Source organism: Streptomyces sp. NPDC001315 (assembly GCF_042896175.1).
In the GTDB taxonomy this organism is placed as follows: Bacteria; Actinomycetota; Actinomycetes; order Streptomycetales; family Streptomycetaceae; genus Streptomyces.
In genome coordinates this window covers 1-55356 of sequence record NZ_JBIAWZ010000018.1, presented here as the reverse complement: position 1 = coordinate 55356, position 55356 = coordinate 1, and the positions used below count along the sequence as shown (strand labels likewise).

The 55356-nt window shown below is 69.9% G+C and carries 53 protein-coding genes and 2 pseudogenes; 25 read left to right on the top strand and 30 right to left on the bottom strand.

Translation table 11 applies throughout. The annotated features are described in order from the left end of the window. Positions 1 to 544: 544 nt before the first annotated feature. The 7 genes from ACFY16_RS33550 to ACFY16_RS33520 form a co-directional block, all read right to left on the bottom strand. Entirely contained in the window at positions 545 to 1822 is a 1278-nt protein-coding gene (locus tag ACFY16_RS33550; protein ID WP_390650990.1) for an NtaA/DmoA family FMN-dependent monooxygenase, read from the bottom strand. A gap of 497 nt (positions 1823 to 2319) precedes the next feature. Then, the gene (locus tag ACFY16_RS33545) at positions 2320 to 2928 is read right to left on the bottom strand and encodes a helix-turn-helix domain-containing protein (protein ID WP_390650989.1); all 609 of its coding nucleotides are present in this window, start codon (positions 2926 to 2928) and stop codon (positions 2320 to 2322) included. A 134-nt stretch (positions 2929 to 3062) separates the two neighbouring features. Continuing rightward, positions 3063 to 4946 carry a dipeptide ABC transporter ATP-binding protein gene (locus ACFY16_RS33540; protein ID WP_390650988.1) on the bottom strand — a complete coding sequence of 628 codons (1884 nt, stop codon included), beginning with the start codon at positions 4944 to 4946 and terminating at the stop codon, positions 3063 to 3065. Then, complete coding sequence (locus ACFY16_RS33535; protein WP_390650987.1) at positions 4946 to 5788, bottom strand: ABC transporter permease; 843 nt, start codon at positions 5786 to 5788, stop codon at positions 4946 to 4948. Before ACFY16_RS33535 ends, ACFY16_RS33540 begins: the two co-directional genes overlap by 1 nt. Next, complete coding sequence (locus tag ACFY16_RS33530; RefSeq protein ID WP_390650986.1) at positions 5785 to 6759, bottom strand: ABC transporter permease; 975 nt, start codon at positions 6757 to 6759, stop codon at positions 5785 to 5787. Before ACFY16_RS33530 ends, ACFY16_RS33535 begins: the two co-directional genes overlap by 4 nt. Beyond that, positions 6759 to 8897, bottom strand: a complete 2139-nt coding sequence (locus ACFY16_RS33525) for an alpha/beta fold hydrolase (protein ID WP_390650985.1) — start codon at positions 8895 to 8897, stop codon at positions 6759 to 6761. The genes ACFY16_RS33530 and ACFY16_RS33525 overlap by 1 nt, the downstream gene beginning before the upstream one ends. Then, on the bottom strand, positions 8894 to 10540 hold the full coding sequence (locus ACFY16_RS33520; protein ID WP_390650984.1) for an ABC transporter substrate-binding protein: 1647 nt from the start codon (positions 10538 to 10540) through the stop codon (positions 8894 to 8896). The genes ACFY16_RS33525 and ACFY16_RS33520 overlap by 4 nt, the downstream gene beginning before the upstream one ends. Before the next feature lie 362 nt (positions 10541 to 10902). Here ACFY16_RS33520 and ACFY16_RS33515 point away from each other — a divergent pair, with 362 nt between their 5' ends. Then, positions 10903 to 11298, top strand: a complete 396-nt coding sequence (locus tag ACFY16_RS33515; protein ID WP_390650983.1) for a GNAT family N-acetyltransferase — start codon at positions 10903 to 10905, stop codon at positions 11296 to 11298. A gap of 84 nt (positions 11299 to 11382) precedes the next feature. On the opposite strand, the gene ACFY16_RS33510 is transcribed toward ACFY16_RS33515, so the two are convergent. Continuing rightward, positions 11383 to 13074 (bottom strand): acetolactate synthase large subunit, encoded by a 1692-nt coding sequence (locus tag ACFY16_RS33510; protein WP_390650982.1) that lies wholly within the window; start codon positions 13072 to 13074, stop codon positions 11383 to 11385. Between the two features lie 204 nt (positions 13075 to 13278). On the opposite strand from ACFY16_RS33510, the gene ACFY16_RS33505 reads away from it, so the two are divergent. From ACFY16_RS33505 to ACFY16_RS33475, 7 genes are all read left to right on the top strand, one after another. Further along, positions 13279 to 14016: a flavodoxin family protein gene (locus ACFY16_RS33505; RefSeq protein ID WP_390650981.1), complete on the top strand. Its 738-nt coding sequence runs from the start codon at positions 13279 to 13281 to the stop codon at positions 14014 to 14016. Between the two features lie 768 nt (positions 14017 to 14784). Beyond that, the gene (locus ACFY16_RS33500) at positions 14785 to 16146 is read left to right on the top strand and encodes a molybdopterin-dependent oxidoreductase (protein WP_390650980.1); all 1362 of its coding nucleotides are present in this window, start codon (positions 14785 to 14787) and stop codon (positions 16144 to 16146) included. A gap of 2 nt (positions 16147 to 16148) precedes the next feature. Beyond that, positions 16149 to 16652: a hypothetical protein gene (locus ACFY16_RS33495; protein WP_390651074.1), complete on the top strand. Its 504-nt coding sequence runs from the start codon at positions 16149 to 16151 to the stop codon at positions 16650 to 16652. After that, complete coding sequence (locus ACFY16_RS33490; RefSeq protein WP_390650979.1) at positions 16649 to 17350, top strand: class I SAM-dependent methyltransferase; 702 nt, start codon at positions 16649 to 16651, stop codon at positions 17348 to 17350. Before ACFY16_RS33495 ends, ACFY16_RS33490 begins: the two co-directional genes overlap by 4 nt. 618 nt (positions 17351 to 17968) lie before the next feature. Further along, on the top strand, positions 17969 to 18391 hold the full coding sequence (locus tag ACFY16_RS33485; RefSeq protein ID WP_390650978.1) for a hypothetical protein: 423 nt from the start codon (positions 17969 to 17971) through the stop codon (positions 18389 to 18391). Between the two features lie 33 nt (positions 18392 to 18424). Further along, positions 18425 to 18772 carry a DUF6247 family protein gene (locus ACFY16_RS33480; protein WP_390650977.1) on the top strand — a complete coding sequence of 116 codons (348 nt, stop codon included), beginning with the start codon at positions 18425 to 18427 and terminating at the stop codon, positions 18770 to 18772. A gap of 386 nt (positions 18773 to 19158) precedes the next feature. After that, positions 19159 to 21054 carry an SMI1/KNR4 family protein gene (locus ACFY16_RS33475; RefSeq protein ID WP_390650976.1) on the top strand — a complete coding sequence of 632 codons (1896 nt, stop codon included), beginning with the start codon at positions 19159 to 19161 and terminating at the stop codon, positions 21052 to 21054. 287 nt (positions 21055 to 21341) lie between these two features. Here ACFY16_RS33475 and ACFY16_RS33470 read toward each other — a convergent pair whose 3' ends face one another. The 8 genes and pseudogenes from ACFY16_RS33470 to ACFY16_RS33435 form a co-directional block, all read right to left on the bottom strand. Beyond that, positions 21342 to 23552, bottom strand: coding sequence for a xanthine dehydrogenase family protein molybdopterin-binding subunit (locus tag ACFY16_RS33470; RefSeq protein WP_390650975.1), 2211 nt, complete (start codon positions 23550 to 23552; stop codon positions 21342 to 21344). Further along, positions 23549 to 24538 (bottom strand): FAD binding domain-containing protein, encoded by a 990-nt coding sequence (locus ACFY16_RS33465; RefSeq protein ID WP_390651073.1) that lies wholly within the window; start codon positions 24536 to 24538, stop codon positions 23549 to 23551. Before ACFY16_RS33465 ends, ACFY16_RS33470 begins: the two co-directional genes overlap by 4 nt. 2 nt (positions 24539 to 24540) lie before the next feature. Further along, positions 24541 to 25059 carry a (2Fe-2S)-binding protein gene (locus ACFY16_RS33460; RefSeq protein WP_390650974.1) on the bottom strand — a complete coding sequence of 173 codons (519 nt, stop codon included), beginning with the start codon at positions 25057 to 25059 and terminating at the stop codon, positions 24541 to 24543. A 342-nt stretch (positions 25060 to 25401) separates the two neighbouring features. Then, complete coding sequence (locus ACFY16_RS33455; RefSeq protein ID WP_390650973.1) at positions 25402 to 25692, bottom strand: hypothetical protein; 291 nt, start codon at positions 25690 to 25692, stop codon at positions 25402 to 25404. Positions 25693 to 25775: 83 nt separating this feature from the next. Beyond that, positions 25776 to 26000, bottom strand: coding sequence for a translation initiation factor IF-1 (gene infA, locus ACFY16_RS33450; RefSeq protein WP_010981942.1), 225 nt, complete (start codon positions 25998 to 26000; stop codon positions 25776 to 25778). Beyond that, positions 25997 to 26788, bottom strand: a complete 792-nt coding sequence (locus tag ACFY16_RS33445; RefSeq protein ID WP_390650972.1) for a GNAT family N-acetyltransferase — start codon at positions 26786 to 26788, stop codon at positions 25997 to 25999. Before ACFY16_RS33445 ends, infA begins: the two co-directional genes overlap by 4 nt. 280 nt (positions 26789 to 27068) lie before the next feature. After that, positions 27069 to 27485, bottom strand: a pseudogene (locus ACFY16_RS33440) (NAD(P)/FAD-dependent oxidoreductase); the annotation flags it as partial. A gap of 7 nt (positions 27486 to 27492) precedes the next feature. Continuing rightward, a complete protein-coding gene (locus tag ACFY16_RS33435) occupies positions 27493 to 27918 on the bottom strand; it encodes an arsenate reductase ArsC (RefSeq protein ID WP_390650971.1) in 426 nt (141 codons plus the stop codon). 90 nt (positions 27919 to 28008) lie between these two features. On the opposite strand from ACFY16_RS33435, the gene ACFY16_RS33430 reads away from it, so the two are divergent. From ACFY16_RS33430 to ACFY16_RS33420, 3 genes are read left to right on the top strand one after another with little or no spacing between them, the layout of a single operon-like run. After that, on the top strand, positions 28009 to 28323 hold the full coding sequence (locus ACFY16_RS33430) for an ArsR/SmtB family transcription factor (RefSeq protein WP_390650970.1): 315 nt from the start codon (positions 28009 to 28011) through the stop codon (positions 28321 to 28323). Positions 28324 to 28361: 38 nt separating this feature from the next. After that, positions 28362 to 29150 (top strand): aquaporin, encoded by a 789-nt coding sequence (locus ACFY16_RS33425; RefSeq protein ID WP_390650969.1) that lies wholly within the window; start codon positions 28362 to 28364, stop codon positions 29148 to 29150. Continuing rightward, positions 29147 to 30202 (top strand): ArsO family NAD(P)H-dependent flavin-containing monooxygenase, encoded by a 1056-nt coding sequence (locus ACFY16_RS33420; protein WP_390650968.1) that lies wholly within the window; start codon positions 29147 to 29149, stop codon positions 30200 to 30202. The genes ACFY16_RS33425 and ACFY16_RS33420 overlap by 4 nt, the downstream gene beginning before the upstream one ends. 151 nt (positions 30203 to 30353) lie before the next feature. Here ACFY16_RS33420 and ACFY16_RS33415 read toward each other — a convergent pair whose 3' ends face one another. Both ACFY16_RS33415 and ACFY16_RS33410 read right to left on the bottom strand, forming a co-directional pair. Further along, a complete protein-coding gene (locus tag ACFY16_RS33415) occupies positions 30354 to 31154 on the bottom strand; it encodes a sulfite exporter TauE/SafE family protein (RefSeq protein ID WP_390651072.1) in 801 nt (266 codons plus the stop codon). Between the two features lie 201 nt (positions 31155 to 31355). Beyond that, complete coding sequence (locus tag ACFY16_RS33410) at positions 31356 to 31727, bottom strand: ArsR/SmtB family transcription factor (RefSeq protein WP_390650967.1); 372 nt, start codon at positions 31725 to 31727, stop codon at positions 31356 to 31358. A 241-nt stretch (positions 31728 to 31968) separates the two neighbouring features. On the opposite strand from ACFY16_RS33410, the gene ACFY16_RS33405 reads away from it, so the two are divergent. Both ACFY16_RS33405 and ACFY16_RS33400 read left to right on the top strand, forming a co-directional pair. Next, positions 31969 to 33336, top strand: coding sequence for an FAD-dependent oxidoreductase (locus ACFY16_RS33405; protein WP_390650966.1), 1368 nt, complete (start codon positions 31969 to 31971; stop codon positions 33334 to 33336). A 29-nt stretch (positions 33337 to 33365) separates the two neighbouring features. Next, positions 33366 to 33833, top strand: coding sequence for an ArsI/CadI family heavy metal resistance metalloenzyme (locus tag ACFY16_RS33400; RefSeq protein ID WP_390650965.1), 468 nt, complete (start codon positions 33366 to 33368; stop codon positions 33831 to 33833). A 190-nt stretch (positions 33834 to 34023) separates the two neighbouring features. On the opposite strand, the gene ACFY16_RS33395 is transcribed toward ACFY16_RS33400, so the two are convergent. Further along, a complete protein-coding gene (locus ACFY16_RS33395; RefSeq protein ID WP_390650964.1) occupies positions 34024 to 35322 on the bottom strand; it encodes a DUF4241 domain-containing protein in 1299 nt (432 codons plus the stop codon). A gap of 630 nt (positions 35323 to 35952) precedes the next feature. After that, positions 35953 to 37584 (bottom strand): MFS transporter, encoded by a 1632-nt coding sequence (locus tag ACFY16_RS33390; protein WP_390650963.1) that lies wholly within the window; start codon positions 37582 to 37584, stop codon positions 35953 to 35955. Positions 37585 to 38738: 1154 nt separating this feature from the next. Here ACFY16_RS33390 and ACFY16_RS33385 point away from each other — a divergent pair. Continuing rightward, positions 38739 to 39359: a TetR/AcrR family transcriptional regulator gene (locus ACFY16_RS33385; RefSeq protein WP_390650962.1), complete on the top strand. Its 621-nt coding sequence runs from the start codon at positions 38739 to 38741 to the stop codon at positions 39357 to 39359. On the opposite strand, the gene ACFY16_RS33380 is transcribed toward ACFY16_RS33385, so the two are convergent. Beyond that, the gene (locus ACFY16_RS33380) at positions 39340 to 40698 is read right to left on the bottom strand and encodes an MATE family efflux transporter (RefSeq protein WP_390650961.1); all 1359 of its coding nucleotides are present in this window, start codon (positions 40696 to 40698) and stop codon (positions 39340 to 39342) included. The genes ACFY16_RS33385 and ACFY16_RS33380 overlap by 20 nt on opposite strands. Next, positions 40695 to 41681, bottom strand: coding sequence for a phosphotransferase family protein (locus ACFY16_RS33375; RefSeq protein ID WP_390650960.1), 987 nt, complete (start codon positions 41679 to 41681; stop codon positions 40695 to 40697). Before ACFY16_RS33375 ends, ACFY16_RS33380 begins: the two co-directional genes overlap by 4 nt. A gap of 264 nt (positions 41682 to 41945) precedes the next feature. Between ACFY16_RS33375 and ACFY16_RS33370 the strand changes: the two are divergent. Next, a pseudogene (locus ACFY16_RS33370) lies at positions 41946 to 42386 on the top strand (zinc ribbon domain-containing protein); the annotation flags it as partial. Between the two features lie 31 nt (positions 42387 to 42417). On the opposite strand, the gene ACFY16_RS33365 reads toward ACFY16_RS33370, so the two are convergent. After that, positions 42418 to 42840: an ester cyclase gene (locus tag ACFY16_RS33365; RefSeq protein ID WP_390650959.1), complete on the bottom strand. Its 423-nt coding sequence runs from the start codon at positions 42838 to 42840 to the stop codon at positions 42418 to 42420. 106 nt (positions 42841 to 42946) lie between these two features. Here ACFY16_RS33365 and ACFY16_RS33360 point away from each other — a divergent pair, with 106 nt between their 5' ends. Then, positions 42947 to 43561: a TetR/AcrR family transcriptional regulator gene (locus ACFY16_RS33360; RefSeq protein WP_390650958.1), complete on the top strand. Its 615-nt coding sequence runs from the start codon at positions 42947 to 42949 to the stop codon at positions 43559 to 43561. Continuing rightward, positions 43534 to 43746: a zinc ribbon domain-containing protein gene (locus ACFY16_RS33355; RefSeq protein ID WP_390651071.1), complete on the top strand. Its 213-nt coding sequence runs from the start codon at positions 43534 to 43536 to the stop codon at positions 43744 to 43746. The genes ACFY16_RS33360 and ACFY16_RS33355 overlap by 28 nt, the downstream gene beginning before the upstream one ends. Positions 43747 to 43851: 105 nt before the next feature. Here the strand turns inward: ACFY16_RS33355 and ACFY16_RS33350 are convergent, their stop codons facing one another. The 4 genes from ACFY16_RS33350 to ACFY16_RS33335 all read right to left on the bottom strand — a co-directional run bounded on the left by ACFY16_RS33350 (position 43852) and on the right by ACFY16_RS33335 (position 46217). After that, the gene (locus ACFY16_RS33350; RefSeq protein ID WP_390650957.1) at positions 43852 to 44124 is read right to left on the bottom strand and encodes a hypothetical protein; all 273 of its coding nucleotides are present in this window, start codon (positions 44122 to 44124) and stop codon (positions 43852 to 43854) included. A gap of 343 nt (positions 44125 to 44467) precedes the next feature. Further along, entirely contained in the window at positions 44468 to 44914 is a 447-nt protein-coding gene (locus tag ACFY16_RS33345; RefSeq protein ID WP_390650956.1) for a hypothetical protein, read from the bottom strand. Continuing rightward, the gene (locus ACFY16_RS33340; protein ID WP_390650955.1) at positions 44911 to 45912 is read right to left on the bottom strand and encodes a metallophosphoesterase family protein; all 1002 of its coding nucleotides are present in this window, start codon (positions 45910 to 45912) and stop codon (positions 44911 to 44913) included. Before ACFY16_RS33340 ends, ACFY16_RS33345 begins: the two co-directional genes overlap by 4 nt. Next, entirely contained in the window at positions 45912 to 46217 is a 306-nt protein-coding gene (locus tag ACFY16_RS33335) for a cupredoxin family copper-binding protein (RefSeq protein ID WP_390650954.1), read from the bottom strand. Before ACFY16_RS33335 ends, ACFY16_RS33340 begins: the two co-directional genes overlap by 1 nt. A gap of 1006 nt (positions 46218 to 47223) precedes the next feature. On the opposite strand from ACFY16_RS33335, the gene ACFY16_RS33330 reads away from it, so the two are divergent. The 7 genes from ACFY16_RS33330 to tatC all read left to right on the top strand — a co-directional run bounded on the left by ACFY16_RS33330 (position 47224) and on the right by tatC (position 52770). Further along, the gene (locus tag ACFY16_RS33330; RefSeq protein WP_390650953.1) at positions 47224 to 47826 is read left to right on the top strand and encodes a sigma-70 family RNA polymerase sigma factor; all 603 of its coding nucleotides are present in this window, start codon (positions 47224 to 47226) and stop codon (positions 47824 to 47826) included. A gap of 25 nt (positions 47827 to 47851) precedes the next feature. Beyond that, positions 47852 to 48640 carry an anti-sigma factor family protein gene (locus ACFY16_RS33325; protein ID WP_390650952.1) on the top strand — a complete coding sequence of 263 codons (789 nt, stop codon included), beginning with the start codon at positions 47852 to 47854 and terminating at the stop codon, positions 48638 to 48640. Between the two features lie 410 nt (positions 48641 to 49050). Then, a complete protein-coding gene (locus ACFY16_RS33320) occupies positions 49051 to 49239 on the top strand; it encodes a hypothetical protein (RefSeq protein WP_390650951.1) in 189 nt (62 codons plus the stop codon). Between the two features lie 216 nt (positions 49240 to 49455). Then, positions 49456 to 49878 carry an ATP-binding protein gene (locus tag ACFY16_RS33315; protein WP_390650950.1) on the top strand — a complete coding sequence of 141 codons (423 nt, stop codon included), beginning with the start codon at positions 49456 to 49458 and terminating at the stop codon, positions 49876 to 49878. A gap of 283 nt (positions 49879 to 50161) precedes the next feature. Continuing rightward, entirely contained in the window at positions 50162 to 50569 is a 408-nt protein-coding gene (locus tag ACFY16_RS33310; protein ID WP_390650949.1) for a hypothetical protein, read from the top strand. A 659-nt stretch (positions 50570 to 51228) separates the two neighbouring features. Beyond that, the gene (gene tatA, locus ACFY16_RS33305; RefSeq protein ID WP_390651070.1) at positions 51229 to 51510 is read left to right on the top strand and encodes a Sec-independent protein translocase subunit TatA; all 282 of its coding nucleotides are present in this window, start codon (positions 51229 to 51231) and stop codon (positions 51508 to 51510) included. 267 nt (positions 51511 to 51777) lie between these two features. Next, positions 51778 to 52770, top strand: a complete 993-nt coding sequence (gene tatC, locus ACFY16_RS33300) for a twin-arginine translocase subunit TatC (RefSeq protein WP_390650948.1) — start codon at positions 51778 to 51780, stop codon at positions 52768 to 52770. A gap of 84 nt (positions 52771 to 52854) precedes the next feature. Here the strand turns inward: tatC and ACFY16_RS33295 are convergent, their stop codons facing one another. After that, positions 52855 to 53421 carry a dihydrofolate reductase family protein gene (locus ACFY16_RS33295; protein ID WP_390650947.1) on the bottom strand — a complete coding sequence of 189 codons (567 nt, stop codon included), beginning with the start codon at positions 53419 to 53421 and terminating at the stop codon, positions 52855 to 52857. 399 nt (positions 53422 to 53820) lie between these two features. Next, entirely contained in the window at positions 53821 to 54150 is a 330-nt protein-coding gene (locus ACFY16_RS33290; protein ID WP_390650946.1) for a putative quinol monooxygenase, read from the bottom strand. 59 nt (positions 54151 to 54209) lie between these two features. On the opposite strand from ACFY16_RS33290, the gene ACFY16_RS33285 reads away from it, so the two are divergent. Further along, entirely contained in the window at positions 54210 to 54569 is a 360-nt protein-coding gene (locus ACFY16_RS33285) for a MerR family transcriptional regulator (protein ID WP_390650945.1), read from the top strand. Between the two features lie 245 nt (positions 54570 to 54814). Here ACFY16_RS33285 and ACFY16_RS33280 read toward each other — a convergent pair whose 3' ends face one another. Continuing rightward, entirely contained in the window at positions 54815 to 54964 is a 150-nt protein-coding gene (locus tag ACFY16_RS33280; protein WP_390650944.1) for a hypothetical protein, read from the bottom strand. Positions 54965 to 55356 lie beyond the last annotated feature (392 nt).

The following is a 55356-nucleotide window of genomic DNA, read 5'->3' as shown; positions in this document are numbered from 1 at the left end:
GACAACGGAGAGAGAGTCCATGACCACCACAGACGCCGCCCGCTGGGTCGAGGTCTGCGGCTTCGACGACCTGGAGGAAGACGAGGCACTGGAGATCGCGTCCACACCGGCGATCGCCTTGTTCCGCTCCGGCGAAGCCGCAGTCCTGGAGCAGGTCGATGAATCAGCCCAGCCGAAGACGGCCTTGAACGCCACCGGTGTGTCCACCGGCGCCGAGGCCACGAGCCCGCTTCGTGCTCTACGTATGGCTGCTTTCAGCTTGTCCCATCGTTCGCGGAGGGCCCGTCACGATTCCCCAGCATGCGCCGACGAGCTCACGACCAGGCGACGTCGCCATCACGTACGGCTCGCAGTGCCACAACTGGCCGGTCGTGTACGTCACGGTGGCGACGATGGCCGTCATCGTCCAGGCCGGCCAGTTCCTCGGCAACCGGCTCGCCCGTCGCGCGCTGCGCCGCTGACCGGCGGTTCACCGGCCACCGCGCCGGGTGCCGCCGGCCGACCCGCCCCGCACGCGGTGTCCGGCACGGTCCCGGGCGGCGGGTCAGCTCCGAGCCGGCGCGGTGGCGCGGGCGGGCAGGGTGAGCCCCAGGTTCTCCCGCAGCGTGACCCCGCTGTAGTCGGTGCCGACGATCTTCCGCTTGCGCAGCTCGTGCAGCAGGCCGTTGACGACGAAGTCGTGCTGCGCAGGGTTGGCGAGGCCGTTCAGCAGGATCGCGTCCAGGACGCCCGCCCGGAAGCGCTCCTCCACGGCGTCGGCGATCTGCTCGGGTGTCCCGGCCACCGCCCAGTGCCCGGTGTCCTGGGCTGCTATGACGAGTTCACGCAGGGTGTAGCCGGATCGCACGTAACCGCTGAAGATGTCGACCCGGCCCCGGCGGCGGTTGACCGAGGCGATGTCGGGCAGCAGGCTCTCCGGCAGCGGCCGGTCGAGGGGCAGGTCCGCCAGGTCGACACCGCCGCCGAGCATGTCGGCCACCTGGGCACGACCGCGTTCGAAATCGATCGACTCGCGCCTCTCGCGGACCAGACGCCGGGCCTCCTCCTCACTGGCACCGTAGGTGGCGTGCAGGGAGGAGAGGATGAGCGGCAGCCCCTCGTCCCGTCCGAACCGCCCGGCCTCGGCACGGATCTTCCGCGTGAAGTCGGCCGCGATGTCCAGGGTGGGCAGCGAGGTGAAGACGATCTCGGCGTAACGGGCGCCGAGCGCCCGTCCCGCCTCGGACTGCCCTGCCTGGATCTGCACCGGCCGCCCTTGCGGCAGCGGCGGGATGTTGAGCGGTCCGGCCACCTCGAAGAACCGGCCGGAATGGCCGATCGGGTGCACGCGGTCGCGGTGCAGCACCGCCTTGCCGTCCGCGCCGACGGTCAGCGCACCGGGCTCCCAGCTGTCCCACAACGCGTTGACCACCTCCAGTGTCTCCGCGGCACGCGCGTAACGCTCCCCGGGGCTCGGCAGTTCACCGCCGAAGTTCTCCTCGCCGACCGCCGAGGTCACCAGGTTCCAGGCGGCCCGCCCGTTGCTGACATGGTCGAGGGTCCCGAACAGCCGGGCCAGATTGAAGGGATGGTGGAACGTGGTCGAGACGGTGGCGATCAGACCGATCCGCGACGTCACCTGGCTGAGCGCCGAGACGAACACCAGCGGTTCCTGCGATCCGATGCTGCCCTGCGCGTCGAAGCTCAGCAGGTCGGCGGTGAACAGCGCGTCGATCCGCGCGGCCTCCGCGAGCTTCGCCACCCGCAGGGCCTGGTCCAGGGTGGATCGGGTGGGGTCGACCGCCAGATCGTAGATCGCCGAGGTGTCACCGGCTCCGGTCACGGTCTTCAGAGTCCTGGGCTGCTGGGTGCTCACAGTCGTCCAATCTCGCCGGTCGTCAGCCGTCAGGCAGCCGATCCGGCTTCGGAGGGGATCGAGCGGTCACGACGGTGTCCGGCGGCCGCCGTGCCGCTGAGGCGTGCGGGCAGGCAGCACCTCGAGGCGCGGGCCGTGCGCCGGGCCGGACGCGGCACCTGGGAGGTGCCACGGAGCGACGATGCGACGAGGCCGGGCAGCCGGGCAAGGAACTGGGAAAGACGTCACGGACACGACATGAAGTGCGTGCGCTCGTAGCACTGCGGCAACATGCGATTTCTTCAGGCCGGAGGATCTCGACGCCGCTGAACCGCACCGCGTTCGTTTCCGGCGGCAACTCGGGCGCGGAGCTCTCGTATTGCCGCGGTTCCCACGGTGATCTCCGAGGCGGGAGGATGCCGGGCCTTCAGTGCTCCGACGTGTGCGTCGGGCGGTTGCTGCGGTGGCGTCGATGTGACCGGTTGTCAGTCCCGCGGGTAAGCCACGACGCTGTGCGTGACAGCGGGGCTCTCCTGGGTGAGGTAGTAGTGGGAGGTCTGGCCGGAGAAGCGTGCCGCGTCGCCGGCCTCGAGCAGATGCGGTACGCCTTCGGCGAAGAGGGTCACGCGGCCCTCGACCACCATGACGTACTCCATGGATCCGGGGCCGTGGGTGCTGACCTGGCTCTGTGCGTGAGGGTGGAGGCGGGAGCGGTAGACCTCCAGCCGGCCGAGATCGTAGCCCGTGAAGAGCAGATGGACGGCGCTGGTGTCCTGCGGCTCGTCGATGTCCGCGCCGCGGATGATCTCCGGCGCGAGCAGTGGCTGGCGCAGCAGGTCGGTGCACGTGGTGTCCAGCAGATCGGCGAGCCGGACCAGGACCTCCACGGTCGGGTTGGCTTCGGCTCGCTCGATCTGGGAGAGCAGCGCCTTGCTCATGCCGGAGAGCGCGGCCAGCTCTCGCAGGCTCCAGCCGCGGGCGAGGCGGCCGCGGCGGAGGTTGGCGGCGAGGGCGGCACGTACCGGCGCGGCAGGGCCCTCGCCCGGGCGCGCGGGTGGCGGGGCAGCCGCGGTGCTGCCGGGGTGTTGCGCCATCGGGTACTCCTTTCCGTGCACCGGTGCCGTTTCGCGGTCTCGCGGTCATGCCAGGTCCGGGTCGCCGCACAGGATAGCCGGGCACACCTCCGCGTCCCGGGTCAGCAGGTGATCAGCCAGTGATCACCGAGCAATCAGCCGGTGGGAGGCAGCGCTGCGAGCAGGCGGCGGGTGTAGGCGTCGCGCGGATCGCCCAGGACCCGGTCGGCCGGACCGGACTCCACCACCTGTCCCCGGTGCAGGACATGGACATGGTCGGCGATCTGCCGTGCGACGGCGAGGTCATGAGTGATGAACAGGACGGAGAATCCGTGACGGTGCCTCAGTTCCGCGAGCAGATTGAGGATCTGTGCCTGCACCGAGACATCGAGTGCGGAGACGGACTCGTCGCAGATCAGCAGACGCGGACGGACCGCGAGCGCGCGGGCGATCGCCACGCGCTGGCGCTCGCCGCCGGACAGGGCCGCGGGCCGGCGGTCCGCGTAGGCGGCCGGCAGCCCGACCTGGGCCAGGAGGCCGGGGATGTCGGCAGGCGTGCCGCGGTCCGCAGGTGCCGCGGTGAGGGCCTCGCGCAGGGCGGCGCCCACCGTACGCAGCGGATTGAGCGAGGAGTAGGGATCCTGGAACACGATCTGGGCCCGCTGTGCCAGTCGGCGCCGTTGGGCCGTGCCGGGCAGCCGGTGGGGGGCCAGGGCGAGTCCCTCGACCTCCACTTCGCCCTCCTCGTACGTCTCCAGGCCGATGGCGATGCGGGCAAGGGTGGTCTTGCCCGAGCCGGACTCGCCGACCAGTGCGGTCACCGAGCCCTGCGGCACCTCCAGGCTGACCCGGTCCAGGACACGCTGCTCACCGGTGGGCGTACGGAAGGACTTGGTGACTGCCGTGATCCGCAGGCTGCTGGTGGGCGCGGCCGCCCGGGGGGCCGCCGACGCGGGCGGGCCGGCGGGCGTGCGCAGGACCGTCAGGTCGTCCCCGATCTCGGCCAGCCGCAGGCACGTTGACAGATGCGGGTCTGCGCCGGGGGACGGCTGGGCGGCGGGCATGAGGCGCAGCGGCGTGGTGCGGCATGGTGGTGCGGCGTGGGCGCAGCGTGCGGCGAAGGGGCAGCCGTCCGTGCGGGTGCCCGGCGGGGGGACGGAGCCCGGCATCGTCGGTAGCTCGGAGAAGCGCCGCTCCAGGGAGGGCTCGGAGGCGAGCAGGCCGGCGGTGTAGGGGTGCCGGGGCGCCGCCTGCACCTGTGGCGCGGGGCCGTGTTCGAGGATGCTTCCCGCGTACATGACGTAGACGCGGTCGCAGGAGGAGAACGCGACCCGCAGATCATGGGTGATCAGCACCAGGCCCATCCGGCGGCTGCGGCGCAGTCCTTGCAGCAGGTCGAGTACGGCCCGCTGGTTGACGGCGTCCAGGGCGGTGGTGGGCTCGTCGGCGATCAGTAGTTCGGGGTCGGCGGCGAGCGCGGCGGCGATGGCGACGCGCTGGCGCATGCCACCGGAGAGCTGGAAGGGGTACCGGTGGGCGACCTGGGGGTCCAGTCCCACCTCGGCGAGGCGCCGCGCCACTTCGGCCTCACGGTCGGCGCGACGCGCGCGCCGTCTGCCGCGCCATGACCCCGCGGTCGTGGGGCTGTCGGTGGCGGCCAAGAGTCCGTCGGCGATCTGCCGGCCACAGGTGCGCAGTGGGTGCAGCATCGTGAAGGGGTCCTGCAGAAGCAGGCTGATCCGACGCCCGCGGATCCGGTGCTGATCCGCGGGGCTGAGGGCGAGCAGGTCTTCCCCGTCCAGTCGTACGGAGCCGGAGGCGGCGGTGCCGGCCGGCAGCAGGCCGACCGCGGCGCGCATGGCGAGGGACTTGCCGCTTCCGGACTCGCCGACGATGCCGACGCATTCCCCGCGGTCGACCTGCAGGCCGAGGCCGTCGACGATGGTGGTGGGGGCGGGGCCCGTGGTGGTGACTCGAAGGTCTTCTGCCTCCAGCAGGGGCGGCGCGAGAGACAGGGTTGCTGCGGCAGGCGCGGTCATCAGGATCTCCCTCGGTCGGTGAAGGCTTCCAGAAGCCGGTCGCCGAGCAGGTTGAGGACCACGGCGGCCACGACGACGAGGACGGCGGGGGCGAGGGCGGCTGACGGGTTGTCGTACATCAGGGTGCGGTTGTCGGCGAGCATCCGGCCCCAGTCGGGTGCGCCCGGGGGCACCCCCAGGCCGAGGAAGGACAGCGAGCTGAGGGCGACGATCGCGCCGGCGAAGTTCAGCAGGGTGTTGGCGACCACGACGGGCAGGATGTTGGGCCAGATGTGGCGCAGCATCACGGTACGGCGCGGCAGTCCGAGCGTCTGGGCCGCCTCCACGTAGGGCAGGTGGCGCTGCTCGAGTACGGCGGCCCGGACCAGGCGGATGTCGCCGGGCGAGGTGAGCACGACCAGGACGAGCACGGCGAGCGCGTAACCACCGCCGCCGATACCGGCGACCACGAGGGTGACCAGCAGGGCGGGCAGGGCCAGCAGGAAGTCGGCCCAGCGGCGCACCAGGACGTCCGCCCAGCCGCCGTGGTAGCCCGCGAGCAGACCGAGGACATTGCCGATCAGCATGGAGCCGAGGGCGACCAGGCCCGCACCGGTCAGGGCGCTGCGGGTACCGGCAACGGCCAGCTGCAGCACGTCGCGGCCCAGACCGTCGGTGCCCAGCGGGTGCCCCGCTGAGGGCATGGACACGCCGAGGGCGATGTCCTGGGCGTCCCAGTCGGGGAAGAGGAGCTGGCCGAACGCGGCGGCGAACAGCAGCAGTACGGCGAGTGCGGTGCACAGCGCGGTGAGCGGGGAGACCCGCACCCGGCGGCGGCGGACACCGGCAGCGGCAGCGGTCATGAGGAGCTCCGTCCCTGGCCGAGCCGCGGGTCCAGCCATGGATGGGCGAGATCGGTGGCGAGGTTGACCAGGCAGATCAGGGCGGCGAGCAGCAGGGCCTCTGCCTGCACGACGGGAAGGTCCTTGTAGGTGACCGAATCCACCAGCAGGGCCCCGAGGCCGGGCAGGGCGTAGACCTGCTCGACCAGGACGGTGCCGGCCAGCAGGTAGGCCAGGACGAGCCCGGAGCCGGTGGCGATCGGCAGCAGGGTACCCCGCAGCACGTAGCGCAGCAGGATGGTGCGCCTGCTCACGCCACGGGCGCGGGCGAAGGTGACGTGGTCCTGGCCGAGTTCGCGGATGACGGCGGCGCGGGTGAGCTTGATCAGTACGGCGGAGACCGCCAGGCCCAGGGTCACGGCCGGCAGGGTCAGATGGAGCAGCCGGTCGGTGCCACCGCTCCCGGGGCCGTACGCGGGGAGCCAGCCGAGCAGCAGCGCGAAGACGTAGGTGAGCAGCAGGCCGCCGGCGAAGGCGGGGGTGCTCAGGGCGACGACGCCCAGCCCCTGGAGCGCCCGGTCGAGGCCGCTGCGGTGCCGCAGTCCGGCCAGGATTCCGAGCGACACGCCGGACAGCGCCGCGACTGCGAAGCCGTACCCGACGAGTTGGCCGGTGAGAGCCAGTCGGGAACCCAGTGCGTGGGTGACGGGTTCGCCGGTGCGGATGGACGTGCCGGGATGCAGACGGACGGTGTCGGTGAGCCAGTGCCAGTACTGGGCGGCGAGCGGTTCGTCGAGGTGGTAGCGGGCACGGACCGCGGCGACTGCTTCGGGCGTGGCGCTGCGCGGGCCGAGGAGGGTGTCGACCGGATCGCCGGGCGCCAGCCTGAGCAGGGCGAAGATGGCGATGGACAGCACCAGCAGCAGAACGGCGGTGCCGGCGAGGCGCCGGGCCGCGTAGGCGACCGGGATCCGGGTCGGGCGGGCGGCCATCAGGACCCCGTTCCCAGTGCGGCGTCAGTGCGGCCCGACCCCAGCGGCGTCGGTGGGGGAGCCGTGCCGGGAGCCTCGGGGGATGGGGCTCCCGGCACGGCGGTCAGGTGGTGGCTGAGCCACGCCTCGATGCGGCTGCCCACGTCGAGGAGACGGGCGGGGTCGGTGAACTCGTGGCCCTCACCCGGGTAGACGTACAGCTCGACGGGTGCCTGTCCGGCGGCGGCCAGCGTCCGGTACAGCTCGTGCGCTTGGCCGACGGGGGTCACCCGGTCCTCGCTGCCGTGCAGGATCAGGGTGGGCGTGCCGGTTCCGCCCCCGGCGTGCACCGCCGAGCGGGCGAGCTGTTCGGCGGCTCCTTCGGGGGTCGAGGGGTCGCCGAGCCGGTACGTCCGGTCGTAGCCGCCGCCGATGTTGCCGCTGCGGCTGAAGCTGTGCCAGTCGGTGGGGGCCGAGACGATGACGCAGGCCTGGAAGATGTCGGTGCGGGCGGCGGCGAGTGCGGCCAGGTAGCCGCCGTAGCTGTGGCCCAGGACGGCCGTCCGTGCGGGGTCCGCCAGGCCGCGGTCGACCAGGTGCCGCACCCCCGCGAGCACGTCCTGAAGGTCGGCGCCGCCCAGGTCGCCGACGACCGCGCGGGCGTACTCCAGGCCGCGACCGGAGCTGCCGCGCGGGTTGGGCAGCAGCACGCAGTACCCCGCACCGGCCAGCGCCATCGCCATGCCGCAGACATCGCCGGGAGCGTACTCGGCCGACCACAGCCAGGCCGGGCCTCCGTGCAGCAGGACCGCGAGGGGGCGCGGACCGCTGTGGTCGGCGCGTGTGAGCACCAGGCCGTGCACCTCGCGGCCGTCCGGCGACTGCCAGGCGGTCTCCCGCGTGGTGACCGCCTCGATCCCGTCCACGGGAGAGCGATCGGGGTTGAGGGAGGTGGCCTGCGTCCACTGCCAGGCAACGGCGCCGTCGGTGGTGGCGACCACAGCCTCCGGGGGCGTCCCCGGCGCTGTCAGCACGGCCGCGGCGAGTGTGCAGTCGGCACTCAGCGTCAGGGCGGGCTGGAAGCCCGCGCCGGTGAGCGTCGCCGTCTGACGCCACGTCACCACAGGTTCGCCGCCGGGGAGTACGCGGCCACAGCGCGAGCCGGTGTCATCCCAGCCGGCGAACCACAAGGCGCCCGCGTGCTGTTCGTCGGGGCCCTCGTACCACTGCACCCATGTGGCGTCCTCCACGCCGGGCACGGCCTGCACCTCTCCGGTGCGCAGATTCACCACGGCCGGGCGGCCTGCGACGATCGAGATGCCCTCGATGAACGCGGCGCGGGTCCCGTCGGGCGACAGCGCGGGGCAGGCCAACTGGCCCTCGGGGCGGTACAGGGTGCGGGCACTGCGTCGGTGGAGGTCCAGCTCGGCGAGCCGGGCGTGGTAGTAGCCGGCGGGCAGGGCCTCCTCGGAGACCGTGGCCACGGCGGTGCCGCCGCCGCGCCAGGCCACGTTCCACACCGTCAGGCCGGCCGGTCCCACCTCGCGGGTCGCGCCGTCGGCCAGATCGACCAGGAACAGGCGACGCAGCGCCGCCCCGGGGGCGTAGCGCTCCGGGTCGGGGGCGGGGCCGAGGCGTACCGGCAGTCCGAGGTTCATCCCGTCCCGCTCGCTGCCCTCGTCGGCGCACAGCACCAGCGCACTACGGCCGTCGGGTGCGGGAACGATGTCTTCGACGGCACCGGGCAGCAGGGGCAGCGCTGTGGCGAGGCCGGTCGCGGTGTCCACCAGCGCCAGCCGGTGCCGTCCTTGACGGTCCTCGATGACATGCAGAAGACGGCGGGAGTCCGGGAGCCAACGGGGGGTGTGGCGGCCGACGGTCTCCACACCGGCCGCCGGCGGCAGCGCTTCGGCCGTACCGGTACGCCCGCCGCGGGTGGCGTCGGCACTCCCGCCCCGGGTCGCCCCGGCGGATACGGGTGCCAGCAGGATGTCGGCCCCCTCGGGACCGGCCGTCGCGACGGCCAGCATCGTGCCGTGCGGGTCGAGTCGCGCCTCCAGGGGATGCACGAGCGTCAGCAGAGCCTCCCGGATCTGCCGCCCCGTCCCCGGCGACCGGCCGACGGGGACGCCTCCCGCCGCCTGGTAAGCGGCGGTCATGCGGCGGACCGGATACGGGTGGCCCAGGGCCCGATGAAGGCGTACGGGCCGGTCTCCGTCAGGACCAGCTCGCGGGAGAACGCGGAGGCGGTCTGCGCCCACCACAGGGGCAGGTACGGCAGGTCGGCCCCGCTGGTCTGCAGCGCGCTCATCAGATCCTGGCCGCGGGTGGCCGCGTCGGTCGAGTTCTTCGCCGCGGCCAGCTTCCGGTTGACGGCGTCCTTGTCGTAGTGGGCGATGTTGGTGCCGCTCTTGATCGACGTGCCGTCCAGGTAGGGCCCGGTCAGCTCGGAGGGGTCGCCGGTGGTCGGGTAGTACCAAAGGAACTGCAGGGGGTGCTTGCCGGAGCCCAGCTCGGAGATCCAGGTCTCCAGGGTGACCTCCTTGACGTTCAGCGTGATGCCGATCTTCTTGAGCGAGGCGGCCAGCGCCAGCGCTGCCTTGCCCAGCTGCGGCCCGCTGGAGGGGTAGTGCAGATCGGCGGTGAAGCCCTTCGGCGTCGAGGACTTGGCGAGCTCGGCGGCGGCTGCGTCCAGGTCGTAGTCGTAGCCGGGGATGGCCTTGTACCCCTCGGACACCTGCTGGTCCGTCAGCAGGTTGGCCCACATGTCCGGGGACGGCAGCGCCGTGGCGGCCTCGCCCTTGCCGCGCAGGATGCCCGAGACCATGCCGGCCCGGTCCGCCGCGTGGGCGACGGCCTTGCGTACGTGGGGGTCGCTCCACGGGGCCCGGGAGGTGTCGAAGGCCAGCGAGACCACCGAACGGTCCGAGGTGTAGGTGACGTTGGCCGTGGACTCCCAGCTCCGCGCCTCGTCCGAGGCCAGGTTCAGCGCGCCGTCGATGTCGCCCGACTTCATGGCCACCAGCCGGGTGCCGGAGTCGGGCACGAAGCTGAGCTTCAGCCGCTTCACCCGGGCCTTGCCTCCCCACCAGGCGTCGTTGCGCTCCAGCGTGACATGGTCGTCGGCGGCGAACTCGGTGATCTTGTACGGCCCGGTGCCCAGCAGCAGGGTCTGGGCCGTGCCCAGGTCGCCCTTCTTGCTGTGCTTGGCGAGGAACGCCTTGCTGCTGATCAGCAGCGTTCCGGGGGTGGGGGTCCAGGCGAACGCCGCGTCAGCGGCCTTGAGGCGGACGGTCACCTCGGCTTCGCCGGTGGCCTTGACCGACTCGACTCCCGCGTACGCGTAGGCCAGCTGGGACCCATGGGACGCATCCATGATCCACTCGATGGAGGCAACCACATCGGCAGGGGTCAGCGGAGTGCCGTCGGTGAAGGTGACGCCCTGGCGCAGCCGGTAGACGTACGTACGGGCGTCGCTCTGATGCCAGGAGGCGGCCAGCCCCGGCTTCAGCTCCCCTGACGGGCTGACCGACAGCAGGGACTCCTGCGCCAGCACCGCCACCATGTAGTTGAGGATGCCCGCCTCACGGCCCACGTCCAGGGAGGAAATCGAGGACGGCAGGGCGATGTTCAGCGAGGCGATCTCCGCGTCGCTGCCGCCGGCCGCGGGGGACGGTGAGTCGTCCGAGGAGTCGCGCTGAGGCGCACAGGCAGTGAGCAGGGACGGTGCGACCAGCGCGCTCAGGCCCAGCGCGCCAAGGAGGGTGCGGCGACTCGGGCCGTTGCGGCTGTCCCTGCTCATCGATTCCACCTCACGGCTCGTCCGCTTCTTCGTCTACTAAAAATGCCCAACTGGGCACGGAGGCTAGCCGAGGGGGAGTGTGCACGTCAACGCGGTGGGCCCCGCTGGGGAGGCGCCCCCCCACTGTCGCTCCAAGAAGTTCCACTGCTACGACGCCGGTGCCGGCGGCAGCACCGGCGTCGTAGCCCGCCGCTAGATGGGTCGCGAACTCCTCGCCAAGGCCCGCCTCCACCCGATCGAGTCAGAAACCGACGCGACCGCCCTGCCCAGCGAATCACCGCATAGCCTCAAAACGAGATCATCGAGTGGCCGTCCATCCCACTCCAGCGGACGTGCCTTGGCACCGGCCTTACGATCGAGACGTGACGATCACCTACCAGTGGCGGGGCACCTTCGACAATGCCGCCCTCAACGCACTACACGCTGAGGGCTTTGGACACTCGGTCGCTGAGACCGACTGGCGAACACGGCTCGAGCGCCACAGCCTGGGCTGGGTCTGCGCCTGGGAAGAGAGCTCTCTGATCGGCTTCGTCAACGTCGTCTGGGACGGCGGTGTCCACGCCTTCATCCTGGACACGGTGGTCGCTCGGCACCGCCGAGCACAAGGAGTTGGTGCCGCGCTGGTCGCAGCGGCAGCATGTGAAGCCCGTGCCGCGAAGTGCGAATGGCTTCATGTCGACTTCGAGGAGCACCTGCGTCCGTTCTATTTCGGTGCCTGCGGCTTCAAGGAGACAGCGGCCGGTCTGATTGCTCTGTAGCGCCGCGGGCCAAACCCCGGGCGCCACACACGCGACCAGGAGCGGCAACAGGACGCTCCGCCAGGGTCCCTGACCCGGTCTCGGTCAGAACGGGCCGTGGAGACTGCCGAGTCGGTCGGTCAGGCGCAGGTTCTCGGAATAGTCGACAGGACAGGCGATCACGGAGACCGTGTCGTCGTCGAGGGCGCGGCGCAGCACGGGCAGGAGTTGGTCAGCGGCTTCGATCGTGTAGCCGCGGGCGCCGAAGCTTTCGGCGTAGGCGACCAGGTCGGGGTTGGTGAAGCGGGTATGGCTGTGGCGGCCGATCTCGAGTTCCATCTTCCAGGTGATCAGGCCGTATTCCTCGTCGACCAGGACGAGGACGACCAGCGGGATGTGTTCGCGGACGGCGGTCTCCAGTTCCTGGGAGTTCATCAGGAACGAGCCGTCGCCCATCATCGCCAGGACCCGTCGTTCCGGCCGTGCCAGCTTGGCGGCGATGGCGCCCGGCAGCGCAAACCCCATGGTCGACAAGCCGTTGGAGACCAGGCACGTGTCCGGTTCGTAGGTGGGGTAGAGGCGGGACATCCACATTTTTCCGGCGCCCGTGTCGGCGAGCACGATGTCCTGGCGGTCCAGCGCGGTGCGCACATCGGCCACGACGCGCTGCGGCACCAGCGGGAATGCCTCGTTGTCGCGCCCGTACCGGAGCTCTTCGTCGAGCAGCGTCCGGATCTTCTCACTGCTGCCGAAGTCGTAGGTGAGCCCGCCGGGCAGTGCTGCCGCGAGGGCGTCCAGCGTCTGCGAGGGGTCGCCTTCGACGCCCACGGCGACCGGATAGTGGGCGTCCACCTCGGCGGGGAAGCGGTGCACGTGAAGGATCCGCTTGTCGCCGTTCGGGTTGATCTTGACCGGGTCGAACTCCTGGATTTCGTAGCCCACGCAGATCAGCACGTCGGCGGCGTCGAAGCCGAAGTTGCTGTAGTCGTGGCGCATGAAGCCGACCGCGCCGAGAGCGTTCGGGTGGTCGTCGGGGAAGACACCCTTGCCATGGAACGTCGTCGCGACCGGGACGTTCAGCCGCTCGGCGAACCGCACCAGGGCGGCCGAAGCCCCGGCCCTGGCAGCTCCGTGGCCTGCCAGCACGACAGGGTGCCGGGCAGCGGTGAGCACCTCCACCGCACGTGCGATCTGGGAGGGCGAGGGTGCGTCAGTGTGCACCGCGTCGATCTGCAAGGGTGCCAGCGGCTCGGCGGGACGCTCCGCTTCGATGTCTTCCGGCACCGCCAGAAACACAGCTCCGGGCCGCTCGCTCTGCGCGGTCTTGAACGCCTTGCGGGTCATCTCCGGCACCGCGTCCGGACACTCGATGCGGGCCGACCACCGGGTGACCGGAGCGAACATCGACACCAGGTCGATGACCTGGTGCGACTCCTTGTGGATGCGCCGCAGCGACCCCTGCGCGGCCAGGGCCACCATCGGGGAGCTGTTGGTCATCGCGTCCGCAGTACCGAGCAGCAGATTGATCGCACCGGGCCCCAGGGTGGCCGAGCACACCCCTGCCCGCCCGGTCAGTCGCCCGTAGATCTCCGCCATGAACGAGGCGGCCTGCTCGTGGCGCACCAGGATGTACCGGATCCCGGAGTCGTTCAGCGCGTCGACGAAGCGGATGTTCTCCTCGCCCGGAATCCCGAAGACGTACTCCACACCCTCGGCCCGCAGACAGCGCACCAACAGGTGCGCGACGTCCTCGATTGCTTCGGTGTTCCGCGACCCGGTCGCGCCTTCGGTGCCCATGAGACGAACGTAGGCACGCTCACCTGCCCCAGCCACTCATCCGCCGCCGACCGAGGCGGCCGTGCGGTTGCCGACGCCTCAAGCATGTCGGGGCCGTTCGGCGGCACTGTGGTGGCGGCTGCCACGGCCGTCCCGCACGCTGGAGCCGGATGTGGACGCGCGCCGCCGAGCATCGTGCTGCGCAGAGGGTTTCAGGAGGACCGTGTGACTGCTTCGTCGCCCGCCACCGACACACCGCCGGCCCGGTACGACGACCTGCGGGCCCTGGTGATCAACTGCACCCTCAAGCGCTCGCCGGAGGCCAGCAACACCCAGGGACTGATCGACCGCAGCACCGCCGTCATGGACGCACAGGGCGTGCACGTCGACGTCGTACGGGCCGTGGACCACGACATCGCCACCGGCGTGTGGCCCGACATGACCGAGCACGGATGGGCGACCGACGCCTGGCCGGACCTCTACCAGCAGGTCCTGGCCGCAGACATCCTCGTGCTGGCCGGCCCCATCTGGCTGGGCGACAACAGCTCCGTGATGAAGCAGGTGATCGAACGCCTCTACGCCTGCTCCAGCCTGCTCAACGAAGCCGGACAGTACGCCTACTACGGCCGCGTCGGCGGCTGCCTGATCACCGGCAACGAGGACGGCGTCAAACACTGCGCCATGAACGTCCTCTACAGCCTGCAGCACCTGGGCTACACCATCCCTCCCCAGGCCGACGCCGGCTGGATCGGCGAGGCAGGCCCCGGCCCCTCCTATCTCGACCCCGGCTCCGGCGGCCCCGAGAACGACTTCACCAACCGCAACACCACCTTCATGACCTGGAACCTGCTGCATCTGGCCCGGGCGTTGAAGGATCTCGGCGGCATCCCCGCCTACGGCAACCAGCGCACCGCCTGGGACGCCGGCTGCCGCCGTGACTACGAAAACCCCGAGCACCGGTAGGAGGACCAACGGCTGGGGCAGCCGCGCCCGCTCGACCTGGGGCCGGGCGTGGAGCGGTGCCGGGTCGTCAGCCCAGCGCGTCGAGAGCCGCGATGATGTCGGCGGGCGCCGCACCGCCATGTCGACTGCCACGGGCGCAGGATCCCCGCCGACGCCGACGGGCGCGCGCTGCGACGCACGAACGGTGCCGCGAGCGAATAATCGGAGCATGGGGCGTCGACACACTGACGTGAGCACCCCCGCCCGCGTGGCCGCGGCAGGCGAGGAGCTGGGACAGTGCGCGACCTGGCACGCGGCCGAGCTCGAACCGGATCACGGCCACCGCTGGGCCTGGCGCCGGTGGTCCGTCATGTGGTCCGCGTCCCTGGCGATCACGTCCTCAGCGCCCGCGCAACGGACGAGGCCGCGAACACCCAGCCACTGGAACAGCCCTGGAACCAAGGCGGCTTCGCCAACAACGTCGTCCAGCGCTCCGGTGTTTCTGCCCAGACACCGCCCCTACCGAATGACGACTCACATACCGGCGAGCCGCAATGGTTCGACCGTTCGGCTTGCGGCAGACACCCGCTTGCACCTGAGCCCCGGACAGAGCGCCTGACTTGTGTCAGCTTGTAAGTGTCCTGCATCCCGGCACAGGCCGAGGCATGGGCCGTTCTTTTGCGAGCACGGCTCCGAGACCGGAGGAGACGGCCGATGGCACGTGGCGGAGGGCCGTCGGGTTCGGCCTCATCCGGTGGGTCGCGACGCCGGAGACCGGACGAGAAGCCAGTGCTGGAGCGACTGAAGCGCGTGCGCATCGCCGCGGCGACTGCCGTCTCGGCGGCCGCAGCTCGTACGCGGGCGACGACGCGGCGCATCGGGCAGCTGCCGCCGCCCCCTGGTCCGTTCCGGCCGGGGTTCTGGCGCAGTCCGATCCGAGGGCCCTGGCTGACGTCGGTGTTCGGCCTGGTCCTCCTGATCGGCATTCCGCTGCTGTTCTTCACCGGGCTGCTCTCCTACGCCTCCTACAACCCCGACCTGAGCCCCCTCAACGACGAGACCCCCGACAAGGGCGTGCTGGGCTTCTACCTCTTCAGCTGGCCCTCGCATCCGTACTGGCTGTACCGGCTGATCCAGGGCGTGCACGTGACGCTGGGCGTGGTCCTGGTCCCGGTGCTGCTGGCCAAGTTGTGGTCGGTGATCCCGAAGCTGTTCGAATGGCTGCCGGTGCGCTCCGTCGCTCACGCACTGGAGCGGCTGTCCTTGCTGATGCTGGTCGGCGGGGTCATCTTCGAATTCGTCACCGGAATCTTGAACATCCAGCTCTACTACGTCTTCCCGGGCTCGTTCTACCGTCTGCACTTCTACGGCGCCTGGGTGTTCATCGCCGCATTCGCCGTCCATGTCTGCCTCAGACTCGGCCGGATGACACGGGCCCTGCGCTCGCGCAGTCTTGGCGCCGAGCTGCGCACCGACCTCGCCCACACCGCCCCCGAACCCCCCGACCCCGACGGCCTGGTGGCGGCCGCGCCCGCCCCGCCGACGATGACCCGCCGTGGCGCGGTGGGCATGGTGGGAGCGGGATCCCTGCTCCTCCTCGTCGTGACAGCCGGACAGAGCATCGGCGGCTGGATGCGCGCCACCGCGCTGCTCGCGCCCCACAACCGTGATCCGGGCAGCGGCCCGAACAGCTTCCAGATCAACAAGACGGCGGCGAAAGTGGGCGTCACCCCCGCGCTCGTCGGCCCCACCTGGCGGCTGGAGGTCCACGGACGCGGAGCGCCACGGGCCTTCACCCGAGAGCAGCTCCTGGCGATGCCCCAGCACGCCGCCGCACTGCCGATCGCCTGCGTGGAGGGATGGTCCACCGAAGACCAGCACTGGAGTGGCCTCCGGCTGGCCGACCTCGCCGCTCTGGCCGGAATGCCCGACGCGGGAAGCGTCCTGGTCAAGTCCATCCAACCCCCCGGCCCCTTCACCAGGGTGGTGCTGCGAGACAACCAGATCCGCGACCCCCGAGCGCTGCTCGCCCTCCGCGTCAACGGCGCGGACCTCTCGCTCGACCACGGTTATCCGGCCCGCATCATCGTCCCGGCCAACCCCGGTGTGAACAACACCAAGTGGGTTCACCGGCTCACCTTCAGGGCGTGACCATGACACGATTCGTCCGCTGGTACGGCTACGGCCCCTTGCACCTGCTCGTCCTGATCGCCTCGTTCGCCCTCACCGGCTACGCCATGGTGCGCCTGTTTGCCGTCCAGCCCTGGGAGGTGGCGATCTGGTTCGTCGGCGCGGCGATCCTCCACGACCTGATCCTGCTGCCCCTGTACTCGCTGGCCGACCTGTCGGCCCTCTCCGTACTGCGGCACCGCGCTGCCGGTGAACCCACGGTGCAATGGATCAACTACCTGCGCGTCCCCGCCTTCCTGTCAGGTCTGCTCCTGCTGGTCTGGTTCCCCCTCGTCTTTCGCCTTGCGGTCCCGTACCCCGGTGACACCGGGCTGTCCGATGACGTCTACCTCGGCCGGTGGCTGGCGATCACCGGCGTGCTCTTCGCGGCCGCCGCGGTGGCCTTCGCGATGAGACTGCGCCGCGTGCGGCGGGCCGGCCGCGCCGACGACAGCCGGCCCGCCTCAGGTCATGGCGCCACACCGTGACAACGGACGAGGGCGAGCTGTACGACGCCGACGAGGATCCCTACGCGCTGGCCCTGCGATTCGGCAGTGGACCGGTGTATTTACGGCTGGTCGACGGGCGCCGCATCCGGATGCCGGTGGACCGGTGGCACGATCAGCCCACAGTGGCCGACAAGACCGTGCTGGAACGCTGCGCCGGCCCTGTCCTCGATGTCGGCTGCGGCCCGGGCCGCATGTGCAGGGCACTCCTGAGCCGGGGAGTCTTCGCCCTCGGGGTCGACATCGCACCTCGCGCGGTCGAGCTGACCACCGCCCTGGGCGGGCTCGCACTCCGCCGATCGGTCTTCGACCGGCTGCCCGCAGAGAGAGACTGGCAGACCCTGCTGCTCATCGACGGAAACATCGGCATCGGAGGCGACCCTCGCAGCCTGCTGCGCCGCTGCGGCGGGCTCATCGCCCCCACCGGGCGCCTCGTCGTCGAAGTCGACCCCCACGACGTCGAAGAACTGTGCATCGCCCGGTTCGAGGACCTCCACGGCCGGAGCGGTCCGCTCTTTCCCTGGGCACGGCTCGGACGACGAGCGCTCCACGAGGTCGCCGAGGACCTTGCACTCAGCGTCACCGACCAGTGGACGAGCGGGCACCGATGCTTTGCCACCCTCGCGCACCAGGAATCATCCTTGCGACCCTGTTCGCGCAGCAGGCGTACGGCGTCGTAGGCCAGTACGCAGTAGGCGCCCCGGCAGTACGCGACCACCTCGGTCTGCTCGGGCAACTCGGCGATGCGGTCGGCGAGTTCCTTCGGCCGGCCACAGCAGTGGCCCACCGATGGAACTGTCCCCCGGGCCCGGCTGCCCGGCCCGGGGGTAGAGGAGGGTGACCTCGCGCGCCGTACCGACCAGCTCCGGAAAGACTGCCTCGACGTCAAAGGGAAGCGGAGCCAGCGGCCGGGGTCCGGTCGGCCGGGCCTGGGCGGCGTCATGCTGCGTGTGCCCTGACGGCATGGAGTCTCCCGCTGCTGATGGTCGTAACGCCGCCGACCCTAGCCCCCGCCCCGACACCTGGCGCATCCCACCCCGGACCTCCCACTGCACCGCGTTCAGCCTGCCGGCAACAGGCCCGCCACACGCCCGCGCTATCCGGGCGCTCGTACCGCCAGAGCCGGCCTATGACGGCGCCCGCAGTGTGTAGCCCTGGCCGCGCCGTACGGTCACGCCCTGATCGAGCGCGGCCCGCTCGGCGGGCTCCAGTTCGGCCGCACGCAGGAAGTCGGCTATACCGATCAGATCCGTAATACGGTGTTCGTGGCGGCGGAAGCAGCGCGACGACAGGAGCTCATGATGCCGGCGGAAGGCGAGAGGGAGCGTGCCCCGAATGTCGCCCAAAGCGTGTGGGACGCCGCAGCGGCCCGCGCCAAATCCGAGGGCCTGCCTCTGATCTGGATCATGAGCCGGGCGCTGGCCGAGTATGCCGCCGGAGTCCTTCCCCTGCCCCGGACCGCCATCACAGCGCAGCCGGGCAGCCGGCGCGGGCGCAGCGTCTTCGCCGGCGACGCCGTGTGGACAGGCGCCGACGAGCGTCGCACGAAGGAGGAGGTCCGGTCGATGTCCGCGCTCTGCGAGCTTCTGCTGGACGCCTACGCCCGCGGAGACATCCACCCGTACGCCCGGATGGTCACCACCGCCCAGCGCGATGCCCTCACCTCCGCCGAGAGCGCCGGCCGGCCCACGGACATCACGCCCCGGCCCAAGGCCGCCTGAGCGGTCTCGACCGTCACGAAGGAGCGTCTTCTGATGACCACCGCCGCCGCAGGCATGCGGAGATCGATCCCCCTCATGCCCGAACGCACCCCCAAGGCGCTGCGTGCCGCCATCGCGCGGCACACGCCGAAGCTTCTGCCCGACTTCGACCGCAACTGGCGCGAGAAGATCGCCGACACCTACGACCTCGCCCCCTTGCCCGCCTTCATGGCCCGCTGGTGGGCAGAATTCGCGCTTGCCCGGGATCCTCAGCTCGAGGCCAGGGTGCACCGCCTGGAGGGTGAGGCCGCCCAGGCCACGGACAATGCTCACGCCAAGAGCCTCGTCGAAGAGGCCGGACGGCTGCGCCGTGAGGCGAGCAAGGCGGAACCCGGCCAGTGACGAGCGCATTCATGGGCCCGCCCTGGCAAGCCGACTGGACGAAGGAGGCCGAGGACAGCAGAAACGCCCTTCCGGCAGAGGCCCGGGCCTGGGGCGACGCCGCTCGCGCCGAGCTGGTCACTGCACAGACCCCTATTTCCTGGGTATCGACCGGGCCGCAGACCTCCCCGCCGGAATGAGCGTCGAACCAGTGCAGTCCACGCGCCCTGGCGGAGCCCACGTCATCTATTTCGATCACGGCCGGGGGTGGCTGCGGTACGTCTTCATGCCACGCACAGTCGACCCGCAGATTGTGATCGACGAATGCATCCGGCTGTAGGCCGGCCTTCGCAGCATGCTGCATCGCAGGCAGGCCCGTTGTCAGTGCCGGATGACACCATCGGGCCATGAGTGGCGAGTCTTTCAAATGGCATGACTTCCTGGGACGTTGGCAGGAGGAGTGGGTTCCGCGCGCGGACGAGGACGCGGACGGGGACGGCGGGCAGATTGTCGTCCCTCTGGGCAGGCCCGGGGCGGACGAGGCGGCGATCGCCGCGGCCGAGGAGCGGCTGGGGCAGCGGCTGCCGCCCTCGTACCGGGAGTTTTTGGCCGTGAGCGACGGATGGCATGTGGACCAGACGGCCGGGGTCTATCAGCTCGGCGGCGCCGCGGACATCGGCTGGTTCCAGGATCCGTACGACATGACCCCGCTGTACGAGGAGAATCTGGGCGACAACCCGCGCAAGGAGGACGTCCTGCTGGCCGGGATGTGGCAACGGGCGCTACGGCTGGAGACGGACTCCGACATGTCGTACGCCCTGCTCGACCCGGGCGACAGCGACCAGGACGGCGAGTGGGCGCTGTACGTCTACAAGGGCTGGAGCGGCGAACTGCCCGACCGGTACCCGTCGTTCCGCGCGTACATGGAGGCCATGTACCGCGGCTTCCACGCCGACCGGGTTCAGAGAGCCGACTTCGTGAACGCGACCACGCGCGCCCAGGACGCCCATGTGGAGGAGGCCCGCCTGCTGGCCCTGCGCGGACGGTACGAGGAGGCCCTGCCCCTGCTCGAGGAGGCGCTGTCCTTCGGACGGCCACGAAGTGCCGTCCTGCTGAACCAGCTGAGGCATCTGCTGGCTCCGCACAGCTCCCGGGATTACGGCAATCTGGTAACCGACCCGCGCTACCTGCCCGAGATTCTGCCCATGCAGGCCATGACGCCGGCACGCGGCGAATGGCGGCTGGGCGGCGACGACCACTGGCTCGGGATGATGACCGCCCGCGGGGTCGCCCGCAAGACCGCCGAGGCCGTACTGAGCACACTGCGGGACGGCACCCATCGCTACGCGCCTCCCGGACCATGGGGCAGGGCCGTCACCGAGGCCCGGGAGTCGGCCCGCTGGGGGCCGACCGACGCCGCGTGGCGGGTGCTGCGGGACGCGCTCCCGCTGTGGGAGGCGCCGGGGCCCTTGCTGATCGCCCCGATCGGCCTGCTCGCCGATCCGGTCCTGGGTGCGCTGATCACCCCGGAACGTGGGCGGGAAATCCTCGCGACACCGCGGGCCGGGGAGAGGGGACCCGTTCCTGAGCCGCTGCCCGATCTCGACCCGCCGGGCCTGGCCTGGCTGACGGAGCCTGCGGCGAACCGGCAGCCGCTCGACGGATACCGCTGTGTCTGGGTCGAGGGGATCGACCCCGGCCGCCTGCCCGCCCTGATCGGCGAGGAAGGCGCCGAACTGAGCGCGCCCGCGGATCCGCTGGCGCGCTGGCGGGCACCCAAGTCCCACGAAAGGGAGGGCGTGCAACCCTGGGAGGACCGGGCCGTGGTCGCTGTCGGCCGCACCGCCGAAGCCTGGGCCTTCGCCTTCGACGGCCACTCCCACCACCACCTGAACAAGCTGTTTCTGTCCCCCGCTGCGGCCGCCTCCTCGGCCGGCCGCGCGGTCGTGGTGTGGCGCGATGCGAGGCGCTCGTCCCCGGGTGACCACCCGGCCGCGTTCCACTTGTCGGTGGCCGAACAGGGCCAGGAGCTCTACGCCTTCACCGTGCGGGGTACGGAGATCCAGCGCTCCGGTGCGATACCCCAGGCCCTGGACCCCGCACGGCTCTTCAGCCCGGACAACAGTGAACTGGAGGGCGAACTACGTGTATTGGACGCCCTGCACACCGAACTCGGGCTTTCGCTCCCCCGCTTCGCGCTGACCCAAGGCGCGCTCCACACCTTCACCACCCGGTCCTGGACCCGGGCGCCACGCGCGGGCGAGGGGTTCGCCTACATCAGCTTCGTGCGGCACCGGCCCTGAACTCGGGCGGGCCCGCATCCCCCGGTGGAAGGCGGGCCCGCGGGCGACGACCGGCCGTGGCTCAGCCCAGGTTGAACGCGCGGGCGCTGGTCGCGCCGGTCTCCTGGGCGACCTCCGTGAGGACCGGCTGTGGCACCGTGTCGTCCATGGTCAGGGCCGCCAGGGCCTCGCCGCCGACGAGGCCCTGGCCGGGTTTCTCCCCGGACTACGGCGGTTCGATACGGCGCCGGACGGTGGGGCCGGCGACGGGGACGGCTCCGCGGCTCATCGGCCGAGGAGCCGGTCTCTCAGAGCATGAGCTGGTCGATGGTGAGGGGGAGGGAGCGGATGCGGCGTCCGGTGGCGTGGAAGACGGCGTTGCCGATGGCCGCGGCCAGGCCGACCAGTCCGACTTCGCCGATTCCCTTGGTGCCGACGGCGGTTGCCCGGTCGGGCCCGCCGACGAACAGCACGTCCATGTCGGGAATGTCCGCGTTGACAGGCATGAGGTAGTCGCCGAACGTCGCGTTGGCGATGCGGCCGGTGCCCTGGTCGGTGGCTGTTTCCTCGAACATCGCCTGGCTGATGCCGCCGACCGTGCCGCCGACGATCTGGCTGGTGGCGGTTTTCTCGTTGAGGATGCGACCGCCGTCGATGGCGGACACCACCCGTGCCACGCGCAGCAGGCCCAGCTCGGGGTCGATGCGTACCTCGACGAATTTCGCGCCGAAGGCGCCGGCGATGGCCATGCCCAGTTCCTCCTTCAGAGGAGGCGTGCTTCTGCCGTCGGCGCTGAGTTCCTCCAGACCATGCCGGGCCAGGATGTCGACGTAGGGCTCGCCTTGTTCGGGGTCCGCGATGCGGTGGAGGCGCCCGGCGGTGACCGTCACTTCATCGAGCGCGGCTGCGCGCAGTGGGGATTCGGTGTCGTCGCGCACCAGGTCGAGGAATTCCTGCGCCAGGCGTCGGCAGGCGGCGTGGATGGCGTTGGCGAGGGCGCCGGTGAGGCCGGAGCCGCCGGCCTGTGGTGAGTACGGCATGTCGGAGTCGCCGAGGTCGAAACGCACTCGGGTGATGTCGAGTCCCAGAAGCTCCGCCGCCAGCTGGGTCATGACGGTGTAGGTGCCGGTTCCGATGTCGGTGGCGGCGCTGCGTACGTATGCGGAGCCGTCACGACGCACGGAGGCGCGTGCCTGGCACGGCACCTGGTAGAAGGGGTAGGAGACACCGGCCAGGCCGTAGCCGATGAGCCAGCGGCCGTCCCGCATGGAGCCCGGTTGCGGCGTGCGGCGCGACCAGCCGAACCGTTCGGCGCCTTCCAGATAGCACTCCCGCAGTGCCTTGCTCGACCAGGGAAGGCCGAGTACCGGGTTCTCCTCTGCGTAGTTGCGCAGGCGGATCTCGAGGGGGTCCATACGGAGGGCGTAGGCGACTTCGTCGATGGCGGACTCGAGGGCGAAGTTGCCCTGGCCCTCGGCCGGCGCGCGCATGGAGCCCGGGCAGGGGATGTTCAGGCGTGCCTGCCGGTCGCGGGTCAGCACGTTGGGGCAAGCGTAGGAGAGGGCGGATCCGAGGGAGACCGGTTCGTAGTCGTCGTCCTCCATCGCGACCGACGAGATGCCGTGGTGTTCGATGGCGACGAGGTCTCCCTCGCGGGTGGCACCGATCTTGATCTGCTGGACGCTGTTGGGCCGGTGCCCGACGGAGGTGAACATCTCCGGCCGGGTCAGGACCAGCTTGACCGGACGCTTGACCTCGCGGGCCGCGAGCACGGTGAGGATGACGTGGGGCCACACGCGCAGGCCGGCCCCGAAGCCGCCTCCGACGAAGGGGGCGAGCACGCGGATGCCGCTCTCGGGGACCTTGAAGATCGCGGCCAGTGAGGTACGCACGTTGTGCGGCCACTGGGTGGAGTCGTGCACGGTGAGCGCGTCCCCGTGCCAGGATGCGAGCGTGGCCATCAGGCCGAGCGGGTTGTTGGTGTTGTCGGGTGTGGTGTAGGTGCCCTCGACGACGATGTCCGCCTGGGCGAATCCGGCGCCCACGTCGCCGCGTTGGGTGTCCAGCCCCCAGGGGTTCTCGACGATCTCGGCACGCGGGTCGTCGACGTCGAGCACGGCCTCGGCCGCCTCGTACTCGACGCGTACCAGCCGTGCGGCGTGCCGGGCCTGCTCCGCGCTCTCGGCCACCACGACCGCGATGTGCTGACCGTGGTGCAGGACGCGGTCGTCCTGCAGCGGAGCCGGAGGCGATCCGCCCAGCAGCGTCACCGGGCCGCGTTCCAGCTTCGGCGCGGTCAGATGCGTGATGACGGTCAGCACACCCGGCGCCGCCAGGGCCTTGGTCACATCGATGCCGCGGATGCGCCCCGCGGCGATGGTGCTGCCCACCAAGGCGGCGTGCGCCATACCGGGGACGGAGAAGTCGTTGGGGTACTGCGCCGCTCCGGTCACCTTCAGGGGGGCGTCCACGCGGTCAAGGCCTGCCCCGACGGTCTTGCCGGTTTCCAGAGTCGTCATGACAGCGCTCCCGCAACGGTCTCGAGCGTGCGCACGAGAGTGCGCTTGGCCAGCTCCACCTTGAATGCGGTTCCGGGTAGCGGCCTGGCCCCCTCGAGGGCCGCCTCCGCCGCCGTACGGAATACGTCGGCCTCCGCGCGGGCCCCCTCCAGGAGATCCTCCGCGTCCCGGGCGCGCCAGGGGATGGTGCCGACCCCGCCCAGCGCCACGCGCGCCTCCTGAATGAGGCCGTCCTCGATGACCAGAGAGACGCCGGCAGAGGTCAGCGCGAACTCGTAGGAGACGCGGTCACGGACCTTGATGTAGTGAGACCGTGCGCCTTGGGGAAGTAGGGGGATCTCGACTGCAGTGATCAGCTCACCGTGCCGCAGCACGTTCTCGATGTGGGGTGTGTCGCCCGGCGGCAGGTAGAACTGCGTCAGGGGAATCGACCGTGCACCGTCCGGGCCCTGGACGTGGACGATCGCGTCGAGCGCGGTCAGTGGTACCGCGACGTCCGAGGCGTGCAGGGCGATGCAGTGGTCGCTGGTGCCCAGGATGGCGTGCATACGCTGGATTCCCGTGATGGCGGCACACCCCGAGCCCGGGGTGCGCTTGTTGCAGGCGGTGACGGTGGGGTCTCTGAAGTACCGGCACCGGGCTCGCTGCAGCAGGTTTCCGCCGATGGTGGCCATGTTGCGCAACTGGGTCGAGGCGCCGAACAGCAGGGCTTCCCGGACGAACGGCAGTCTCTCTCCTACGACGGGGTCGGCGGCCAGCTCCTCCATCGTCGTGAGCGCGCCGACCCGGATCGCCGAGCCGGTGTGCGTGATGCCGCCGAGGGGGAGGCGGGTGATGTCGATGAGCCGTTCGGGGTGGAGAACCCCGTCCTTCATCAGGTCCAGCTGCGTGGTGCCGCCGGCCAGGAACGACGCGTGCGGATCAGCGCTGACAACGGCCACGGCCTGGTCGGCGTCGGTGGCCCGCGCATACTCGAAGGGGTGCATCGTCAACCTTCCATTGTCACTTCGCGAATCGCCGCGCGAATGTTCGGGTAGGCGCCGCAACGGCAGATGTTGCCGCTCATGAACTCGCGAATGTCCTCCTCCGAGTTCGCACGTCCCTCGGCGATGAGGCATACGGCGGACATGATCTGCCCCGGCGTGCAGTAACCGCACTGGAACGCGTCATGCCTGGCGAAGGCCGCCTGCATGGGGTGCAACTCGCCGTCGACCGACAGCGATTCCACGGTGGTGATCTCCCGCCCCTCGTACTGCGCGGCCAGCGCGAGACACGACACCACGCGCTTCCCGTCGACCATGACCGTGCAGGCCCCGCACGCACCCTGATCGCACCCCTTTTTCGCTCCGGTGAGGCCCAGGTGGTCACGCAGCGCGTCAAGCAGCGTGACCCGCGCATCGAGCCGGAGCCGGTGGAGTGTGCCGTTCACGTTCAGGGTGACGTCGACCTCGTGCACGGTCGGCGGCGCCTGTCCGGCCGACCGTGCCCCGGTTTCCGCATGCTTCATGGCGCCTCAATTCTGATTTTCCGGAGGATCACTTGCCCGGCAAGGGAAAATCTTCAGATTCTGGCCCAACACTCAGATGTCGCGACTCAGTAAAAGTCGCACTCCGCCAATTTGTGCAATTATGCCATCGAATAGAAATGGTTGCCGTGCACCTATGCGGTGTGGCTTGTTTCGCGATTCTCGTGCTCGACGCGCCAGCAAATCGAACGTGTGTCGGCGTCGTTCCAGGTCGTGGAGTGGTAAGAAGTCGGCGACCCACGAGTCCGTTCAAGAGACGCATACTCCGGCTGCGTCAGCCAAAGCGAACAGCCGTGTGCGGCCCGGCTGATGGGGGCGCACACGTCACGCAGTGCGGGTGTGAGCAGCCCGGAGGGTGGGCTCATGGACGCCGGACGCCGGACGCCGGACGTCTGATGCAGCGCGCTCTGCAGAAGAGGGCGCCGGGGTTGAGGCCAAGGAAGCGAGGAGGGCGCGGCGTTCGGCGGTGGGAGTGCCGGGGTCGGCGTGGTAGATGACAAGCGTCTGCCGGTCCGTGTGGGTGATCAGCAGTTTCTCGTGACGCAGTTCCAGGGATCCGACCTGAGGGTGGTCGAAGGTGATGGTGGTCGAAGGCGATGGTGCCGCTGCGGCCATGCGAGCCATCATCGGGGCCCCGGTCACGGAAACACCGTGACCGGGGCCCCGGGATCAGCTGCCGCGGAAGGTGCCGACCGCCGCTAGTTCCGGTACCGGAACACGATCCGGCCGCGCGTCAGGTCGTACGGCGGGAGCTCCACCAGCACCCGGTCTTCCAGCATGATCTTGATGTAGTTCTTGCGGATCTTCCCGCTGATGTGCGCGAGCACCTGGTGACCGTTCTCGAGCTCCACGGTGAACATGGCGCTGCGCAGGCACTCGACGACCTTGCCCTCGACTTCGATGACGTTCTTGTTCTTCGTCATCGCACCAGCTCCAGGTTGCTGCTCATCGGCCGGGCGCCGATGCCCTCGAACAGCGCCGAGCCTGCTTGGTTGGACTCGTGGACTTCGGTCCAGGCCGCGGCGACCCCGGAGCGGTGCAGCGTCCCCAGCGCGTGGGCCAGCAGCGCCCGCGCGATGCCGCGGCGCTGCTCGCCGGCCCGGACCGCGACCAGCCCGATGCGCGGCCGCTTCACCGTCACCACCCGGATCAGACCCAGGTAGCGGTCCGGCGCCGCGGCCACCGCGTACTTCGACGGGTCGACGATGGTGTCGCCTTCGGGGCGGTGAATTACCTCCGCGGGCATCGACCGCCACCCGACGGTCGCCTCGACTTCGTCACGGATCGCGCGGTCCACCGCCCGCAGCAGACTCTCGTCCGCCTGACCGGCGGGCACGATCGTCACGCCCGAAGGCGGCATGACTGCTTCGAGCCCTGTGACCCGCGGGTCGGTCGGCACGACGTACTCCCACTCGCGGCGCCGGATCGTGAAACCGGCCCGCCGCCAGCCGGCCGTCAGCTCGACGTCGGCTTCGTCGACCACCGTGTACAGCGGCGCCGGCAGTTCCGCCAGCATCGCCTCGGCGAGCCGGTCGAAGGTGGCGTCGTGCCAGGCGTCGATGCTGACGAACAAGCGTCCGTCGGGCCGATGCTCCGCATGCCCGCGTCCGACCACCAAGTCGTCATCCAGTGCCTGCCATTGCCTGTCCGCGACGCGCGTGATCATCACCGCGTTCTCGCTCAGGCCAGATGTGAAAGGCTTCGTGTTCATCGGAGTCTCCTTCCAGGAGTGCCTCGATCTCAGGCGCTCCTGGCGACACCGAACGTCAGCCGCCGGACCGTGACGGGTTGGGGGAGCACCCATGGGTAACTGTGTTCACGGGGCTCACCTCCATATGACGACTTCACGGTCCACCGCGAAAGTAGCAGCGGCCCGCCGCCTCGCTCAAATCATTTCCCATGAGCTCGTGACGCGATCACGATCCGGTCCTCTTGAGGCACCTTCAGCAGATGAGGCAAGCCAACGAGAGGAAGGAGTTCCTCCTTGGGCAGCCCGAGCTTGCGGTAGCCCGAGCTTGCGGTAGCCCGAGCTTGCGGTAGCCGGAGCCGGTGGCGATGATCACGGCCTTCGCGCGGTGTACGGTCCCGGCGGAGTCGGTCAGCAGCTTGATGTCACCGGTCAGGTCCACGGAGACGATGTCGTCGTCGATCATCTCGGCGCCGAACTTCTCCGCCTGGGCCCGTATGGTGACCATCAGGTCCGGGCCGTCGGCCCCGTCGGGGAAGCCGGGGAAGTTCTCGACCTCGGTGGTCGTGGTGAGTGAGTTGTCGACGAATATGGAGCTGCGGAACAGCAGCGGCTTGAGCTGGGTGTGTGCGGTGTAGAGAGCCGCGGTGTATCTGGCCGGGCAGGACCCGATGACGATGACCTCGCGTACGTCCTCGGCGCCTGTCGTGGCGGTCGTCATGGTGAGGTCAGCTCTCGTGCTCCTTCTTCGTGTCGATCTCGGCGACGAGCCCCTCGATGAGGCCCCTGATCTCGTCCCGGATGGGGCGTACGGCCTCCACGCCCTGGCCGGCCGGGTCGTCCAACTGCCAGTCGAGGTAGGTCCTGCCGGGGAAGTACGGGCAGGCGTCGCCGCAGCCCATGGTGATGACGTAGTCCGACGCCTGGACGGCCTCGGGTGTGAGGACCTTCGGCTTCTGGTCGGAGATGTCGATGCCCGCCTCGGCCATGGCGGCCACGGCGGCGGGGTTGACCTGGTCGCCGGGGAGCGAGCCCGCGGAGCGGACCTCGACCCGGTCGCCCGCCAGGTGGCGAAGGAACCCGGCGGCCATCTGGGAGCGGCCTGCGTTGTGGACGCAGACGAAGAGCACGGACGCGAGCGGGGTGTCGGACATCGGTTCTTCCTTCGTGGCAGGCGGGCTCCGTGGCAGCCGGGGCTCAGCCCGGACTGGTATCAGCTCTAACTGATGTGAAAGTATCAGTCCATGCTGACGTCAGTCGACACTGATCTGATGCGGGTTCTGGCCGACCCGCTCCGCCTTCAGATCGTCACCCTCCTTGCCCGGGAGACGCTCTGCAGCACGCACCTGATCGAGGAGACGGGGGCGAAGCAGACCAACCTCTCCAACCATCTGAAGGTGCTGAGAGAGGCGGGCGTGGTGGAGACGGAACCGTGCGGCCGGTTCACCTACTACCGGCTCAAGCCGGAGGTCATCGCCACCCTGGCCGGCCAGTTCGCCGAGCTGGCGCAGACCGCGCGCGCCACCGCCGAGAACACCGTCAAGCGGTCCTGCCCCTGATCCCCGCCCTTTGCGGCGACCTGCACCGAGGAGTTCTGTTGACCGCCACCGAGGCCACCGAGCACGATCAAGCCGAGGAGTCCGCCACAGCGCCCGGCACCGAGCCCCATCCCGCCCCGGGTGCCCCCCTGCCCCGGACTCCTCCGCTGATCGCAAAGGCCGCCGCCGAACTGATCGGCACCGCTGCCCTGGTGGCGGTCGTGGTCGGCTCCGGCATCCAGGCCACCGAACTGACCAAGGACGTCGGCCTGCAGTTGCTCGCGAACTCCACGGCCACCGTCTTTGGCCTGGGTGTCCTGATCCTCCTGCTCGGCCCGGTCTCCGGCGCGCACCTCAACCCCGTCGTCACTCTTGCCGAGTGGTGGAGTGCCCGCCGCGGCGGCGCGGGCGTCTGCCTGCGCGAGGCGGCTGTCTATGTTCCCGCCCAGATCGTCGGCGCGATCGCGGGTGCGATCCTTGCGGATGCGATGTTCGGTGAGCCGCTGGTGAAGTGGTCCACGCACGACCGCTCGGCCGGGCATCTGCTGCTCGGTGAGGTCGTCGCGACGGCCGGTCTGATCCTGCTGATCTTCGGCCTCGCCCGTGCCGATCGCCTGCGCTTCGCCCCGGTCGCGGTCGCCTCCTACATCGGCGCCGCGTACTGGTTCACCTCGTCCACGTCGTTCGCCAACCCGGCGGTGACCATCGGCCGCGCCTTCACCGACACCTTCGCGGGCATCGCCCCCAGCTCGGTCACGGGCTTCATCGCCATGCAACTCGTCGGCGCCGCGGTCGGCTTGGCGCTGGTGGCGCTCATCTTCACGCCCGGCCGGAAAGCCGCCGCGTGACACGTACGTCCCAGGTGGTGGTGATCGGCGGCGGCCAGGCCGGGCTCGCCGCCGGCTACCACCTGCGCCGCCTCGGCCTCGACTTCGCCATCCTCGACGCCCAGACCACGCCCGGTGGCGCCTGGCAGCACGCCTGGGACTCACTGCACCTGTTCTCTCCAGCCGCGTACTCCTCGCTGCCCGGCCGTCTCATGCCCGCGCAGACCGGCCAGACCTACCCCGATGCGGAGCACGTGGTGGAGTACCTGACCGACTACGAGAAGCGGTACGAACTCCCCGTCGAACGGTCCGTGCGCGTGATCGGCGTCCACCGGGACGGCGCGTGCCTGCGGGTGGAGACCGACTCGGGCACGTGGCAGGCCCGCGCCGTGATCAGCGCGACGGGGACCTGGTGGCGGCCCTTCCTGCCGGCCGTCCCCGGCCGCGCGGTCTTCGAGGGCCGCCAGCTGCACACCGTGGCCTACACGCGTCCGCAGGATTTCGCCGGCCGCCGCGTGGTCGTCGTAGGGGGCGGCAACTCCGGCGCCCAGATCGCCGCCGACCTCGCGCACGACACCCAGCTGACCTGGGTCACCCAGCGCCCGCCCCGCCTTCTGGCCGACCACATCGACGGCCGCGCCCTGTTCGACGCGGCCACCGCCCGCCGACGCGCCCTCGACGCAGGCCACACGGACACGGGCGGGGTCACCTCACTCGGAGACATCGTCGCCGTCCCGCCCGTACGCGAAGCCCGCGACCGCGGCCTGCTCACCGCGCGCCCGATGTTCTCCCGGCTCCACCCCGCCGGTGTCGAGTGGGCCGACGGCACCCGCGCCGAGGCCGACGCGATCATCTGGTGCACCGGATTCCGGCCCACCCTCTCCCACCTCGCCCCACTCCAACTCCGCGGCCCGCGCGGCCACATCGCCACGACGGGCACCCGCGCGGTCGGCGAACCGCGCCTGCACCTGCTCGGCTACGGCGACTGGACCGGCCCCGCCTCCGCCACCCTCATCGGCGTCGGACGCCCCGCCCGAGAGGCCACCCTCGAGATCGCCGACCTGGTCGCGTAAGGAGCCCGGCCGCAGATCCGCGAGGATGGGCATCCCCAGACCCCACTTGACGTGCGCGAGCCTGCACTTGTGCCTGGAGCAAGCAGCGCAGGAACCCGTGCGGAGTGCTCTCGTGAGTGAGGTCTCCCGCGTGGGTTCTTGGGGCCGGGGCTCAGCTCAGGGTCTGGGCGGCGTACAGGGCGCCGAGGGCTGTGGCGAGGGTGCCGAGCAGGAGCCGTAGGGCTCGTTCGGGCATGCGGGGCTGGAGGCGTGCGCCGAGGTAGCCGCCGATCAGTCCGCCGGTGCCGCAGGCGAGCCCGAGCCACCAGTCGGGGGCGACGTCTCCGGAGCTCACGAGCGACAGCAGTGCGTAGACGGCGGCGCCGACGAGGGAGGTGGCGAAGGTGGCGGCGAGCGCGGCCGGGGCGACACGTGCCACGGGCAGACCGCGTCCGGCGAGGATCGGGCCGAGGAGGGAGCCGCCGCCGATGCCGTAGATGCCGCCGACCACGCCGACCGCCAGGGCGAGGCCGGTGAGGGTGCGTGGGGACAACTCGCCTGCGGGCGGCTGCCGGTGGTGTGACGGGGTGAGGGCGCGCAGGCACAGCCACAGGCCGAGCGGCAGCAGCAGGGTGGCGATCAGGAGCCGGAAGACGCCCGGGCCGGGGAGGGCGAAGACACGGATGGCGGCTCCGAGGACGACGCCGGGCAGCGTGCCCAGCACCAGGCGCCGGACGAGGGCACCGCGCAGGGCGCCGTCGTGGCGGTAGCGCCACAGGGCGCCGGGACCGGCAACGACGTTGAACAGCAGGTTGGTCGGGGTGACCGCCGGGTTGGGCACGCCGAAAACGCTGAGCTGGACGGGGAGGAGGAACACCGCGCCAGACACGCCGACGGGTGCGGTCACGGTCGCGATCAGCAGGCCGGCGGCCAGCCCTCCCGGCACCGTCCAGTCCACCCTCGCCCCCCGCATCCCCGAACCCTTCGAACGCCCGGCCAGTATCAGCGTCGTGGAGAGCGGCGGGGTGGCCCGCAACAAGATGTTCATGATCGGCTGCCGTAGCCGGGGCGGTAGCCGAAGCCGTCCGCCGCCGAGCCCCCGGGGACTGCGGCGGGGGCGCGAGCACTGGCCCGCCCCCGCATGGCAGGCGGGCGCCCTGCGCCGTCGTGGTGGTCAGGCTGCGGTCGGGACGATGGTCAGCAGTTTGCCCATCGCGGCCAGTACGGACGGTTCGACCCGGTAGTAGACCCAGGTGCCGCGCCGTTCGGAGGTGAGCAGGCCGGCCTCCTTGAGCTTTTTCAGATGGTGGGAGACGGTCGGCTGGGAGACACCCACGTCGGAGATGTCGCACACGCACGCCTCGCCGCCCTCGTGCGAGGCGACCAGCGAGAACAGCCGCAGCCGCACTGGGTCGCCGAGTGCCTTGAACATCCGCGCGGCGGTCTCGGCCTCCTCCGCGGTGAAGGGGCGTTCCGTCAGCGGCGGGCAGCACGACGCCACAGCCTCACCGGCATCCAGCAGCGGCAGCACCTTCGTATTCGACATGCATCTATGTTGACATACATCGAACCAGCGGTGCGAGGGCCGGTCGGCCTCGGGTGCGGGCAGGCGGGCGGTGATGTGCCGCGCGGCCCGGACGGTATTCCACCCGACACGCGCGGAGATTTCGGCGACAGGCTGCGCCGCCCCTGCGGATTTGATGAATGTCTATGTTGACGTTCATCGATACAGGTGCCATCCTGGGCCGCGCAAGCCATCGACGAATGTCGAAACAAAGGGGATGTTCGTGAACGCGCCCACCACTGACCAGCTGCCCGTCGTGGTCGTCGGAGCCGGCCCCGTCGGCCTCGCTGCCGCCGCCCATCTCATGGAACGCGGCCTCGAACCGCTCGTCCTGGAGTCCGGGCCCTCCGCCGGCACCGCCGTGCGGGCCTGGTCGCACGTGCGGCTGTTCTCCCCCTGGGCCGAGGTCACCGACCCGACCGCCGAGAAGCTCCTCGCCCCGACCGGCTGGAACCGCCCCGACGGCGCCGCCTACCCCACCGGCGCCGACTGGGCCGAACAGTACCTGCAGCCGCTCGCCGACGTCCTCGGCGACACGGTCCGCTACGGCACCACGGTCACCGGCGTCGCCCGCGCCGGCCGTGACCGCATCGTCGACTCCGGCCGCGACGAGCAGCCCTTCACCGTCCACATCCAGCTCGCCGACGGTCGCGAGGAGCGGATCACGGCCCGCGCCGTCATCGACGCTTCCGGCACCTGGTCCACCCCCGGTCCGATGGGCGCCGACGGCCTGCCCGCCCTCGGCGAGAAGACGGCCGCCGAGTGCATCTCCTACCGCGTCCCCGACCTGGGCGATGCGGCCGTACGCGCCCGGTACGCGGGCAAGCGCACCGCTGTGATCGGCTCGGGAGCCTCCGCCTTCACCGCCCTCGCCTACCTCGCCGATCTGGCCAAGGAGGAAGACGGGACCCACGCCGTGTGGATCCTGCGCCGCGGCATCAGCGCGAACACGTACGGCGGAGGCGAGACCGACCAGCTCCCCGCGCGCGGCGCGCTGGGCCTGCGCGCCAAGGCCGCCGTCGAAGCCGGCCACGCGAGCGCGGCCACCGGATTCCGCACCCAGGCCGTGGAACGCGACGCCGACGGTCAGTTGGTCCTCGTGGCGGAGGACGGCCGCCGCCTGGACCCGGTCGACGAAGTCATCGTCCTGACCGGCTTCCGCCCCGACCTGTCCTTCCTCTCCGAAATCCGCCTCGGCCTCGACGAACGCCTCCAGGCCCCCACCGCGCTGGCCCCACTGATCGACCCGAACGTCCACTCCTGCGGCACGGTCTACCCGCACGGCGTCAACGAACTCGCCCACCCGGAGCAGGACGTCTACCTGGTCGGCATGAAGTCCTACGGCCGCGCGCCCACGTTCCTCGCGATGACCGGCTACGAGCAGGTCCGCTCCATCACGGCGGCGATCGCCGGGGACCGCGAGGCCGCCGAGCGCGTCGAGCTGACCCTGCCGGAGACCGGAGTCTGCGGCGGCGCGGGCCTGTTCGACGACCCCGACGCCGCCCCGAGCAGTCAGGGCGGCGGCTGCTGCGCCGCCCCGGCCACCCTGCAGATCGGCATCGGCGCCCCTGCCGCTTCCGGCGGCTGCTGAACTCGCCACCCAACCGAAGGAGGTTTGCCATGACGTCCCGTGTACAGCTCGCCCTGCGCGTCCCCGACCTCGATGCGTCCGTCGCCTTCTACAGCAAGCTGTTCGGCACCGAGCCCGCCAAACTCCGCGACGGCTACGCCAACTTCGCCATCGCCGAGCCCCCGCTCAAGCTCGTCCTGATCGAAGGCACCGCGAGCGAGGCAACGCGCATGGACCACCTCGGTGTCGAGGTCGACAGCTCCGACGCCGTCCACGCCGCCACCACCCGCCTGAGCGAGGCCGGCCTCGTCACCGACGTGGAGAACGACACCACCTGCTGCTACGCCCTCCAGGACAAGGTCTGGGTCCACGGCCCCGGCCAGGAACCCTGGGAGGTCTACGTCGTCAAGGCCGACGCCGACACCCTGGCCAAGCAACCGGGCAGCACCTGCTGCGCAGATCCGACCACGGTCGGCGCCGACTCCAAGGAACCGGCCGCACCGGGCAACTGCTGCTGACTCTCCGCTGACCAACCCCCCACCAGCGAGGCCGCGACCGGGACAGGGGACCGGTCACGGCCCCGCGCCACCCTGCCCGCTCTGTGCGCCACCCAGATCACCAGCTGGGGAATCGTCTACCTGTTCTGTTCGTGGAGGTCCCGTCGTCGTCGGCAGTACGTGGCGGGTCTCGGACTACGTGTAGGCCACGTCAGGCACCGGCGGTGGCGCCGTCTTCTGGGAGCAGCTCGGGCATCCCCTCCACCAGTACTACGACCCCGACCACCTCGCCGGCCTCGGAACGGCCGACCCAGACGGGATAGGTGCCGTCCCCCGTGGTCGCGAAGGCCGCCAGCTCGCCGCCGGAGGCCTGGTCCCGGGTACGCAGCAGGTACATGGAGTCGCTGAGGTCCTCGTAGACATCCGGGTCCAGGTCCGGGTCTCCCTGGATCAGCCCTTTCTCGAACAGCGCGAGGAGGGGTTCCCAGGCTCCGGCATCGGCGAAGCAGCCGGTGGCGCCGTCGGTGTCGAAACCGGAGATCTGGTTCTCGATGAACAGCCGGAGGTCGTCGTCGGGCCTGAGCGCCATCTCCCAGGACGCGGCGGGAGCCTCGCTGACGAGCAGGCGGACGGCCATGGTGTCGGTACGGGTGACCTCGCTCCCCTCCCACTCGCAGTGGTAGGTGTGTCTGGCCTGCGCCTCCTCCAGTACGTACTCCCCGGGCGGGACGGGGACCGTGATGTGCGGGCCGTCGCCGTGGTCGATGTCCGGGCCGGAGACGGCCAGCAGCCCGCTGGGTACGCGCAGCGTGCCGATGCGGCGTGGTTCCACGATCGTCATCTCGGGGTGGTATCCGTCGGTCACGCGCACCCCGGGCCGGAACAGCTCACCGATCGATCCGGGCTGCGCGGGGCGGGGCGGACGCCAGCAGGTGGCGGGAGCGAGGCCGCTACCGTCGTCGGCTGCCGCGGCCGCCTCGCTGATCTCGAGGACCGGCGGCTCTGCCAGCCCATGGAACCGGGCCGAGAGAAGCGGCCACTCCCCGAAGACAGGCCGGTCCGCCCAGTGCTCGTCGCGGCGGACCCTGGGCACGGTGACGTGCGCGCCCCCGCCCTTGCCTCGGGGCTCCTCCGTCCTCTGGCCCCTCCCGTCCGGCAAGAGCTCCATGGTGATGCGCGGACACGCCTCGTCGAATTCCGTCATCTCCGGCCCGGTGTAGTTCCAGCCGACGGAATACCGGCGCAGCAGCCGAGCCGGGTCGTCCAGCAGCCGCATGTCCAGTTCGCAGGTACGGCGGCCCTGCGCGTCGTAGACCCACAGTCCGACATAGTGATCCCGCCAAGAGACGAGCCGGACCTCCAGCGGAGCCTCCCGGCCCGCCGCCCGGTACACCACCACGTACGGAAGCCCGGCGGCATCCCGCGCACGGGCCTCCTCCACGGATATCGGCTGCCAGGGGACGCGCGTCTCCAGGTCCCACGCCTGCGCGTACCCCACCTCGACCACCATTGGCACTCCCCCCGCTCGCGTACGTATCGAGCTGCAACATAGCTGCCGCCTGTGACAACGGCCTTACCCGGCCGGGCGCGGGCACCCCCGCCCAGATGGTCTTCCCAGCCGCACCCCATTTCGTCGGCGAGCACCGCACCGCCGTGTGCGGCGATGGTCTCGCGCAGCCAGCTCATGCCGCGCACCTGGCACGGCCGCAGTCCGGCGGTGAGCGCCGTGCGCAGTTCGGCCCCCATCGCGGTGGTGTGCCGGAAGACGGCGGCGGCATGCTCCGCCGTCGTCACGGCGATACCCGTGGCATCGGGAACAGCGTGCGCCGCGACCGGCAGGGCCGATTCTCCGCCCGCGATCCACGACCGCCAGGCCTCCACAGACCGGCCGGGCGAGTCGAGGGGCGCATCGACGAGCCGGTCCGACTCGATCAGCGCGCAGCCGACGTCGGACACCCCGAGCCTGCCGAGGTCCGGCGCCGGGACGGCCAGGGGGATGGTCTCGATGTCACCGAGGGGCCAGGCCGCCCCCACGGCGCCGCCGGACCAGGTCCACAGGGCGAACATGTGACGGTCAGGCAGCTACGTGGCCTGGCTGTCCGGTTGCACCTGAGGGAGTTTTCGCCTGGTTCCCATGGCGTCAGTGGCTGCCCACGTCGTCGCCCTCGCGGGCGGGAGGGACTTCGGCCCCGGCCCGGGGAGACGCCTCGTCCGCAGCGGGGCCGGCTTCCTGGTCGCGTTCCCGTTCGCGCCCGGCAGCGGCGGGCTTCCGGACCGAGCGCAGGGCGATCAGCAGCACGGCCGCTCCGAAGAGTGCAATGAACATGATCCAGACCGCGCCGACGTGCATGGCGTGGACGAACGCGTCGTCGGCCGCGTGCGCGAGCGCGGGCCGGTGGGTCGCGGTGGCGACATGCCGGGCCTGCTCGGCGGAGACCCGCGCCTGCTCCCGCATCGGTCCCGGCGTACCGCCCAGCGAGGGCTCGATCGCGTGCCGGTACACGATCGACATGATCGTGCCGCCGACGGCGATCCCGATGACGCTGCCGGTCTGGCGCACGGTGTTGGTGACGGCCGACCCGGCACCGGCTCGTTCCAACGGCAGCGTGCTGATCAGTGCCGCGGTCACCGGGCCGATCACCATGCCGATGGACAGGCCCTGGAAGAACAGCAGGATCTCGATCCGGACGAGGGGGGTCCGCAGCCCGAAGAGCCCGTACGCACCCATGGTCAGCGCCGCCACGGTGAGGGCCGGCACGCTGACGAGCCGCAGCGACCAGCGGTGCACCAGACGCGCGCCGACGGGCGCGCCCAGGAGCGCGCCGATCGCGGTCGGGAGACTGGCCAGGCCCGCCTCGATGGGCGAGAAGCCGCGTGCGCCCTGAAGGTAGAACGCGTTGTAGAAGGTGACGGCGGCCATGGCGAAGAGGAGCAGTCCGAGCGCCACGTTGCCGCCGCCGAAGGTGCGTTGAGCGAGCAGCCGGGGATCGAAGCTGGGCACCTTGACGCGCAGTTCGACGAGCACGAAGGCGGCCAGCAGGACCAGGCCGATGGCGATCGGCGCCCAGACGTCCGTACGGCCCCAGGCCGCCACCTGACCCGCGCGGATCAGCCCGTAGGCGAGCGCCGCGAGGCCGCTGACCGACAGCAGCATCCCGGCCGGGTCCAGCGACCTCACCACGGGGCTGCGGAAGTTCGGGACCAGCAGGACGATGCCGATCAGGGCCAGCACCACGACCGGGACATTGACCAGGAAGACCGAGCCCCACCAGAAGTGGTCGAGAAGCACCCCGGCCAGCACCGGGCCCACGGCCATGCCGACACCGGCGGAGGTCGAGAAAACGGCGATCGCGGTCGACCGCGCGGGGCCGGTGAAGGTCCACATGAGAATGGCCAGGTTGGCGGGCGTGATCAGCGCGCTGCCGACACCCATCGCGGCCCGGGCGGCGATCAACTGGCCCGCGTCGCCCGCGTACGCCGCCCACACCGAGGATCCGGCGAAGACCAGCAGGCCCGCCGCGAGCACGGCCCGGTGGCCGAAGCGATCGCCCAGCGCGCCCGCGGTGAACATCAGGGTGGCGAAGGCCAGCGTGTACGAGCCGGTGGCCCATTGGAGCTCGGCCGGGCTGGCGTTCAGTCCACGGACCGGGTCCGCGAGGGTCTCCAGGGTGGTACTCAGGACGGTGTTGTCCAGCCAGATCAGCAGTGAACACACCATGAGAACGGCGAGAATCAACTGTTGCCTGAACTTCGGCAACGCAGATGTAGTCATGAATACCCTCGGACGCGGTCGAGAAAACCTGACGAGCGGACCGTAGGCAACCATCAGGCAGGTGTCAATTCCTGGGTACTCGTGCGCGGTTGGCGATTTCAGTGCGGTGTCGAGGGCATGCCGCCAAGGTCTCTGTCAATTCTTGGACGCGTATACGGGAAACTGGTTTATCAAAGTTTCGAGGGCATGTTGCCAAGCTCCCTGTCAATTCCTGATCCTGCGGTTGACCTCGTGCGAACTCCGTGCCCCCGAACCTGAAACGGGGCAGGGGGTAGGCGCCGCCGGCTGCTCCCGGTTGCCCGCCGACGCCTGGGCCGACGCCTGGGCCGCCGCCCGGGCAGGGGTCGCCGGGAGCGGAGGGGTAACCAGACGGCAATGCCGTGCGGGCGGTTCTTTCGACCTGCCGGTTCAGCAGGTCGAACGTTCTTTCCTGTGTGTCTTTCAATTGGGAGGATCAGAATTCACCCGGGTCGACGGACCGAAAGTCGCTGGAGTGTGCGCGGAGCGGCAAGGGGATGACCCTGCAGGGCCAATGGTGGAGCGAGAGCGGCAGCTATGTCTCGACATTCTCTCGGTGTTCTCGTTGGATTCGGATCGTCCGGCTCTTCACTGGCGTGGTCAGGTGATCTCGGGTGGCGAACTGAACCGCTCCGTCTTCGAGATATTCCATGCGTTGCGTGACAGTGGTGTATGGAAAGGTGATTTAGTAGCAGGGCGATTGCAAAGTCAGGGTGGTGTGCAGGTCACGGCGATGTCCCCAACTGCGGGTACCGGACAGGAAGTACGTCACATCCCGCCGGGGGTCGTGCTCCACCCCCTCGCCGCGCCGGTGACTCGTTCGGTCTTCGCTGTGACGCGTCGCAGCGGCACCCAGCACCCCGCCGTCCGGGTCGTCCTGGACGCGCTGCTGTCCTCCACGGACTCGGCCAATCCGACACAACCCCAGGTTCCGAGTGGGGACCCTGTTCGTCAGTAGTGCGCACCGAAGCCGCGGCCGCCGCGCGCCTCGAAGAGAGCGTCCCATCGCGTTGCCCACTGCTGCGAGCGCCGTGCGACCACGAGCGCCGCGCGACCGTCATGGCTGACTCCCTGTGACCCGTCTACATCGCGTGTGCACTCGACATGGTGACGATCGTGGCTGCGATTATGGGGGCATGTCTGCTGGTGAAGCTAATGCGCCTGCGTCTTCGGGCGGGTATGCGAAGGGGCGTGCGCGCCGTGAGCAGATCGTCACGACGGCCGTCGAGGTGTACGCGGATGTGGGTTATCACGGCGCCTCGTTGCGGGAAATCGCGAAGCGGGCGGGGATCAGTCACGTGGGGCTTCTGTACTACTTCCCCAACCGCGAGGCATTGTTGGCGGCGGTACTTGAGCGCCGGGACAAGGAGGACGTCGCCCGGACTGCGCCGAAGGTGTTCTCGCCCAGGGCGGCAGTCGAGCACCTGGTGGATCTGGCCGATCACAATGCCCGGCATCCGGGGATGGTAGAGCTGTATGTGCGGCTGGCCGCCGAGGCGATCGCGGACGACCACCCGGCGCACGGCTATTTCAAGGAGCACTACACGACGACGCGCGAGTATGTCCATCGCGCGATGAGGGAGTTGGCGGAGCAGGGGGCGTTGCGCGACGGGGCCGATCCCCGGACCATGGCGGAGGGCTTCGTGGCCTTGATGGACGGGTTGCAGGTCCACTGGCTGACCAGCCCCGATGCAGTGGACATGGCCGGAGTGCTCCGTTCGTACGTACAGCAGCTCCTCAGGGAGCCGTCGGCGTAGTGCCGCGCAGGCGTCGCAGCAGCAGGAGTGCGCCGGCGGCGGTGGCCAGTTCGCCGGCGGACAGGGCTGCCCAGACGCCGCCGGTGCCGAGGTGGCCGAGGATCACGAGGAGCGGGACCTTGATCAGGAGCAGGCTGCCGATGGAGATCAGGTAGGCGGCTGCCGGGCGCCCCAGGGATTGGGCGTAGGCCGCTGCCAGCGGGGCGATCCCCGCGACGGTCAGGCCGATCGCGAGGACGCGCAGTGCCTGCCTTGCGGTAGCGATGGTGTCGGCGTTGCTCAGGAACAGCCCGACCAGGGGGCCGGCCAGCAGGGCGAGGGCGGCGGCGGTGAGCAGTCCGTACAGCAGGGAGCCCAGCAGGGCGATGTTGCGGGCCTGCAGGGCGCGCTCGGGCAGATCCCGGCCGGTGTTGTAGCCGACGATGGGCTGCAGTCCCTGGCTGATGCCGGTGTGCGGCATCATCACGAAGGTCTGCAGGCGGGCACAGACGGCGTAGGCGGCCAGGGCGGTGGCCGATCCGGCTGAGGCGAGAGTGGAGTTGACGAGTACGGCGAGCAGCGTGACGCCTGTTCCGGCCAGGAATGAGGGCAACCCGACCCCCAGCAGCGCGCGCAGCGTCGGGCCGTGGGGCAGGAGGTCCCTGGGGCCGACGCGGTAGGGGCGGCGGCGCTGGCCGAAGAAGAACCACAGGCTCATCGCGGCGGAGACGGCCTGGCCGCCGACGGTGCCGAGGGCCGCGCCCCGTACGCCCATGCCGAATCCGAAGATCAGCAGCGGGTCGAGGGTGATCTGCACGGCGACCGGTGCGAGCCACAGCAGCGTGGAGTACCCCATGCGCCCTTCGGCGCGTACCAGGCTGGAGAATCCGGTCGAGACCAGTGCTCCGCACAGCAGTACCACGGCGTAGGGGTGAGCACTGTCGCGCAGTTCGTCGTGGGCGCCAAGAAGGGTGAGCAGCGGGTCGAGGAAGGCCAGGCCGATCACGGTGGTGGAGGCGGCGCAGATCCAGAACAGGGTGAAGGAGTTGCCCGCCGCCCGGGCGGCGGCCCGCGGGTCTCCCGCGCCCAGAGCGCGGGAGACGAGTGAGGCGCCGCCCGCGCCGACCGTGGTGGACACCGCGCCGAGCAACATCAGCAGCGGGGCGACCAGGTTGACGGCGGCCATCGCGGTGTCGCCCACGCCGTGGCCGACGAACCAGGCGTTGGTCAGGGCGTAGATGCCGTACACGCCGACCGCGGCCGTGGTCTGGGCGCAGGAGCGCCACAGCAGCCGGGCCACCGGCTCGGTGCCGAGCCGGGTGGTGTGGTCGGTGGCGGGGGTGGTGCGTGCGATGGTCACTGGCGGGTGCGGCCGAGCAGCGCCATGGCCTCGTCGAGCCGGGGGCGGGCCCAGTCGTACTGCTTGGTGTCGGTGTGGCCGCGGTACACGGTCTCGATGACCATGATCAGCATCAGGTGCAGGCAGTACAGGCGGCGGCGCACCTGCTGGGTCTCGGTCAGCTCGCCGTGGCCGTAGCCGCGCATGAAGGGCGTCGGGTCGCCGAAGTCCGCTATCTGGGTGCCGGTGAAGCCGGCTTCGATCAACGGGTCGCCGTAAAAGGCGCGTTCGTGGTCGATGATGCAGACGAGCTTGCCGTCGCGGACCATGACGTTGCTGTCCCACAGGTCCCATTCGACCAGGCGCGGTTCGGTGACCTCGTCGAGACTGCCGGCGTGCTCGGCCACGACCGTTCGGACGGTGTCGTAGTCCCACCCGATGTCGACGCCGCGGCGTTCGCCGTCGACGAGGACGTCCTCGACCATGCCGGTGAACACCCGCCGCCAGCTCGCATCGCCCGGTCCGGTCAGCGGCCCGAACGCCTTGCCGCGCAGGGAGTTGATCTCGCGGTTGGCCGCGCCGAGCTGCTCCATGTATGCGTCGCGCTCGGCTACGGGGAGGGTCCCGGCGATGATGCCGAGGTTGTCGGCGTCGATGTATGGCATGAAGAAGTAGTCGGCGTCGCACAGTTCGTGGCTCTGGTCGGCGAAGTCGACGGTGGGGACCGCCACTGTCGTGTGCGTGCGCAGGAGGTCCAGCGTGGTCAGTTCGATCGACATGGCGCCGTGTTCGTAGGTCATCACTTCCACCTGCGGCGGCGGGGCGATCTTCAGGACGACCTCGGCGCCGTCGCGCAGGCGGATGCGATAGGCGACGTTGAACCAGCCGTGCCCCAGCTCGCTCGCCCACCCTTCCCCGGTGGGCACCTGCTCGGCGCCGTAGGCGCGCTCGATCATGGCGCGCAGTGCGTCGGGCGACTGCCTGTTCTTGGTGATGCTCTCCACACCCTGTCCTTTCGCTGATGACGAGTCGGCGCCGACGGCAGGTGCGGAGTCCCCGTCCTGGACATCGGCGTCCGGGCCCCAGGTGGGGCTGCCCCGACAGAATATTTACCACCTGGTCGAAATTATAGGGGTGCGGTGCGGTCGGCCCGCGCCGAGCGGATCGGGTGACCGTCCCGTCCTCAGCCGACACGGTCGGCCCGGCCGGCATGCTCGGCACATCGCTGTTGGAGTAGATCAATATCGGTGAGAACGAAGTCGATCGCGCGTGCGAGTGCTGACAAGAAGATCGCCCGGCAACGCCAGGACACCGGACGCAAGTGGGCGAAGGGAGTCGTTGCCGACCATGACGCGCTGGCCGTGGAGGACTTCAAGCCGAAGTTTCTCGCGAAGACCACGATGGCCGGGAAGGCCGCGGACGCCGCTGTCGGCGCCACCAAGCAGGCCCTGATCGAGAGGGGCCGCAAGCACGGGCGCGACGTTCGCCTGGTCCACCCCGCGTACACCACGATGGACTGCGCGCAGTGCGGAGCGAGAGCCAAGCACGCCCTGCCGCTGGGGGAACGCACCTCTACCTGCACCGCCTGTGCAGGCGTCTCCCCAAGAGACAAGAACTCAGCACGCGTGATGCTGATCCGGGCTGGTCTCGTCCCGGCCGGCGTTGAGGGCACAAGACCGTCCGGGGTGCTGCCCCGGACGGCTGCCTGAGCCAGGAATTCCCTCCCAGGGAGGGGAGGATTCAAAGGCCCAACTGGTCGCGCATCGCGTCGGCGTCGCGCAGGGCCCAGTGCTCGACGATCCGGCCGTTGCGGACGCGGACCATATCCATGCTGAGGACCTCGTAGCGTCGGCCGGTGTCCGTGTGGGTGCCCCGGCTGGTGTACCGGTTGACGGAGGTGTCGCCGCAGACGACGTTCTGCTCGATCGTCACCGAGACGTCGTGGAACGCGCTGCCCGCGCTCATCCGCTCCCACTTCTGTCGCCAGGCACCGCGTCCCCAGTGATCACCTTGGGTGCCCCCGCGGTGGTCGACGACCTCGGGGTCGATCAGTTCCAGGGCCTCATCGAGCCGGCCTTCCAGGATCTGCCCGTAGCTCTCGACGACGCGCCGATGAATCTCTCCAGGTCCCGGGTGCGCGCTGTCCTCTGCGCCCTGCGGCATACGGCATCTCCTTTGGTGGGGACACATGAGGCAGCAATTGGGGAACTCCCCGTTTACTGCGTTCGGTTACCGTAACCGGGGACTTCCCCGATTAACAAGGAGAGTCATGGCATCGCAGAGCTCTGGACCCGCGCCGGGTTCGGAACCCCAGCGTCGTCGTCGCGCGGACGCCCAGCGCAACTACGACCTGCTCGTGGCCGCGGCCAGGGACGTCTTCCACGACCACGGCGTCGACGCCCCGCTTGACGACATCGCCCGCCGGGCCGGCGTCGGCAACGCCACGATGTACCGGCACTTCCCGACGCGTCGCGAACTGATCATCGCCGTCTACTCCGAGGAAGTGGCCGAGCTCTGCACCCGAAGCCAGTCCCTACTGGCCGAGGAACCTCCCGGCGACGCCCTCTTCGACTGGCTTCAGGATTTCATCGCCCACGTGGCAGCCAAGCGGGAACTGGCACTGTCGATCACTGATGACCGCACCGGTCAGCGATCGGCACTGTTCGACCGCTGGCACCACTCGATGCACACAGCCGCGTCCGCACTGCTCACCCGAGCGCAAAGCGCCGGGACCGTCCGCGCCGACCTCAACGCATCGGAACTACTCGCCCTGGCCAACGGGATCGCCCTGACCGCCACGGATCCCACTCAAGCAGAGCGACTCGTCCTGCTGGTCAGACAGGGCACGGACACTCCATCGGCACCGACCGACAGCATCTGCTGAAAGCGGCCTGCGAGTGCGGGCACGTCGACCGCAAGAACCGTGTCGACCAGGCCCTTTTCATCTGCCGGAACTGCGGGATCGTTGCCCACGCGGACCTGGACCGGAACGCTTCCCACAACATCGCCCAACGTGGCGCCGTGGTGTGGAATGCGGGGCGTGAGTCACGCGTCCCTGCCACCCCATAGGGGTGCCTGGACGGAGGAGTCCACTCAGCAGCCAACTGGGCACTACCTCCAAGCCCGTTCCTTCAGGACCGAGTCAAGTTGATGGGCAGTCAGGTCAGGTTCCGGTCAGCTAGGTCGGTGGTGGAGCAGGGTGGCCCGTAGCTCGTTCTCGGTGATCTGCTCGGCGGGGCGGTGGAGCGTCCAACGGTGGGCCTCGCCGTCCATGGGCAGCACCGCGACGACGGTCTTCAGCGGTGGGTGGCCGACTTCGCCACCGATGAGTTGGCGGATTATGGCGGCGGTGTCGTCGTCCAGGCCGAGCAGGGCGTGTACGGCATCCTTCAGTTCGCGGAGGTGAGGGCTCGGCCAGGCGATTCCTGGGCGCGGTTCCAGGTACATGGGGGTACTCCTTGGTTCCGGAATTGGTCGGCGGGATGCAGACGGGTGCGCCCCGCCGGCCTGTCTGTTCGCGTAGGGCTTCCACACCGCTGTCCGCCTGCGGCTCGCGCAGCGTGGTGAAGAGTGGTCGGTGGTCAGGCCGAGCCAGGGGGCTTCGGCAAGCAGCAGGGCGTGCAGTGCCCGGGCCGCCACGAAATCCTGGCAACCGGTGAGCACCCGTTTGATCGCCCTGCGCTGCCGTGCCGTTCTGTCGTGGTAGCCCGTGCGGCGATGTGTGGCTTTGCCGGTCCCGCCGCACCCCGAGCCAGGACGCAGGCATCCTGGGCGGCTTCGTGATGGTGGTTCAGTTGAGTGGTGTGCGGTTGGTGGCCCAGTTGGGTGTCCTGACGGGCGGTCGGGCAGCGCGGGGCTGTCTGGTCACGGTCACCTGCCAGATGGCGAGGAGCAGCAGTGTGCCGGTTTCGGCGAGGAGGCTGAGGACGGCTTGTGGCTCGGGTTGCAGACCGTGCTCGGTGAAACCGAACACGCCTACGGTGCGCGAAGCGGTGAAGCCGCCGAGGGCGCCGAGTGCGACAACTGCCGCGGCGGTCCGCAGCAGGGGTGCTGTCCCGACCAGCAGCAGGGCGGCGAGGGCGAAGGAAGCGCCGGCCTGGAGCAGGAACAGGGGGCCGATGATGTGGATGAAGCGGTACCCGTCGATGTAGAGCTGGGCGTGGATGTATCCGCCGGCAGCGAGGGTTGCGGCGGTCGCCGACCGCAGGGTGGGGGCGAGGAATCTTCGGGCGTTCATGCCAGCCTCTGATCCTTGATGGCCAGTTCGCGGTCGCCTTGGCGGTAGCCGACGCTGCGGATGCCGAGTGCGCCTTTGAGCTGCCGGGCGGGGACGACCTGCGGGGTGGGGGCGGGCGCGCGGCCCGGTTTGGGCAGGGGGTAGGCGGTGGTGGTGGCGGAGTGGAAGGTGATGTTGCCCTCTGTCTTGGTGAACAACTGGTGGACGTGCCCGTTGAGACAGGTGACGGAGGAGAAGCGGCGCAGGAGGGCGATGACCTTGAGGGCGTCGTCGGTACTCCAGCCCCACTGCGGGTACATGGCGAACAGCGGGATGTGGCTGAAGACCACGATGGGGGTGTCCGACGACAGTCCGGCGATGTCCTTACGAACGAAGTCGATCTGTTCGTTGCCGAGGTGGCCGAGCTTCTCCAGGCTCAGGGTGTTGACCAGGGCGATGAAGTGCACGCCGTGGGTGTCGAAGCTGTACCAGCCATCGCCGAGCGTGCCCATGCCGAAGGTCTGCCGGTAGGCGCGGCCTGCATCGCCGATGGAGTCGTGCTCGCCCGGCACGGTGAAGATGCGGTCTGTCTTCACTCCGGCCATCAGCTGCTTGACTTTGTCGAACTGCCCGGCCGTGGACAGGTGGGTCAGGTCGCCGCTGTGCATGACGAAGTCCGGCCTGAATCCGAGCGAGTTGACCTGGTTGATCGCTTCGGTGAATGAGCCGACCACGTCCATGTTCGCCGGGCCATGGAATCCGATATGGCTGTCGGAGACCTGCACGAACCGCAGCGCGCCGCTTCCAGCTGCAACGGCCCCGGCGGCGGCCTCGGCGTTGGTGTTCCGGGAGCCCGCGATGTGGCTGATCACCTCTCCACCGGCCACGGTCAGCACTACCGCGCCGCCGAACCACCCTGCATGCCGGAGGAGTTGACGCCGATTCATGCCGTGTTCGGTAGGGGGCTGAGCGGCGTCTTCGGACGATGCGCCGTCGTGACTGTCGTAGTAATCGGTCATCAGGTCACCTCCACGGTGGCGGTCATGAACGGATGGATGGTGCAGAGGTAGGCGTAGGTGCCGGGCTTGGTGAACGTGTAACTGAAGGTGGCGTGGGTGGCCAGGGCGGCCGAATGCAACGGGCCACCCGACCCGGCGCTGGTGACGGTGTGGGCGTCGCTGTCCTGATTGGTCCAGGTCACCGTCGTGCCCGCTTTGACCTTCAGCGTGGCCGGGGAGAATGCGAAGTTCCTGATCGCCACGGCGTTCCCGGTCACCGGTGCGGCCGGCGCTGCCTTGCTCGAGGGACCCTTCGCCATGCTCATGCCGGGCATGGGCGAGGCGCCGAGAGCGGAGCCCGCCGTCTTCCCCGGCCCCGTGGCTCCGGGCGTGCCTGCCGTCTGGTGCTGACCCGGACCGGGTGTGATGGCGTCGGCTCCGGTGGACGAGGAATGCGACGACTGGCCGCATGAGCTGAGGAGCACCAGCGCGCCGGCAGTGGCGATGGTGGCGACGGCCGACCCGACCGCAGTACGTGATCGACGGCCTGGTGTGCGACGGTTCAGGTACATGGTGTCCGTTCCTCACTGATCGGGCGGAGGCGGGGACTGCGCCGGCTGGGCGCACGCAACCGCAGGGATGTGTGTGGATGCCGTGTTCATGGGCGCGTGGCCCTCACGGACACCCAGCGATCGAGCATGGGTGCTGTCCCGTGCAGGTCGCGCGCCTCGACGTGCCCCGCGCTGCGCATCCGCCTTTGCGCGCCGCGAAGGCGCAGTCGGCATGCGGCAGATCCCCGTACGGGGAGCCGCGAGTGACTCGGGGCAGGTCGGCGGTGCCCATACGGCTGGTGCGCGCTGGGCCGGGTGGAGTTCCGCCTTGGTGGTCGCGCAGCCCTCGATCGCTGTGCGCGAAGAGCCCTCGCCGTTGTGTGCGCTGGGCACTGGCCGGGGCTGCGCGGTGGCGCCGACTTCGATGCACGGGGGCGGGGTGAGCGTGGCCGGCGCTAGGAGTGCGTGCGTCGCGTGGTGCTTTTCGGTCACCTCTGATCCATCCTTTGTCGCATGGGGAATCAATGAGGAATTGCGTGTAAGTCGGGTCTTGTCCGGCTCCACGGGTGACGGGGGTCCCACGGTTCGGTAGATATGCACTTTTTGTGAGAAATCTTGGTATCGCTGTCAGAACGACTGGCTTCCCCTGGGGCCGCGCGCGCTCGCTTCTGGTGGTGCCACATGGCGCGGCAGGGAGATGCCGCCCGCGACGCTCACGGAGTGTCACCTGCACTGTGGCGTGTGTCACGGAATAAAGCGGTACATATGCGATGATCGGCATATGCCCTGGAGTTCCCGAAAGCGCGGTCCAAGGACCGATCCGGATCGCTCCGCGCACCGTGTCTCTGGTAAAGGGTCCCTTTCGACCGCAGATGAGGAACTGCTGCGCACGCTGTACGCGGAGCACGCAGGAGCCCTGTTCCACTACGTGCTGCGACTCACCTCAGGAGATTGGCAATGGGCGGAGGATGTGGTGCAGGAGACACTGCTGCGAGCGTGGCAGCATCCCGCCGCGTTCGACCCCGCACGCGGTCCGGCTCGGGCATGGCTGTGTACGGTCGCCCGGCACCTGGTCATCGACGCTCGCCGGGCCCGGCAGGCCAGGCCGGCCGAGGTCGGCGGCGAGGCGCTGGAGCGAGCCGCCGCACAGAAGCCGGGCGAGGACGAGATCGAGCAGGCACTGCAGAGCTGGGCGGTCGCCGACGCCGTCCGGTCGCTGTCCCCGGACCACCGCGCCGTCCTGCTGGAGACCTACTACCGGGGCCGGACCATGGGGGAGGCCGCGCAGGTGCTGGGCATCCCGCTGGGCACCGTGAAGTCGCGGACGTACTACGCCCTGCACGCCCTGCGGCTGGCGCTGCAGGAACGGGGGATCGAGCCATGACCGTGGCGGGCAGGAGGTGGCAACCATGAGTGCGGAGCACGACGCCCTCCGGCTGACGCTGGGAGGATATGTCCTGGGCGCGCTGCCCTCGGCGGAAATGGAACAGGTGCGCGTCCACCTCGCGGAATGCGCCGAATGCCAGGCCGAACACACCCAGCTGGCGGGATTGCCTGCGTTGCTGGCGACGGTGACCGAAGCCGAAGTCTCAGGCCAGACGGTGCCGGCGGCCGACGGGGACCTGGCCGACCGGCTGGTCGCACGGGCAGCCGAGAGCGCGCAAGGGTCCCTGCCCGAACGGCCCGCCGCACCCACGGTGTCGCGGGCGCCAGAGGGGGGTGTGCTGGACAGGCTGCTCCAGCAGGCCGCGGCCCGGCGCCGCAGGACCTGGCGTCTGCAACTGGCCGGCGCTGCCGCCTCGCTGACGTTCATCGCGGCAGCGGTCGGCGGCACATGGTTGGCGGCCATGGGAACCGTGGGCAGTCAGGCGAAGCCGCCCGGGCCGACCGCTTCGATTGCCTGGCGCACCTTCTCCGGAAGCGATCCCACCACCGGCGTCACCGCCTCGGTGAAGGTCTGGCCCTCCGCCTGGGGCAGTGTCCTGCAGGTCTCCGCCAAGGGGGCACCCGCCGGAATCACCTGCCGGCTCCAGGCGGTCGGGCCCGGCGGAGCCAGGGCGGACGGCGCTACCTGGCGGGCAGGCAAGTACCTTGCCGGCGCGACGATCCCAGGGGCGGTTGCCATGTCCCCGGGAGAGATCGAGCACTTTGAGATCCTCGCAGGCAACGGTCAGAAGCTGGTCACCATCCGGGCGTGAGGCAAGGCCAGGACGGTCGCGTCACCGGGCGGCCTCGCCGCTCGGTGACGCGACCACAGCTGTGGGGTGTGAGCCCACCCCGGCACAAGAGGCCAAGAAGACGTCGCCACCGAAGAGCCGGGCGGCCGGGCCGTGGGCGGAGGAGGCCGAAGCCGGCGCGCCGCTCTTCTCGCGGCGCGTCGACGGTTTCTGGGCCCTGGTCACCCGCACCCCCCGCTCCGGCGAACCGGCTCAGTCCTCAGCTGACTTGGTGCGTGAGTGCGCCGACGGGGCACGCACTCCCTGTCCAAGTGGCCGGTGGCGCCGCGCTGGTCTTCACAGCGGCCCGGCCGAGGTGTTCCCCGTCCCGCGCGCGAGCGCAGGTATGCGGTTCACCAACGGCCGGCGACCTCAACTCTCCTCTGCCTCCGATGCCCGTGCAGCCCGCAGAAGAGGATCCAGGCCGTCTGCACGCCGAGGGCCGCGACCGAGCCGAGACGCGGGCAGGGACGTTCGTCCGGCTCCACGGCGTGACGTTCCCGCAGGGCCGTCCGGACACGAGTGAGGGGACCGAGCTGCCGGTGCCTGGTCCGGCCGAGTACGGCATCGAGCTCTGGTAGGTGCGAGTGAGCCCAGTCAGGCCGCAGGCATCGACATGACTCGCAAGAAGTAGAACAAAAGGGGTGAACAACTCGAACCGTTCGGCATGCGTCGCCCGTGGAACTCAATGAGCGCGCCCCATGCAGGGTCCCGCCTACCGACCGCCCCCGAAGTTGTTGGCATTCTCCCCCGTTCCGGTCTCCGCACATCCACGGAAGAGCCAGAAGACCATGTTTGTGACCGATTCCCACAGCCCGAGTTCACTGCTCGGCGGGCCCTGCCACCAGCAGGCGCTGCTCACCCTGCCCGCGCAGGAGGCGCACGTCTCCGCCGCTCGTCACTTCGCGGCCGATCTGCTGGACACCTGGAAGGTGCCCGCAAGCGAGCGGGACTCCGCCGTTCTCATCGTCGATGAACTCGTCGCCAACGCCGCCCAGTACGGCCGCGAGCGCATGACCCTGCTGCTCGTCCTCGACGACGGCACTCTGCACATTGTGGTCACTGACTCCGGTACGACCGTGGAACGCCATCGCCCCGCCATCGCCCCCGACGAACACGGCCGCGGCACCGGCATCGTCCAGTACCTCGCCCAGTCGACCGAGGTCCACCAGACATGCAGCGGCCGCGAAGTCCGCGCCTGCCTGAGGTGCTCGCCATGACCGGGCCGGACGTTCCACACGAGCTGCGACCCCCTGCCGGGTCCGGCACTGCAGCACAGCGACGGGCTACTGGGGCGGCCACGGCGCCACGTCACGACGACCCCGCCGAGTGGGCCTTCGCGACCCACAAGCCGTACCCCATCGACGGCTGCCCGGGCCCGGCCCAGGTGCCCCTGCGGCCCGCGGCACACCCATCGGCCCTTGATCACGGCGACCACGGCCGCGACACGGTGCTGTGTCTACGCTGCGGTGCCGACCCCTGTGTACAGGCGGAGGTGTCAGCGTGAACGTCACCACGAACAGCGGCCAGGGCATCGGCACTCCGCCCCCGCATGAGGCGTATGCGAATGCGCCAGACCTGCGCCGCGAGATGCACCAAGTGCTCGTTCTGGGAGCCGAACGCGACGGCCGCCAGGCCCGTCACCGGCCCCCGGTCGATGCGACGGCCGCCGAACGGGTCTGGCTGCTACGCCGGGCCGCCCTCATGGACCGGATGGCCCTGGACGACGACCCCGGCCCGGTCGCAGCCGCCGCAGAAACCGCCGAACAACTCGTCCTGCACGACCGCCGCCATCCCGACCTGGTGGCCGGCCCGCACTACCCCGACGCGATCATGCTCGCCCCCAGCCGCCGACTCTACGTCCGCCAGGAGTACGCCGCCTGGACGGCCGCCGGGTGCCCCGGAATCTGAACGACCCCGACCCGACAGGAAAAAGGACACATGACCCGCAAGGACATCGACACCCGGCACGTCTGCGCAGCAGCCGGCCAACTCCACTCGCCTCGCCTCCCACGCCCGACAGCCATGCGTGATCATCGCGCCGGCCGGCAACAGGAACGGTCACGACAGGGAAAGCTGATGAATCCGACGAATCCAATGAATCCAATGAATGCAACGTGGCCGAACGCGAAGACCCATAGGTCTTTTCAGGTGCCCGAACGTGCATCCGTCGGTGCAGAGCCTTGCCCGGTCGTGGACATCGACCGCGTCCAGCAGCGTGGTGTCCCGGCCGAGTGCGGCGGGGCCGCGGAAGGGGAACTCTTCGCCGTATCGGCGGACGGGCAACGGTGCTGGACGCGCCCGCCGACGGCAGCGGGCCGTCGTCCGCGGCCAAAGGTGTGCGCCTGCCGACGCGTCAACCTTCCGCAAGGCCCGGTCGTGGGCGGGGCGCTTCTTCGGGCAGCGGCCGAGGTTCTGCGCGCGCCCGGACAGCGATGGGGGCATGCTCGGGGCGGCAAGACACGATGCGCCGCGGGCGCTCCCACTCTCACCGCTGCCGCGCAGGAACAAGCGGCACGGATCGCCGAGGCAGGTATGAGGGCCTACGCGTTCGAAGGGGTGGTGTGACGATGTTCCGCAATGCGCTGGAGCCCTGGCACCTGCTGATCCTGGTCGCGGTGGTGGTTTTGATCTTCGGCTCGAAGAAACTACCCGATACTGCCCGGGCGCTGGGCAAGGCCATGCGAATCCTCAAGAGCGAGACCAAGGCCATGAAGGACGACGGCGCCTCGAACGAGCCACGCCCCGAGCCTGAGTCTGCACCGGGACCGCAGACGATCTCGGGCGCTCCCGGAGACACCGCCACCGCCCGCACCGCGCCCCCGGACAGCACCACCGGCCATGGAGACTGAGCCCGGTCCTGCGCGCCCCTGGCTCATCCCCGCGGGAGACGCTGCGCGAAGCCTCGCCGGCGGGCTCACCTCTTGCGTTGTCGGGCCGCCCGCGTCGTTGTCTGCAGTGTCGGCCGGCGTCTTGGTCGGAGCAGCGCTGCTTCCTGGACGCGCTACCGGCCGCGACCGGCGCCGTGGTGAGTTCGCGCCCGACCGAGTGACGGAGAAGATCGAGCACTGAGGCAGGGCCGGTGGTCTCCGGTCTGCCGCACGAGATGAGGACGTGTCGTGTCCCAGTCGGCCCGCAACAAGGAGAAGGATCCCGAGGGGCGGATGCCGCTCGCGGAGCACCTTCGTGAGCTCCGCAACCGGCTCGCCAAAGCCGTCCTTGCCATCCTGGTCGTCACGATCGCCGCGGCTTTCTCCTACAAGGGCATCATTGACTTCTTCACCAGGCCGGTGCTGGGCTCGGTCGGCTGCCCGACGTCCTTCTCCGATCTGGCCAGGAAGACCGCGGACACCACCTGCGCGCGGATCACGATCAATGGTCTGCTCGCGCCCTTCACCCTGGCGCTGAAGGTGTCCCTGATGGCCGGCGTCGTGCTGGCCTCGCCGGTATGGCTGTACCAACTGTGGGCGTTCGTTGCCCCCGGCCTGCACAAGCACGAACGGAAATACGCCTACGCGTTCGTCGGCACGGGCGCCCCGCTGTTCTTCGGCGGCGCCTTCTTCGCCTACAAGGTGCTGCCCACGACCGCGAAGGTGTTGATCGACTTCACCCCGCACGGGGTGGACAACCTGCTGCCGCTGGACGATCTGCTCGACCTCGTCGCCCGCATGGTGGTCGTCTTCGGTCTCTCCTTCGAGATGCCGCTGCTGCTGGTGATGCTGAACCTCACCGGAGTGCTGTCCGGCCGGCGGATGCTCGGCTGGTGGCGCCGAATGATCGTGGGGATCACGGTCTTTTCGGCTGTGGCGACACCGAGCACGGACCCGCTGACCATGCTGGCGCTGGCCGCGCCGATCTGGGCGCTCTATTTCGCCGCCGTTGTCTTTTCGCTTCTCAATGACCGGCGCAAGGCCCCAAGAGAGGCAGCGGGACCCGGCGACGACGAGACCTCCGACCTCGACCTCTCGAGGCCCGGGACAGGGTGCGCGGGCCCACCGCCCGCGCCGGAACGAGAGGAAGGCAGCCGGGGCGACATGGACGGCAGCCGATCTGCCGGACATGACGGGACGCACCGTGGTGATCACGGGGGGCGACGAGTGGGATCGGCCTGATCACCGCCGTGAACCGGCCCGCGTCGGCCGGAGCGTCTCGACCAGGGCACCCGGGCCGAGAGACTGGCGCGCGGGTGCTGCTGCTCAGCGCCTCGTCTCGTACCTGGTCAGGACCACGCCGCCGGGAAACGTCCGCGTCTCCACCAGGTTCAGGTTCACCCAGTCGTCCAGCGCGGTGAAGAACGGCGTGCCGCTGCCCACCAGGACCGGATGGGCGGCGATCGCGTACTCGTCGATCAGTCCGGCGCGCATGGCCGCCCCGGCGAGCGTTGCGCCGCCGATGTTCATGGGGCCGCCTTCCTCGGCCTTGAGCCGGGTGATCTCGGCGATCGCGTCGCCGGTGACCAGGCGGGTGTTCCAGTCGACCTTGTCGATCGTCGAGGAGAACACCACCTTCGGCGTGTCCCGCCAGTTCCGCGCGAACTCGATCTCCGCCGGGGTGGCGCCCGGCTGCTGGTCGCCGGTCGGCCAGTAGGAGCTCATCGTCTCCCACAGCTTGCGCCCATACAGCGACAGGCCACTCGCCTGCTCGTGGTCGAGCCACCACTGGAACAGCTCGTCGCTCGGCGGTCCGCTCCAGCCGATGTCGTCGCCGGCCGTGGCGATGTAGCCGTCCAGGGTCAGGTTCATGCCGTAGATCAGTTTCCGCATGGCGCAGCCTTCCGTCCGTGGGTGCCCGGCGTATAGACCAGCGCGGCGCGGGAAACTCATCGGTGCGCGATCTGGGCTCGCCGGTAGCCCTCGTGCTCGGGGCTCAGCGTGGTGTACTCGGCCGACTCGGACAAGCCGCCTGATCTCGACCTCGCCCTCGCGAGGAAATGCCACGGATTTGAGACTGATCATGGGTGACAAGGCCGTGAGACAGCCAAGAACGCCCAGGTCACGCAAGATCGACAGGTCACGAGCGGCGAGATCCCACACCGTGTGTGGGATCTCAAATCCAGCTTCACAATCTCACCGCCCGCTTCATATCGACTGCACTTATGAAGTGGCCGCGAGACACCGCAGGCACGCTCACTCGCTCTGGCGCCGGCGCCTGCCGTGGCACTCTCAGGCGGGACTCGGTTCGGCTTCGGGGTACGGGCTGAGCATGGTGTCGAAGTAGCCCTCCGGGGCTCCCTCCAGGAAGGTCGACAGGTTTTCCAGGAAAGCACGCAGCGAGGGCGTCGCGTTGTGCCGGTCCAGGTCTTCCTGCGAGCGCCAGACCTCGTACAGGAAGAACCGGCCGTCCTCGTGCTCGTGGAGGTGGTACTGCAGGTTGCCGGGCTCTTGCCGAGTGGGTTCCACGAAGGAGGAGAGGATGCGCCGGACCTCGTCAGCGCGCTCCGGCCTGGGCCGAAGGAAACCGTAGAGGGCGATGGGGTGATCCGTGTTCGTCATGGCCCTCACGTTAAAGTCTCACATCAATGTGAGATTCAAGAGGCTGTGAGGAGCGCCACATGAAGATCGGTGAGCTTGCCGCCGCGACGGACACCTCCGTCCGGCTCCTGCGCTACTACGAGGAGCAGGGCCTCCTGGCGTCCTACCGTCTCGACGGCGGCCACCGCCGCTACGACGACAGTGCCCCCGCCGCGGTCCGCCGCATTCGCGGACTGCTGGACGCCGGCCTCCCGACCCGGGTCATCCGCGATCTCCTGCCGTGCGTCCGGCAGGACGGCACGGTCGCCGAATGCAAGCTGGAGACCCTCCAGGAACACCTCCAGGGCCTGGACGACCGGATCTCAGCGCTGTCGGAGACCCGCACCTCATTGGCCAAACTCATCTCCGCCACCCGGACCCATGCGTCGGCACCCGCGTAAGCCCGCGCCGCCGCTACCGCGCGTCCGCGACTGCAGGAAGTGCAGCGGGGGTTGAAACAGATCTTGCTGAAGCGGCGTGAGACAGCCGGAGAGCCCACAGGTCACGGCACTGCCGTATGACGCAGAGCGCGAGAACCCACACCGCCTGTGGGGTCTCGGATTCTGTGTCGGGACCTCCGGTCGGATGTCGGATCGGAGTCGGATGCGACACAGAGTTGAGACTCGCAGTTCGCCACCATTGGCGTTCAGCCCCAGATGCATTCGGTCGTGTCGTCGTGGCCGTCGTTCGGAAGGCCCGCGTAGACGCGCAGGGACGTCCAGGTGTTGGGCAGCTGCCGCCGTTGGAGGGTCTCTTCGAACTTCTTCCCGTACGCGCCCCAGGGCCCGGCGTTCACCTGACTCTTGTGAGGAGGCCCGGACGGCGCCGCATCCTCCGCCTCGCGAAGCACTGGCCCTGGACCGGCATCATCACAGACGCCCTCGAGCGGCTCGAAGCTCTGCCGAATCCCGGCTGACCAGCAGCATTGCCCGTCCTACGAATCGCACCACCACACCGGAGCGTGGGAACCGGCGCCCGCCCGACGTGACAGCCGGGCCACCAGCATGCCCGCAAGCAGAGAACTCCGCTCTGACCGAGCGAAAAGGGTCAGTCAGCAAGCTGACGGACCCTCATGCAAGATCGAGGTTAACCTCAATACCGGTGACTTAAGTCCCGTCGCTGGTAGTGTATTTGGCCGGGAGGTGCCTGGATGCCACGGCCGGGTCAGGTCAAGCCGGAGACGGACGA

Bases quoted from the DNA above. Each gene is read 5' to 3' on its own strand.
- ACFY16_RS33285 (WP_390650945.1), top strand. From the start codon at position 54,210: ATGAAGATCGGTGAGCTTGCCGCCGCGACGGACACCTCCGTCCGGCTC.
- ACFY16_RS33485 (WP_390650978.1), top strand. From the start codon at position 17,969: ATGATGCCGGCGGAAGGCGAGAGGGAGCGTGCCCCGAATGTCGCCCAA.
- ACFY16_RS33385 (WP_390650962.1), top strand. From the start codon at position 38,739: ATGTCTGCTGGTGAAGCTAATGCGCCTGCGTCTTCGGGCGGGTATGCG.
- ACFY16_RS33520 (WP_390650984.1), bottom strand. From the start codon at position 10,540: ATGAGCAGGGACAGCCGCAACGGCCCGAGTCGCCGCACCCTCCTTGGC.
- ACFY16_RS33320 (WP_390650951.1), top strand. From the start codon at position 49,051: ATGCCCGTGCAGCCCGCAGAAGAGGATCCAGGCCGTCTGCACGCCGAG.
- ACFY16_RS33430 (WP_390650970.1), top strand. From the start codon at position 28,009: ATGCTGACGTCAGTCGACACTGATCTGATGCGGGTTCTGGCCGACCCG.
- ACFY16_RS33525 (WP_390650985.1), bottom strand. From the start codon at position 8,897: ATGACCGCCGCTTACCAGGCGGCGGGAGGCGTCCCCGTCGGCCGGTCG.
- ACFY16_RS33455 (WP_390650973.1), bottom strand. From the start codon at position 25,692: ATGGCCGCAGCGGCACCATCGCCTTCGACCACCATCACCTTCGACCAC.
- ACFY16_RS33510 (WP_390650982.1), bottom strand. From the start codon at position 13,074: ATGGGCACCGAAGGCGCGACCGGGTCGCGGAACACCGAAGCAATCGAG.
- ACFY16_RS33495 (WP_390651074.1), top strand. From the start codon at position 16,149: ATGACACGATTCGTCCGCTGGTACGGCTACGGCCCCTTGCACCTGCTC.
- ACFY16_RS33360 (WP_390650958.1), top strand. From the start codon at position 42,947: ATGGCATCGCAGAGCTCTGGACCCGCGCCGGGTTCGGAACCCCAGCGT.
- ACFY16_RS33350 (WP_390650957.1), bottom strand. From the start codon at position 44,124: ATGTACCTGGAACCGCGCCCAGGAATCGCCTGGCCGAGCCCTCACCTC.
- ACFY16_RS33365 (WP_390650959.1), bottom strand. From the start codon at position 42,840: ATGCCGCAGGGCGCAGAGGACAGCGCGCACCCGGGACCTGGAGAGATT.
- ACFY16_RS33470 (WP_390650975.1), bottom strand. From the start codon at position 23,552: ATGACGACTCTGGAAACCGGCAAGACCGTCGGGGCAGGCCTTGACCGC.
- ACFY16_RS33415 (WP_390651072.1), bottom strand. From the start codon at position 31,154: ATGCGGGGGGCGAGGGTGGACTGGACGGTGCCGGGAGGGCTGGCCGCC.
- ACFY16_RS33410 (WP_390650967.1), bottom strand. From the start codon at position 31,727: ATGTCGAATACGAAGGTGCTGCCGCTGCTGGATGCCGGTGAGGCTGTG.
- ACFY16_RS33460 (WP_390650974.1), bottom strand. From the start codon at position 25,059: ATGAAGCATGCGGAAACCGGGGCACGGTCGGCCGGACAGGCGCCGCCG.
- ACFY16_RS33330 (WP_390650953.1), top strand. From the start codon at position 47,224: ATGCCCTGGAGTTCCCGAAAGCGCGGTCCAAGGACCGATCCGGATCGC.
- ACFY16_RS33395 (WP_390650964.1), bottom strand. From the start codon at position 35,322: ATGGTGGTCGAGGTGGGGTACGCGCAGGCGTGGGACCTGGAGACGCGC.
- ACFY16_RS33530 (WP_390650986.1), bottom strand. From the start codon at position 6,759: ATGGCCGCCCGCCCGACCCGGATCCCGGTCGCCTACGCGGCCCGGCGC.
- ACFY16_RS33390 (WP_390650963.1), bottom strand. From the start codon at position 37,584: ATGACTACATCTGCGTTGCCGAAGTTCAGGCAACAGTTGATTCTCGCC.
- ACFY16_RS33475 (WP_390650976.1), top strand. From the start codon at position 19,159: ATGAGTGGCGAGTCTTTCAAATGGCATGACTTCCTGGGACGTTGGCAG.
- ACFY16_RS33465 (WP_390651073.1), bottom strand. From the start codon at position 24,538: ATGCACCCCTTCGAGTATGCGCGGGCCACCGACGCCGACCAGGCCGTG.
- ACFY16_RS33325 (WP_390650952.1), top strand. From the start codon at position 47,852: ATGAGTGCGGAGCACGACGCCCTCCGGCTGACGCTGGGAGGATATGTC.
- ACFY16_RS33295 (WP_390650947.1), bottom strand. From the start codon at position 53,421: ATGCGGAAACTGATCTACGGCATGAACCTGACCCTGGACGGCTACATC.
- ACFY16_RS33535 (WP_390650987.1), bottom strand. From the start codon at position 5,788: ATGACCGCTGCCGCTGCCGGTGTCCGCCGCCGCCGGGTGCGGGTCTCC.
- ACFY16_RS33345 (WP_390650956.1), bottom strand. From the start codon at position 44,914: ATGAACGCCCGAAGATTCCTCGCCCCCACCCTGCGGTCGGCGACCGCC.
- infA (WP_010981942.1), bottom strand. From the start codon at position 26,000: ATGACGAAGAACAAGAACGTCATCGAAGTCGAGGGCAAGGTCGTCGAG.
- ACFY16_RS33335 (WP_390650954.1), bottom strand. From the start codon at position 46,217: ATGAGCATGGCGAAGGGTCCCTCGAGCAAGGCAGCGCCGGCCGCACCG.
- ACFY16_RS33340 (WP_390650955.1), bottom strand. From the start codon at position 45,912: ATGACCGATTACTACGACAGTCACGACGGCGCATCGTCCGAAGACGCC.
- ACFY16_RS33480 (WP_390650977.1), top strand. From the start codon at position 18,425: ATGACCACCGCCGCCGCAGGCATGCGGAGATCGATCCCCCTCATGCCC.
- ACFY16_RS33445 (WP_390650972.1), bottom strand. From the start codon at position 26,788: ATGAACACGAAGCCTTTCACATCTGGCCTGAGCGAGAACGCGGTGATG.
- tatA (WP_390651070.1), top strand. From the start codon at position 51,229: ATGTTCCGCAATGCGCTGGAGCCCTGGCACCTGCTGATCCTGGTCGCG.
- ACFY16_RS33400 (WP_390650965.1), top strand. From the start codon at position 33,366: ATGACGTCCCGTGTACAGCTCGCCCTGCGCGTCCCCGACCTCGATGCG.
- ACFY16_RS33435 (WP_390650971.1), bottom strand. From the start codon at position 27,918: ATGTCCGACACCCCGCTCGCGTCCGTGCTCTTCGTCTGCGTCCACAAC.
- ACFY16_RS33540 (WP_390650988.1), bottom strand. From the start codon at position 4,946: ATGACCGCGCCTGCCGCAGCAACCCTGTCTCTCGCGCCGCCCCTGCTG.
- ACFY16_RS33290 (WP_390650946.1), bottom strand. From the start codon at position 54,150: ATGACGAACACGGATCACCCCATCGCCCTCTACGGTTTCCTTCGGCCC.
- ACFY16_RS33545 (WP_390650989.1), bottom strand. From the start codon at position 2,928: ATGGCGCAACACCCCGGCAGCACCGCGGCTGCCCCGCCACCCGCGCGC.